Genomic DNA, 45917 nt, shown 5'->3' with positions numbered 1-45917 from the left:
GCTATGACGACGGCCTCGTCTCGGCGATCGCGATCTGCGACATGCTCGACCGCGCGCCCGGCAAGTCGATGGCGGACCTGAAGAACGCGCTGCCAAAAACCTGGTCGTCGCCAACCATGTCGCCGCATTGCGCCGACGAGGTGAAGTACGGCGTCATCGACCAAGTGGTGAAGCATTTTGAGGGCTTGCAGGCCAAGGGTGCCAAGATCGGGGGACAGTCGATCCGCGATCTCGTCACCGTCAACGGCGTGCGCGTCACGGTCGAGGACGGCAGCTGGGGCCTGGTGCGAGCGTCCTCGAACAAGCCGGAGCTCGTCGTCGTGGTCGAGAGCCCGGTCTCCGAGCAGCGCATGCACGACATGTTCGAGATGGTGAACAGCGTGCTGCGCACCCATCCCGAAGTGGGTGAATACAATCAGAAGATCTGAGCGTCTCGCGCGTTCAGCCGCCGGGCGGACCGAACAGGGCGCGGAGCTTTGCAGCAGCGCCCCGCGCCTTCCATGCGTCGCTCAGCATCGCGATCCATTCGCCGAGCGCGATCCGGATCGGATTGAAGGACGGTGTGCCGCCAACCAGACCGAAGCGGAGTGGCTGGTCGGAGGGCCGCTCGGTAAAGGTTCCGAACAGGCGATCGAACACGATCAGGATGCCGCCGTAGTTCTTGTCGAGGCACGGCTCGTTGCAGGCATGATGCACGCGATGGTGGCTCGGCGTATTGAGTACCCATTCGAGCATGCCGAGCTTCGGCGCAAAGCCGCTGTGGATGAAGAACTGGTAGAACAGGTTGATCCCGAGCATCGCCACGATCGCAAGGGGATGGAAGCCGATCAGTGCCAGCGGCAGGAAGAAGAGAAAGTTGCCGGAGATGTTCCCGGTCCAGCCGAGCCGGATCGCCGCCGTCAGATTCAATCGCGTCGTCGAGTGATGCACCGCATGCGTCGCCCACATCCAGCGGATCCGATGCGAGGCGCGGTGCTGCCAATAGTACAGAAACTCGCTGCCGAGGAACAATCCTGCGAGCGCGGGCGGACTGGTCTGCGCAAAATCGAACAGGCGGTGCTCGTACAGGAAGGCGAACGGCACGGCGAGAAGTCCGGCCTCGATCGCGCGCAGGACGTTCTGTCCGATTGCAACGCCGAATGACGCGACGCTCTCGCGCCAGTCGTGGGTGTCGTGATGGGCGAGCCGGCCGATGCCATATTCGAGCAGCATCAGGCCGACCGCCGTTGCCAGGATCAGGCGCTTGAGCGTCGGATCGAGCAGGAGTGACGCGTAGCCCACGGCAGCCTCCTATTTCGGTGCGCCGCCGGCACCGTTCCTCAGAGCCTGCGCACGGGGCAGCGCTTGCGCGCAGGCCGAGGTGAGCTGGCCGGCATGGGACTGCAGGCAGGCGAGGATGCGGCCGCCGCCCGGTGCGACATTGCTGCAAAGGCTGTCATAGTCCGCACGACAGGCCTGCATGACAGACCGCGCTTCGCTGCGCATTTGCGGTGTGATCTTGGTTTGCAGTTGGCTCTGGGCGGCCGCCGGGGTCGAGGCGGCGACGCAGAGGACGACGATGGTTGCCGCTTGCGCGAGCGAGATGGGACGGAGGTTCGAGAACACGGTGCTCATCCTTTCTGATCTGATTCGATAGACCGTCGCCGCCCGGGCAGGTGCGGCGACGGTCAGGCCCGCTCAGCGCGAGACCGTGCCGGTGCGGGTGTAGGTGTTGCCCGCCGGCCCGGTCCGGGTGACGCTGCGCGTGCAGCTTCCGTTGGCGCAGCTTCCCGACGCGGTGACGCTGGAGGTGCCGCGCGGGCCGCTGGCGGTCGCCGATCGGGTCCAGGCATTGGCGTCGGCTGCCGCGGCAAGTGAGAGGGCGCCGATAACGAGGGAGCTGAGGAAGAACTTGGTCATGGTCGTGGTCTCCTTGTGAGGCTGCCGTGGGCGGGAGCCATGCGAGGGAGACTGTGGCGGCGGCGTCCGCGCCGCATTGCCGGGATGAAACGATTGTTATGGCTTTGTCGGTCTCGTGTAACACTATGTAACAACGTGGCCGCCGCCCTTGCGCTGCACGCGCCGTCGGCCACAATGCGGCGATGAACGCGCCGCCGGCCACAATTCTCATGGTGGAGGACGATCCCGAGATCAGCCGCCTCGTTGCCGACTTCATGCGGCGCGAGGGGTTCGAGGTCGCCTGCGTTGCCGACGGCAAGGCGATGGATTCGATGCTCCAGCGCCTGCGGCCCGACCTTGTGATCCTCGACCTGATGCTGCCGGGCGAGGACGGGCTTTCGATCTGCCGCCGGCTGCGCGCCGACGACACCCTCCCGATCCTGATGCTCACCGCCAAGAGCGACGAGATCGACCGCGTCGTCGGCCTCGAGATGGGGGCCGACGATTATCTCGCAAAACCGTTCGGGCCGCGCGAGCTGCTGGCGCGGGTTCGCGCCATCCTACGCCGCGCCAACGGGACTCCGGCCAAGCCGCTGGTCCGCCGCTTCGCGTTCGACCGTTTTGTCATCGACCTCGATTCACGCAGCGTCGAGGCGGTCGACAGCGAGATCGTGGCGCTGCAATTGACCAGCGCCGAGTTCGACCTGCTCGGCTGCTTCGTGCAGCGCCCGCGCCGAGTGCTGACGCGCGACCAGATCCTGGATTGGACGCGGGGGCGCTCGGCGGAGCCGTTCGACCGCACCGTGGACATGCTGATCTCGCGGCTGCGCAAGAAGCTCGACGGCGCCAGCCCCGGCTCGAACTTGATCACGACGGTGCGCAACGGCGGCTACCTGTTCACCGCTGCTGTCAAGCAGGTGTCGTGATGCTGCGCGTGACGCTCGCTGCGCGGCTGGCCTTGATCGGATTGGTCGGGTTCACGGTCGTGGTCTCTGTCGTGGTGGCGATCTTTTACCGGACCACGGTGCAGGAGAACGAACTGACGCGGCCTTCGCCCGCGCGGCTCGATGCGCTTGCAACGCTGCTCGAGCGCACGGCCGGCGACGCGCGGCAGGCCATTCTCGACGCGGTGTCGTCGCCGCAATTCATGGCGCGGATCGTGCCGTCAGGCGGCCCGGTCGGTGGCGAGACGCCGCCGCAGCAGGCACAGTTGCGCGAGACCTATGCCGCCGGACTTGCCGGCCGCCCCATCGAGATCGTATCGCCGCCCGATCATCGCGCCAGTCGATTGTTTCCCCGTCTCGCGCGGTTGATGGCCAACGCGGTCGAATTCCGCATCGGCCTGCGCAGCGGCGATCTTCTGATCATCGATGCTTATACCCGCCTTCCCGTCACCCCGTTCGGCCTGCCCGTCGGCTTCGGCGCGGGCTTGTTCGGGTCGATCGTGGCGCTGCTCGCGCTTCTCGTCATGCAGCGCGAGACGCGGCCGCTGGCGCAACTCGCCGCGGCGGTCGATCGCGTCGACCTGTCGGCGGATCCGCCGCCGCTGCCGGACGCCCGCCGCAGCGCACCGGAGATCCGCGCCGTCATTGCCGCCTTCAACCGCTTGCAGGGGCGGCTCGCCGAAATGCTGCGCGCCCGCATGACGCTGGTCGGCGGCATCGCCCACGACGTCAGGACGTTTGCGACACGGCTGCGGCTGCGGGTCGAGCAGATCGCTGACGACGCCGAGCGGCAGCGGGCGGTTGCCGATATCGATGACATGATCCGGCTGCTCGATGATGCGCTGCTGTCGACGCGGGCTGGCGCCGGCGGTCTGTCGCAGGAAATGATCGAGCTCGCTGCGCTGATTGCGGTCGAGGTGCACGACCGCCGCGCGCAGGAAGCGCCGGTCGACGTGGTCATCGACGAGCGCACCCGACAAACCGTCGTGCTCGGCGATCGGCTGGCGCTAAGGCGGATCTTTGCCAACCTCATCGACAACGCGCTCGCCTATGGCCGCGCCGCTCATGTACGGACCGCGGTGAAAGACCGTGCCGTCGTCGTGTCGATCGACGATGACGGGCCGGGCATTCCCGCCGATCAGCGTCAGACCGTGCTGGAGCCGTTCCATCGGATGGAGAAGTCGCGCAATCGCATGACTGGGGGCGCCGGGCTCGGCCTCGCCGTGGTGCGCAGCCTGGTCGAGGCCCATGGCGGGACGATCGAGATTGGCGCGGCCCCGGGCGGGGGCACGCGCGTCGACGTCACCCTGCCGGTGTTTCAGCCAGCGTGAGAATCAAGCCGCCACCACTGCCGGGATCGGCAATGCGGTCACCGACTTGATCTTCTCCATCGCGAAGCGCGAGGTGACGTTCTTCAGCGGCACGGCGCTGATCAGCTTCTTGTAGAAGATGTCATAGGCCTGCATGTCCGCGACCACGACGCGCAGCATGTAATCGACGTCGCCGGCCATGCGGTAGAATTCCATCACTTCCGGCATGGCGCTGACGGCTTCGGCGAACTTCTTCAGCCAGGCGTCCGAGTGGTCCGCGCTCTCGACTGAGACGAACACGGAGATGCCGAGCCCGATCTTGTTCTGGTCGACCAGGGCGACGCGCTTGATGATCACGCCATCGGCCTCCAGGCGCTGGATGCGCTTCCAGCAGGGGGTCGAGGACAATCCGACACGGTCGCCGATCTCGGCGACGGACAGGGATGCGTCTTCCTGGAGCACCATCAGGATCTTGCGGTCGATGGCGTCGAGGCGGCGGCTGGTCTCGGGGATCTGGACGGCGAGGTCAGTCATTTGAAGAACTTTGTTCCATTTCAGAGGCTGATTTCCCTGATATAGAGAAAATCTTTCCACAGCAAGTCCATAATCTGGGCGCAGCTGGGGAATCGCTCTAGCGGCGGTTCCGTAAAAACTCTTCAACTTCAATGCGTTGCGGCGCGGCCGGGCCACCGCCATGGCGGGTGCATTTCAGAGCTGCAGCGGCCGCGGCGAATTGCAGCGCCTCCCGTACTCCCTCGCCCTCGGCGAGGCGAAGCGTGAAGGCGCCATGGAAGACGTCGCCGGCGCCCAGCGTATCGACCGCCTGAACCGGGAAGGCCGGCGTCTCCTCCAGCGCGCCCGTCTCGTTCAGCCAGATCGTGCCGAGGGGGCCGCGTGTGGCGGCGAGGAAGGCCGGCGTCAGCCCGGCGAGGCGCTTCAACGCCGCGCCGTCGCCGGCAACGCCCGCGGTCTCCTGCAGCTGTTCGCTGGAGAACAGCAGGTGCGAGGCGGCGTTGAGCAGGCCGTCAGTGAGCGACATCGCGCGGTCGACACCGACGATGACACGAATGCCGCGCCGGCGCGCCTCAGTGCAGAGATCGACGCAAAACGTGCCGCAGCGGCTTTCGACGAGAATTGCCTCACAGTCGGCGAGCAGCTCGTCAGCGTCGGGCAGCGTCACCGTCCACAGCGCGGGATCGCGATAGATCGTCAGCGTTCGTTCGCCCGCGGCGTCGATGGTGATCGCAGAGACGGGGGTGGTTGCACCAGGCATGCGCACGACATGGCTGGTCTCGATGCCCTCGGCAGCCATCCGGTCGAGGATGAAGCCGCTCGACGTTTCGCCGGGATCGCCCATCGGCCCGGCAAAGGAGACGCGGCCGCCGAGCCGCGCCATCGCAATCGCGGCGTTGAGCGCGTTGCCGCCGCAGATCTCGGCGAGATGCGTCGCGTTGGCTTTGCTGCCGCGCGCGGGCACGGCCTCGACCCGGAAGGTCAGGTCGCGCACGGGAATGCCGATGCAGAGGATGCGCGGCGCGATCCCTCCAGCCATCGGCGGTCAGCTCTTGTCGTGCACCCAGCGGCCGAGCAGGTGATGCGCGATCGCGAACGGATGCGGGCCGGCGAGCCCGTCGGGATGCGTCCGCGTCAGCATCTTTGCAGCTTCCTCGCGCGTGAACCAGCGCGCGTCTTCCAGCTCGGAGTGATCGACGACGATGTCATCGCTCACCGCCCGCGCGCTGCAGCCGATCATCAGCGACGACGGATAGGGCCAGGGCTGCGTCATGTAATACTGCACGTCGGTGCAGCGAATGCCGGATTCTTCCAGGATCTCGCGGCGCACCGCGTCCTCGATGGTCTCGGCGGCCTCGACGAAGCCAGCGAGGCAGGAATACATGCCCGGCGGAAACTGCTTCTGGCGGCCGAGCAGGCATTTGTCGCCTGAGGCCACCAGCATGATCACGACGGGATCGGTGCGCGGAAAGTGTTCGGCCTTGCAGGACGGGCATTCGCGCTTCCAGCCGCCCTCCTTCATGCTGCTGCGGGTGCCGCAATTGGCGCAATAGCCGTGGCGCTGATGCCAGCCGACCATCGACTTCGCCATCGCGATCGCCGACAGCTCCTCGGGCGGGATCACACCCTGCATCGCCATGCCACGCAGCTCGGTGATGGTGTAGTCCTCGCGGCCGACCAGCTTCTCGGCCGCGGCCTGCGGCATGCCCATGCCGAAGATCGCCGCGCCGTCGCGCAGGCCGAGGAAGATCGTGCCGGGATTGGCCCCGCATTTGGTCGCCTCGTCGATCGAGAGCAGCGCACGCACCTTGTCGCCGTCGCGCTTCACCAGCAGCGAGTCGCGGTAGACGACATAGGCGCGCGAGGACGATTTCTGCTCCAGCGCGAACAGCTTTTCATCGTCGCGGCGCAGATGCGCGGCGCGGTCGAGGACGTTGGTGACGAAGGCCGGCTGTCCCAGCGGAAACGAGTCGAATGCTGACATTTGTTATTCTTTCAACCCAACCAGATCTTTCGGCGAAGCGCGCTGATGAAATTCTGAACTTCCGCGGCGTCATGCGCCAGCGGCTGCATCACGCCCCAGACCGGGCGTGGCCAGGCGGCGTCACCGGTGCGGCGCGCGATAATGTGGACGTGGAGCTGCGGCACGAGATTGCCGAGCGCCGCGATGTTGAGCTTGTCGCATTTGGTGATCTCCTTGAGCGCGCGCGAGACGCGGGAGATCTCGGTCATCAGCTGCGCCTGCTGCACCTCGTCGAGGTCGATGATCTCGACCGCGTCGGGGCGGCGAGGTACCAGCAAGAGCCAGGGATAATGCGCATCCTTGATGACCAGCACCTTGGACAACGGCAGATCGCCGATGTCGATGGTGTCCTCTTTCAGGCGGGAGTGCAGCGACCAGGCGGGTTCGGGCATATGCGTTTCCGGATGGCCCGATCAGGTCGGGCGTGTTGACCGGACCATACGATACCGATGTGGTGAGGGGAAGGTTGGCGCCCCGCTGTCATCGCATACGCGGTCGTCGCTTTCTTCTCCCTCTCCCCGTTCTTACGGGGAGAGGGTTGGGGTGAGGGGCCTCTCTCCACACGCGAGGAACGCGGAGAGACCTGTACCCCCTCACCCGGATCGCAAGGGCGATCCGACCTCTCCCCGCAAGCGGGGCGAGGTGAACCGCCGCGCGCCGACGATCGTCTCTACGCCTCCGCCAGCACCCGCGCATTGGCGCGGACCGAGGCCTCGCTGACGCGGATGCCGAGGCCGGGACCATCGGGCACGACGACGTGACCCGCGCGATTGGCGACGCGCTCTTCCAGCACGTCCTCGGTCAGGACGTGATGCGGCATGTAGAATTCGCAGCCGAGCGAGATGCCAGGCGTCGCCGCGATCAGTTGCGTGCCGGCGGCTAGCCCAATGCCGCCCTCCCACAGCGTGCCGCCATAGCCGGGCAGGCCGGCGATGTCCGCGATGGCCATGATCGCCTGCGCCTCGAACAGGCCGCTCGCCTTCATCAGCTTGATCGAGACGGCATCGGCGGCCTCGCGGCGCACCACCTCCATCATGTCGCGGCGGTCAAAGCAGCTCTCGTCGGCGAGCACGGGTGTTTCCAGTGCCGCAGTGAGCTGCGCCATCACGTGGAGATATTTGCGCGGCACCGGCTGCTCGATGAAGGTCGGCGCGAACTCTTCGACGTCACGCAAAATCTTGATGGCACCGAACGGCGCCAGCGCCTGGTTATAGTCGACGCGCAGGTCGACCTTGTCGCCGAACTCCTTGCGGATCGCTGCGAGATGATCGAGATCCTCGCGATGCGGCTTCACGCCGGTCTTGACCTTGTAGATGACATTGCCTTCGGGGACCATCTTTCGCATGCGCTCGAGATCGGCGGGAAAGTCCGGATCGGCGATCGAGAACGACAGGGGGATGGTGTCGCGCACACGGCCGCCGAGCAGATCGGCGACCGACAGCCCGGACGATTTGCCGACGATGTCGAGCAGCGCCATCTCGATTGCGACCTTTGCCTCGGCATGGCCGACCAGGGCACGGTCGAGCTCCGCCATCAGCGCGCGGATACGTCGGACAGGCTTGCCGAGCACGATCGGGCGCAGATAGATGTCGAGCGCGGAGAACGCCGCTTCCGGCGTTCCCGTGAAGACTTCCCACGGCGCAGCTTCGCCCCAGCCGATGACGCCGTCGCTCGAGGTGAGCTCGATCAGCACGCGCTTCACCGTGCCCTTGACGTTGCCGACGCCCTGCAGGCGCGCCATCTTGATCGGACTTTCAATCAGGAACAGGCGGAGGCGTGCGATGGTTGCTTCGGTCATGTCAGGCCTCCATCGACGTGCCAGACCTGGCCAGTGACGTAAGATGCTTTGGGCGATGCCAGGAAGGCGATGATCTCGGCGACTTCCTCCGGCCGCCCGCGGCGGCGCATTGGGATCAGCGCTTCGGTCGCGGCGATCTGCTCGGGCGACAGCCGGCTCTCGCTCGGTCTGTCCTTGACGATGAGGCCGGGCGACACCGCGTTGACGGTGATGCCGTCCTTGGCGAGCTCGATTGCAGTGAGGCGCACCAGCGCTTCCAGCGCGGAGCGGCTTGCGGCGGTCGCCGCGAAGGGCGCGAATTCGGGCCGGATCGCGTGCGCGACGAATGACGACACCGCAACGATCCTTGCATCGCGGCCGGCCCGCAGCAGCGGCAGCGCGGCATCGACCAATCGCGTGAGCGCCAGCGCGGACTCGTCCATTGCCTTGCGGAACTCATCTGCCGGCGTGCCGATGGCGCTGCCGCGGCGGGCATGGCCGCCGACGAGAACCAATCCATCGAGCCGGCCGAACGCGGATTGCGCGGCGGCGATGGCGCCGCTGGGGGCCGCTTCCTCGGCGAGATCGCCGAGGCACTTTGCGACAATGGCGCCTTTCGCTTCAGCCTCCGCCGCGGTGGCGTCGAGTCCAGCGGCGTTCGCGCGCGTGTGGAGCAGGAGGGCAATGCGAGGCGCCGCCAGCAGCTTTGCGGTGGCGCGGCCGATGCCGCTGGCGGCGCCGGTGACGAGATAGACCCGGTCGATATCAGGCATCAGGAACCTGCATTGGCCGGCGGCAATGCACCGGTGCGGTGGAAATGGCTGAGGAAGGCGCGCGTCGCGGCCTCCTGTGGGCTGTCGATCACCTGCCGCGCGGGGCCTTCCTCTACGACCACGCCGTCGCGCATGAAGATCAGGCGGTCGGCGACCTCGCGGGCAAAGGCGATCTCGTGGGTGACGATCACCATGGTCATGCCTTCGGAGGCGAGTTGCTGGATCACGTTCAGCACCTCGCCGACGAGCTCGGGATCGAGTGCCGAGGTGGCTTCGTCGAACAGCATCACGTCGGGCTCCATGGCGAGCGCACGTGCGATCGCAACGCGCTGCTTCTGGCCGCCGGACAGCGTCGCCGGATATTGATCGGCCTTCTCCGCGAGCCCGACCTTGGCGAGCTGCGCCCGCGCCAGCTTTTCCGCGTCCGCCTTGGCGATGCGCCGCACCGTGACCGGTCCCTCCATCACGTTCTGGAGCGTCGTCATGTGCGGGAACAGATTGAAGTGCTGGAACACCATGCCGGTGGTGGCGCGGAATTTTGCGAGTGCCTTCACGTCGGGAAGCTTTGTACCTTCGCCGAATGCAAAGCGCGTGTCGCCGACGCGGACGCTGCCGCCGTCGGGCACGACCAGCAGATTGATGCAGCGGAGCAGCGTCGACTTGCCCGAGCCGGACGGCCCGATCAGCGCCACGACGCCGCCCTTGGCAACGTCGAGATTGATGTTCTTGAGAACCTCGTTGCTGCCAAAGCTTTTGCGCAGGCCCCGGATCTCGATCTTGGGAGTATCGCTCATTCGCTGACCGCCAGTCGCTTCTCGCCGCGGCGGACGATGATGGTGAGCGGGATCAGGATCGCCGCATAGGCGACTGCGACCGCGGTGTAGGTCTCCAGCGGCCGGTAGCTGTCATGGGCGGCGACCTGGCTCTGATAGACGAGGTCGGGCACCGCCAGCACCGAGACCAGCGAGGTGTTCTTGAACTGGATGATCGACTGGTTCATCAGCGCCGGGATCATGCGCTTGATCGCCTGCGGCAGCACGATGCGCCGCATGCTCTGCCTCGGCGTCATGCCGAGCGCGGCTCCGGCTTCCGACTGGCCCTTATCGATCGAGATGATGCCGCCGCGGATGATCTCGGAATAGAACGAGCCGCCATAGAGCGACAGCGCCAGCGCCGAGGCCGTGATCGGCGTCATCTCGACGCCGGCGAGGATCGGCAGCGCATAATAGAACCAGATCAGCTGCACCAGGATCGGCGTGCAGCGGAACGCTTCGATGAAGGTGAGGGCAGTGAGGCGGATCGCCTTGAACCGCGACAGGCTGCCGAAGGCGCCGAACAGGCCGAACACGAGGCCAAGCAGCACGATCACCACGGTGAAGCCGACGGTGACGCCGAGCCCGTTGAGAAAGAGCCAGCGATAGCTCCAGAGGATGCCGAAGTCCCACTGATACATGCGTGTATTACTCGTACCCGGTGGCAGTCTAGAAACTCGTCGTCATGCCCGGGCTTGTCCCGGGCATCCACGTTCTTGGTGCTGCGGGGGGAAGGCGTGGATGGCCGGGACAAGCCCGGCCATGACGATGTGGAAGGGTCAGGCGCTCTTACAACGACACGCCCGGCGGAATGTCCGCTTCCGTCACGCCGACCAGCTCCATGTTGGTGATGATGGCGTTGCGGATGAAGCCGAGGCCCTTGTTGAAGTCGATCCAGGTGTTGACGTAGTCGCGCCAAGTCTTGTCGGCCTCGCGGCGGAAGCCCGCGTTCGACGTGGTCGCGAACACCGGCGTCGGCAGCACGAACTGGCCGAGCGACGGGTTCTTCTTCAGGACGGTCAGCGACAGCATGGTGATCAGGCACTGCGCATCGACGCGGCCGGTCTGCAAGGCGGCGGTGGCATCATCGGCGGTCTTCAGACGCGAGATCTGCGCCTTCGGCGTCAGGCGGCTGACGACCTGGTCATGCGAGGAGCCCTGGTCGACCGCGATCTTGACGTCGGGCGAGTTCAGCTCGGCCCAGCTCTTCGGCTTGAAGTCCTTCTTGCAGAGGATGCCGAAGGCGTTGTTGAAGACCGGCACGGAGAAATCGACCACCAGCGCGCGCTTCGGGGTCGGGTTGAGACCGAAGAAGATGTCGATCTTGTTGGACTGCAGATCCAGCACCGAATTGCCCCAAGTGGTCTCGGTGATGTCGAGCTCAGCCTCCATGTCGTCGGCGAGTGCCTTGGCGATGTCGACGTAGAAGCCCTTCCACTGGCCGCTGGCGAGGTCCTTCATGTAATAGGGCGCGCCGCCGCCGACTGCGCCGATCCGCATCTTCTTGGTGCGGCGGATGCGGGCGAAGGTCGATTCGTTGGGATCGGCCGCCTGGGCCACGGCCGGAGATGCCAGCGCGCCGGCGGTTGCTGCGCCGATAGCGCCAAGTCCGACAATCGATGCAACATCACGACGTGTAACCATTGGGATCAATCGCTTTTCTGGTTGGATGGAGTTCCGGCGGCGTTCTTAGCAAGGCGGTCCCATCAGCGAAAGCACAGCCTATCGGCTGGGCAGATCAGGAATTGCCCGGATGCTGGGCAAGATCAAGCCGTTCAGGGTGATACCCGCTTGCTTTCCGCGCCCTTTGGCCCCAAATAGGGACCGGGAGATTGGCGGTGGACGAGCCACTCGCCAACCGGGTCAGGTCCGGAAGGAAGCAGCCCTAACGAGGTCCGGATCGGGTCGCTCGTCAGTCTCCTACCTGTTTTTCCGAGCGAACCAGCGCCGGCGGGCCTCCCGCCAGCGCGCTCCTTTCCGCAAAAGCCGGCCGAGAGACATTTCATTGCGGATCGACCGATGACCGACGCTGGCGCCCCTCCAAATCCCGATAGCGCCGGCCAGGCCGGCAACGCGCCTTACCGGGTTCTTGCGCGCAAATACCGCCCCTCTTCTTTCGATGATCTGATCGGCCAGGAGGCCGTGGTCCGCACCGTCTCGAATGCGTTCGAGACCGGGCGGATTCCGCAGGCCTGGATCCTCACCGGCGTCCGCGGTGTCGGCAAGACCACCACGGCGCGTATCCTCGCCCGTGCGCTCAACTACGAGATGCCGGACGGCTCGGTGAAGGGCCCGACCATCCACATGCCCACGCTGGGCGTGCACTGCCAGGCGATCATGGAAAGCCGGCACATGGACGTGCTGGAGATGGACGCGGCCTCGCACACTGGCGTCGACGACGTCCGCCAGATCAATGACAGCGTGCGCTACGCGCCGGCCAGCGCCCGCTACAAGGTCTACATCATCGACGAAGTCCACATGCTGTCGACGGCGGCGTTCAACGCCTTCCTGAAGACGCTGGAGGAGCCGCCGGAGCACGCCAAATTCGTGTTCGCGACGACCGAGATCCGCAAGGTTCCGGTGACGGTGCTGTCGCGCTGCCAGCGTTTCGACCTGCGCCGCGTCGAGGCCGACGTGCTGATGAAGCACCTCGCCAACATCGCCACCAAGGAAAGCGTCGAGATCGAGCCCGAGGCGCTCGGCATCATCGCGCGCGCCGCCGAAGGCTCGGTGCGCGATTCACTGTCGCTGCTCGACCAGGCGATCGCGCATGCCGCGGGCCAGGTGAAGGCTGACGCCGTCAGGCAGATGCTGGGGCTCGCCGACCGCACCCGCGTCATCGACCTCTTCGAGTCGCTGGCGCGCGGCGACATCGCGAGCGCCTTCAAGGAATTCCGCGATCAGTACGATGTCGGCGCCGATCCGGTCGTCGTGCTCTCCGACCTTGCCGAATTCGTCAATTTCGTCACCCGCGTGAAAATCATTCCGGCGACCGCCGACAACGTCGCCTATGGCGAGACCGAGCGCGTCCGCGCGAAGGATTTCGCGTCAAAAATCTCGATGCGCGTGCTGTCGCGGATGTGGCAGATGCTGCTCAAGGGAATCACCGAGGTGCAGGCCGCGACCCGCCCCGCAGCGGCCGCCGAAATGGTGCTGGTGCGCATCGCCTATGTCGCCGACCTGCCGACCCCGGACGAAGCCATCAGGATGCTGGAGCAGAACGGCGGCGGCTCGTCGGTCGTGAGCGGCGGCCCCGCGCGCAGCAGCGCGCCGTCTGGGCCGATGGCCTCCGCCGCGTCCGTGACCTCCGCTGCGCCGGTGCGCATGCCGACGTCGTCGCCATCAGCATTCGGCGGCGGCGCTGCCCGGCCACAGATGGCGGCGCCCGCGCCGGATCCGCAAGGCGCCGCACCTCAGCTGCGCATCACCAGCTTCATCCAGCTCGTCGCGCTCGCCGGGCAAAAGCGCGACCTCATGACCAAGAGCGCGCTCGAAAGCGACATGCGCCTCGTCCGATTCGAGGAGGGCCGGCTCGAAGTCGCGCTCGAGCCGAACGCCTCCAAGACCATGATCACCGAGCTCGCACGCAAGTTCGAGCTGTGGACCGGGCGGCGCTGGACCGTGATCGTCTCCAACGAGCAGGGCCAGCCGACATTGCGTTCGGTGAATCAGGCGGCGAAGCAGGAACATGCGCGCACCGCCGAAGCTGATCCGCGCGTCCAGGAAGTGCTGTCGCGTTTTCCGGGTGCGAAGGTCGTCGAGGTCCGCAGGCTTGCCCCCGAGGTGCCGGAATCCAATATTAACGCCGACTACGGCACTGACGATCCGCCCGACGGTTCCGAAGCCGACGACGATCTCTGAGCTAAACCTTTCCAAGGACGAAACCCCATGGCTGACTTTCTCGGCATGATGAAGCAGGCGGCGCAGCTGCAATCCAAGATGCAGGAGATGCAGGAGTCTCTCGCCAATGTGGAGGTCGAGGGCATCTCCGGCGGCGGTCTCGTCGCTGTGCGCATGACCGCGAAGATGGACGTCAAGGCGGTCAAGATCGATCCCTCGCTGATGAAGCCGGACGAGCGCGAAGTGCTGGAAGACCTGCTCGTCACCGCGCTCGGCGATGCCCGCCGCAAGGCGGAGACGGCGGTGCAGGACAAGATGCAGTCGCTCACCGGCGGGCTCGGCCTGCCGCCGGGGCTGTTCGGCCAGTAATATGGGTGCGGTTGCAGGTCCCGAGATCGAGCGGCTGGTCCAGCTGCTCGCACGGCTGCCGGGTTTGGGCCCGCGCTCGGCGCGGCGCGCGGCGCTGCATCTGATCAAGAAGCGCGAAGCGCTGATGATGCCGTTGTCGTCGGCCCTGCAGGTTGCGCTCGACAAGGTCCAGGTCTGCAAGACCTGCGGCAACATCGATACGCAAAATCCTTGCACGGTCTGCACCGATCCGAAGCGCGATGGCGCCATCATCGTCGTGGTCGCCGACGTCGCCGATCTCTGGGCGCTGGAGCGGGCGAATGCGACGCAGGGGCGCTATCACGTGCTGGGCGCGACCTTGTCGCCGCTCGACGGTGTCGGCCCGCAGGACCTCACCATCGACGCGCTGGTCGCGCGCGCCCACGCCGCCGAGGTGCACGAGATCATTCTCGCGCTGAATGCGACAGTGGACGGCCAGACCACGGCACATTACATCACCGACCTGCTTCAGGACGCCAACGTCAAGGTCACCCGGCTGGCGCACGGTGTGCCTGTTGGTGGCGAGCTTGATTATCTCGATGAGGGCACGCTGTCGGCCGCGATGCGGCAGCGGACCCTGTTCTAGCCATATAGCTATTACGGAAACGGACGACATGACGAATCGATTCGCCACACACCTGGCTTTGGCCGCGACGATGCTGCTGCTGGCGACGCCGGCCATCTCCGCCCAGCAGGAGGACGACGGGGCGCCGCCGCCGTCAAAACCCGGCAAGCCGATCAACGCCGGCGAGGTGCTCTCGGGCGAGCTGAACGCGATGAAGGTCCGCGACGTCAAGAATGCCGGCAAGCGGGTTTCGATGTACCAGATCACCTCCGAGCCGCGCCGCCTGCCGGCGCCGAACGGGCTGTGTAATCTCGAGACCGGGCCCGAGACGTTCCAGCTCGTCACCTCGAGCGACGCCCAGGCCAATCAGTTGAAATCCTTCGTCGGCAAGGCGATCTCGGTGAAGGTGGACGAGATAGCCTGCGCCAGCGATCCCGGCCAGATGAGCGAGGCCGTGATCACGAAGTGGAGCCTGATCAAGAAGCAGTAACGAGCGGTCTCACTCCGCCGCAATCACGGTCAGTTCCGGCCAGAGCACTTTCCATCGCGCCGCTTTCGCCGCGTAATTCGCCACGGAAAAATTCGGAGCGCGATTGGGGCGCACGATCAACTTGGCAACGTCGTCGAAGCCGTGCGGTGCGTAGACCTCGAAATCGCTGTCGGCGCGCCGAATGCCCAGCTGCGTGTTCTCGGTGAGGAAGCGATCGATCCCATCGGTCGAGCGCATCAACGGCGGGTAGGGCAGGCCGTGCTTGTCGGGATACCACAGATGCACGCGCGCCTGGTTGCGGATCTCGATCTTGGCGCCGAGATGCGCGAGCCGTGCATGCAGCGTGCGGATCACCGCATCCTCCGCTTCCCATGAGGTATCGGGATCGAAATAGAAGACGTCGTAGTCGGCGATGCCGTGATCGACGGCGCGGTGCGTGAGCACGTTCCAGACTGTTTGTGCGAGGCATCCCGCGACCAGCCATGCATCCGGCAAAGCGCGCCGTGCCAGCTCGTCGGTGATCGCAACGTTGACCGGATTGCGGAGCGCCAATGCGAGGAATTCGTCGCGGGTCATCGGCAATCGCAGAAATCGTAGGGTGGGCAAAGACGCGTAGCGGCGTGCCCACGTCTTCTTTCGTCATCGTTGAATACGGTGGGCACGGCGTAAGAACGCCTTTGCCCACCCTACGATCTACGATCCCGTCAATGCACGGCGGTGAAGAACCGCGCGAGCCTGAATCCGGACAGCCAGGTCCACACCGGCTGGCCGCGCATGCCGAGATCCCATGAGCCGAGCACGGCATCCGCACGCCCGACCAGATTGTCGACCGGCAACAGGCCGACGCCGCCGGAGCGCAGCGGCACGCGGCTGTCGGCGGAATTGTCGCGGTTGTCGCCGAGCACGAAGAGATGGCCTGCCGGCACCGTCACCTCGGGCGTGTTGTCGAGCGGGCCATTGTCGCGCATCTTGAAGATCAGGTGCGAGACGCCGTTCGGCAGCGTCTCGACATAGCGATAGGCGGGCTCGCTGCCGCCATTGTCATCCTCGGCCGCGCCGACCCCGTCAGGCTTCAGCTCGGCGGGACGGTCGTTGATGAAGAGCTGGCCCTGGCGCATCTGGATGCGGTCGCCGGGCAGGCCGACGACGCGCTTGACCCAGGCCTGCGAGCGGTCGCCCGGCCAGCGGAACACCACGACATCACCCTGCTTCGGCGTCTCCGCGAAGACGCGACCGGTCTCCGGCAGGTTGATCTGGATCGGCAGCGACGAGGTGCCGTAGCCATAGGGGAATTTCGAGGCGAGCAGCGCGTCGCCGATCAGCAGCGTCGGCTCCATCGAGCCCGACGGCACGTAGAACGGCTCGGCGAGCGCGCCCTTGGCGATGAACACCGCGGCGACGATGCCGGCGAGCTGCATCAGCTGGCCGGCCCAGCCGCTGCTCTTCCGCTTGGGAGCGGCAGTTACCTTTTCAACGCTCATGCGCCCGTTCCACCCACCGTAATGCGTTCCATCAGAAGTGACGGTTGACCGACGCCGACCGGCACGCCCTGGCCGTTCTTGCCGCAGGTGCCGATGCCAGTATCGAGTGCGAGGTCGTTGCCGATCATGCGGATGCGATGCAGATCGGTCGGCCCGTTGCCGATCAGCATGGCGCCCTTCAGCGGCGCGCCCAGCTTGCCGTTCTCGATCTTGTAGGCCTCGGTGCACTGGAAGACGTATTTGCCCGAGGTGATGTCGACCTGGCCGCCGCCGAAATTCGCGGCGAACACGCCGTTCTTCACCGACGCGAGGATCTCGGCCGGATCGCGGTCGCCCGCGAGCATGTAGGTGTTGGTCATGCGCGGCATCGGCACATGGGCATAGCCCTGGCGGCGGCCGTTGCCGGTTGGCTTCATGTTCATCAGCCGCGCGTTCTGGCGATCCTGCATGTAGCCGACCAGGATGCCGTCCTCGATCAGCACGGTGCGGTTGGTCGGCGTGCCCTCGTCGTCGATCGACAGCGAGCCGCGGCGCGAGGCGATCGTGCCGTCGTCGACGACAGTGACGCCCTTGGCGGCGACCTGCTGGCCCATCAGGCCGGCAAACGCAGACGTCTTCTTGCGGTTGAAGTCGCCCTCGAGGCCGTGGCCGACCGCCTCATGCAACATCACGCCGGGCCAGCCGGCGCCCAGCACGACGTCCATCTCGCCGGCAGGGGCGGGGATCGATTCCAGATTGACGAGGGCCTCGCGCAGGGCGCCGTCGGCGGCGTCGCGCCAGGACTTGGCTTCGATGAATTCGGCGTAGCCGGCGCGGCCGCCATAGCCCTTGCTGCCGCTCTCCTGGCGGTCGCCTTGACCTGCAACGACCGAGATGTTGACGCGCACCAGCGGGCGGATGTCGCGATAGCTCTCGCCGTCGGGCCGCAGTATCTCGACGACCTGCCAGGTGGCGCCGAGGCTGACGCTGACCTGCCGCACCCTCGGATCCTTGTCGCGCAGATAAGCGTCGATCTCGGCCAGCAACTTGACCTTGGTCTCGAAGCCGGGGGCGTCGAGCGGATTGTCGTCGCCGTAAAGGCGGACATTGGTGTGCGGAGGCGGGGCGGCAAAGCTGCCGGAATAGCCACCACGGACAGCCGCGACCGCATCGGCGGCGCGAATCAGCGCCGGCAGCGACACGTCGGAGGAGTGGGCGTAGCCGACCGCGTCGTCCTTGACGGCGCGCAGGCCGAACCCTTGCGAGGTGTCGTAGGTCGCCTGCTTCAGCCGCCCATTGTCGAACATCAGCGCTTCGGTCTGGCTGTATTCCAGAAACAGCTCGCCGTCGTCGGCGCCGGCGAGCCCGCGCGTGAGCTCGTGGCGAACCTGGTCGCGGTCGAGATTGGCGCGGTCGAGCAGGGAGGTTGTGGCGGGGTTGGTCATCTGGCTTCCGTTGTCGGAGGGATGTGAGGCAAGATAATGGTTTCCGAACGGTTCGGCGAGAGGCGGGCAGGACACATTACCGAAACGACATGATTGAAATCATTGCGATATCGGAAGCCCACATCGAAAGCTTTCACCGCGCCCTCGACACGGTCGCCAGGGAACGGCGCTATCTGGCCTTTCTCGAGGCGCCTCCGCTGGAGTCGACGTGCAGATTCGTGCTCGGCATGATCGCGCAGGGACAGCCGCAATTCGTCGTCCTTTCCGGCGGCGAGGTCGTCGGCTGGTGCGATGTCACGCGGCAATCAGGTCCGATCCATGCCCATGTCGGCACCCTCGGTATGGGCCTTCTGCAGCCATTTCGCGGCCAGGGCATCGGAACGCAGCTGATACGGAGGACGCTCGCCGCCGCGCAGGCCACCGGCCTGTCGCGGATCGAGCTCTCGGTTTACGAAAACAACGCGGGAGCGATCGCCCTCTACAAGAAGGTCGGCTTTGCCGTCGAGGGGGTGTCGCGCAACGCTGCCAGGGTCAATGGCGTGTACGAGAACGTGGTCCAGATGGCGCTGCTGTTTTAGAGCGTTCAAGGTTTGTCTGGCGGTTGCGGCGAGTCCCAGTCCATCCCGGTCGTCCTGAGGTGCTCGCCTTGCGTAGCAAGGCGAGCCTCGAAGGGCGACGGCCCGGCTGCTAGCGCGGCCGTTCATCCTTCGAGGCTCAGCTTGCGATGCTTCGCTTCGCAAGCTTCACGCCTCAGGATGACGGGACTGGCAGCGTGGCGTTCGAGCAAGCCGCTACGGCAGCTTGTCATACCCCTCACCCAGCCCGTTCAGGCTGAGCGGAAAGCCAATCCCCTCTTCCGGCGTCTCGAAGATGATGAAGGTCGCGGTCTTGGCGCTGCGGAGCTGGCCGAGCAGCTTGTCTTCGAGGACGACCTCGGCGACGCAACCGTTGGGCAGGCAGCGGACGAAGCCGGCGCGGCCGACGTCCTGGTTGTCGAGCTTGAGGCCGAGGCCGGAGGGCAGCAGGACGCCGAGCGGGGCGACGACGCGCATCAGGCGGCTCTTCTGGTCGGCGGTCTTGAGCACGATCACGGTCAGGCCGGCATTGGAGCGGTCTTCGGCGACCACGCTCTGGATCAGGGCGCATTGCTCGGCCTGGGCGCCGGGCGGGGTGTCGCAGCGGATCTGCCAGTCGCCATGAACGGAGCGCACCGCGCCCTGCGCATGGGCAGGACTTGGTAAGAAAATGCCGGGCAAGACGAGGAGGAGGGCGGCCGCCACGAGGCCGATCAGCGCGCCACGGCTGTCATGCGGCCGAATAGGCGATCCTGCCATGCATCTCGAAAGCCCCATCGGGGTCGGTCCCTCTGCTCGCTTGGGTCGCTTGCGCGGGTGGACTGATACGGAAATGACGGCGTCTTGAAGGCAATTCCCAAGCAAATTCCGCGCCGCCGAGGCCGCTACGGCCGGCACGAATCAGGTTCCTGTGCGGCCGTCCGCCAGTGCCTACAGCGGGCAATTCCGCTGTCAAGCGGCGGCATCCCGCGAAACGGTATTTTTGTCTGATCTTACTAGGAAATATCTTGCGGGTGATGGCTGGCAGACCGGCCTCAAGATCGCATTGCGATAGATCAAGAATTATGGTTTGAGAGGCTTGATTTCGGCGCTCTTACGATCTGGCCCCAATTCCTCTTAGAGGTATTCTTGCGTGGCGGTTTGTCGGACGGACGGATCGAATAAGCGTTTCCCAAAAATAGGGGAACGCACTTGGGGTGATTTCGTAAGGGGAGCGCGAACGGCATGAGGATGTCGATGGGTCGGGTCGGCCGGCATTTGCTGGGAGTGGCCGTAGCGGGTCTTACGTGGGCCGCGGGTGGCGCGGCATTCGCCGAGCTCGGACAGCCGGCGCCGTGGGAGTGGAAGCTTCAGGAAGCCGGCTCCCCGGTGATGGATAACATCGTCTGGTTCCACAATTTCCTGTTCGTGCTGATCACCCTGATCACGCTGTTCGTGCTGGCGCTGCTGGTGGTCGTTGTCATCAAGTTCAACGCGAGGGCCAATCCCGTGCCGTCGCGGACCACCCACAACACGCTGATCGAGGTGGCCTGGACGCTGGTTCCCGTGCTGATCCTGGTCGGTATCTCGGTGCCGTCGTTCCGTCTGCTCTTCCTCGAGCTCGACGTGCCGAAGGCGGATCTGACCGTCAAGGCCACCGGCAAGCAGTGGTACTGGTCCTATGCCTATCCCGATAATGGCAAGTTCGAGTTCGACTCGCTGATGGCCCAGGACAAGCAGCCCCGCCTGCTCGGTGTCGACAACGAGATGGTGGTGCCGGTCAACAAGGTGATTCGTGTCCAAGTCACCGGCGCGGACGTCATCCACGCCTTCGCGCTGCCGGCTTTCGGCGTCAAGATCGACGCCATTCCCGGGCGGCTGAACGAGACCTGGTTCAAGGCCACCAAGGTCGGCATGTTCTACGGCCAGTGCTCGGAGCTCTGCGGCAAGGACCACGCCTTCATGCCGATCGCGATCCGCGTCGTCGAGGACAAGGAGTTCGCCTCCTGGGTCGAGACGGCGAAGAAGAAATATGCGAGCGGCGGCACCAGCACCTACGCCTCCGCGGCCGGCCCGACGCAATAAGCGCCGGGCGACGGCTCGAGGGACTGACAGCGACATAAAGGGCAGGACCGCATAAGGTCCGAACGGGACGCAAGGCAGGATTTGAAAATGGCAACGAGCGCAGCGGTACACGGCGATCACGCCCACGGACATGACGAGCACGCCCATCCGACCGGATGGCGGCGCTACGTCTATTCGACCAACCACAAGGACATCGGCACGATGTACCTGATCTTCGCGGTCGTCGCCGGCATCATCGGCGCCGCGATGTCGATCGCGATTCGTGCCGAGCTGATGTATCCGGGCGTGCAGATCTTCCACGAGACGCACACCTACAACGTCTTCGTGACCTCGCACGGCCTGATCATGATCTTCTTCATGGTCATGCCCGCGATGATCGGCGGCTTCGGCAACTGGTTCGTGCCGCTGATGATCGGCGCGCCCGACATGGCCTTCCCGCGCATGAACAACATCTCGTTCTGGCTGCTGCCGGCCTCGTTCGGCCTGCTGCTGATGTCGACCTTCGTCGAGGGCGAGCCCGGCGCCAACGGCGTCGGCGCCGGCTGGACCATGTACGTGCCGCTGTCGAGCTCGGGCCACCCCGGCCCGGCCGTCGACTTCGCGATCCTGTCGCTGCATCTCGCCGGCGCCTCGTCGATCCTCGGCGCCATCAACTTCATCACCACCATCTTCAACATGCGCGCGCCGGGCATGACCCTGCACAAGATGCCGCTGTTCGTGTGGTCGATCCTGGTGACGGTGTTCCTGCTGCTGCTGTCGCTGCCGGTGCTCGCCGGTGCGATCACCATGCTGCTCACCGACCGCAATTTCGGCACGACGTTCTTCGCGCCCGACGGCGGCGGCGACCCCGTGCTGTTCCAGCATCTGTTCTGGTTCTTCGGCCACCCCGAAGTGTACATCCTGATCCTGCCCGGCTTCGGCATGATCAGCCAGATCGTCTCGACCTTCTCGCGCAAGCCCGTGTTCGGCTATCTCGGCATGGCCTACGCCATGGTCGCGATCGGCGGCATCGGCTTCGTGGTGTGGGCGCACCACATGTACACGGTCGGCATGTCCTCGGCGACGCAGGCTTACTTCGTCGCCGCCACGATGGTGATCGCGGTTCCGACCGGCGTGAAGATCTTCTCGTGGATCGCCACGATGTGGGGCGGCTCGATCGAATTCCGCGCGCCGATGATCTGGGCGGTGGGCTTCATCTTCCTGTTCACGATCGGCGGCGTCACCGGCGTCGTGCTGGCGAATGCCGGCGTCGACCGCGTGCTCCAGGAGACCTACTACGTCGTCGCGCACTTCCACTACGTGCTGTCGCTCGGTGCGGTGTTCGCGATCTTCGCCGGCTGGTACTACTGGTTCCCGAAGATGACGGGCTACATGTACAATGAGAGCCTCGCCAAGCTGCACTTCTGGGTCACCTTCATCGGCGTCAACCTGGTGTTCTTCCCGCAGCACTTCCTCGGCCTGTCGGGCATGCCGCGCCGCTATGTCGACTATCCCGATGCGTTCGCGGGCTGGAACCTGGTGTCCTCGGTCGGCTCCTACATTTCCGGCTTCGGCGTCCTGATCTTCCTCTACTGCGTGATCGACGCTTTCGCCCGCAAGGTGCCGGCTGGCAACAATCCGTGGGGTGCGGGTGCGACCACGCTGGAGTGGACGCTGTCCTCGCCGCCGCCCTTCCACCAGTTCGAAGTGCTGCCCCGCGTGCAGTGATCGATCTTTCGCGGCGCCCGTGATGGGCGCCGCGGCTCTATCAGGAAGTGAGTCAAATCTAGTGTCCGTCCTCGACCACAACGCCATCGACCTCAATCCCCGCATCTCCGAAGCGGAGGTTGGCGACTACCTCGCGCTGCTCAAGCCACGCGTGATGTCGCTGGTGATCTTCACCGCTTTGGTCGGAATGGCGATGGCGCCCGGACATTTCCATTGGGTGCTGGCGATCACCTCGCTGCTCTGCATCGCGGTCGGCGCCGGCGCCTCCGGGGCGCTCAACATGGCGCTCGAGGGCGATATCGACTCCAAGATGTCGCGCACGGCGAACCGGCCGATCCCGCGCGGCCGCATCACCCGCCCCGAGGCGATGGCGTTCGGCATGACGCTCGCCTTCTTCTCGGTGATGACGCTCGGCATCCTCGTCAACTGGATCGCGGGCGCGCTGCTCGCCTTCACCATCTTCTTCTACGTCGTGATCTACACGATCGGCCTGAAGCGCTGGACGGCGCAGAACATCGTGATCGGCGGCGCCGCCGGCGCGCTGCCGCCGGTGGTGGCCTGGGCCGCGGTCACGGGCACGGTCGACGTCGAGCCGCTGCTGCTGTTCGCCATCATCTTCTTCTGGACCCCGCCGCACTTCTGGGCGCTGGCGCTGTTCCGCTCCGACGATTACGCGCGCGCCGGCATCCCGATGCTGCCCAATGTCGCCGGCCCCGATGCGACCCGTCTCCAGATCCTGCTCTACACCATCGTGCTGATCGCGGTTGCCGCCGCGCCCTGGGCGCTCGGCTATTTCGATGCGGTCTATGGCGTGGTCTCGCTGATCCTCGGTGCCGGCATGCTGGTGCTCGCCATCAACGTCTACATCCGCCGTGAGCGCAGCCAATCGCTGCGTGCGACCCGGAAGCTGTTTGCCTTCTCGATCCTGTATCTGTTCGCGCTGTTCGCGACCTTGCTGGCCGAGGTCGTTTACCGGGCGCTTGCTCCGATGGTTGGGGGCGCATGATCACAGCAATGGCTGATAAACCCGAGCCAGATGGAATCGTCCTCACCGAGGCGCAGCTGAAGAGCCGTCGCCAGCGCTCGATCGCCATTGCCTTGGCGCTGGGCGTGCTCGTGGTGCTGTTCTTCGCCGTCACCATGGTCAAGGGACCGGCCGTGCTCGTCCGGCCGATGTAGGAAACATGGATCAGGAGCCGACCATATCGCGGGATCAGAGCCGGACGGCCAGGAAGGGCCGTTCAAAGGGCCTCGGCCGCGACGTGCTGGTCGCCTCGATCTGCGGCGGCGTGGTCGCGCTGATGGTCGGCGCCTCCTACGCGGCGGTGCCGTTCTACAACTGGTTCTGCCGCGCCACCGGCTTCAACGGCACGACGCAGGTCGCGACCTCTGCGCCCGCCACCGGTCCGATCGCGCGCAAGATCGCGGTGCGCTTCGATTCCAACGTCGCGCCCGGCCTGCCCTGGAAGTTCGAGCCGGAGCAGAACGAGATCGAGGTCAATATCGGCCAGGTCGTGACGGTGTTCTACACCGTGACCAACCAAGCCGCGCGCACCACCGCGGGGCAAGCCGCCTACAACGTCGCGCCGCTGACGGTCGGCTCCTACTTCCAGAAGATCAACTGCTTCTGCTTCACCGAGCAGACCATGGCGCCCGGCGAGAAGCGCGAGATGCCCGTGGTGTTCTACGTCGATCCATCGATCACCGAGGATCACGAGAACGACGGGCTGAACACGATCACGCTGTCCTACACGTTCTATCCGGTGAAGGATCCGGTGGTGAAGCCGCTGGCATCCGGCGAGGACGACAAACGCAAGGGAAATCTCTGACCGCGGGCTCACGGTCCGGAAGGTCGGAAACAAGGGGATAAGTGCCTGACAGGCACGGGATTGAGGAGAGAGACGGCAATGGCGACCGCGCAAGGCAAGCATCACGACTATCACCTCGTCGATCCCTCTCCGTGGCCGGCGGTCGGCTCGCTCTCGGCCTTCATCATGGCGGTCGGCGCGATCGGCTGGATGCATCACATGTACGCGGCTGCGCCGATCGTGTTCGGCGTCGGCACCGTCGGCGTGCTCTACACCATGGCGAGCTGGTGGGGCGACGTGATCAAGGAAGCCCAGTACAAGGGCGACCACACCCGCGTCGTGCAGCTGCACCACCGCTACGGCATGATCCTGTTCATCGCCTCCGAGGTGATGTTCTTCGTCGCCTGGTTCTGGGCCTATTTCAACGCGGCGCTGTTCCCGGCCGACGCCGTCCACGCCACCCGCGATGCGGTGTTCGGCTGCGGCCTTGGCACCCAGGCCGGCGCCTGCGCGGTCCCCGGCACCTGGCCGCCCCACGGCATCGAGACCTTCGATCCCTGGCATCTGCCGCTGCTCAACACGCTGATCCTGCTGACGTCGGGCACCACCGTCACCTGGGCGCACCACGCGCTGCTCGAGAACGATCGGCAGGGCCTGAAGTACGGCCTGATCCTCACCGTCGTGCTCGGCGCGCTCTTCACCTGCGTGCAGGCCTATGAGTACAGCCATGCGGCGTTCTCCTTCGCCGGCAACGTCTATGGCGCGACCTTCTTCATGGCGACCGGCTTCCACGGCTTCCACGTGCTGGTGGGCACCATCTTCCTGCTGGTCTGCCTGTTCCGCGCCTATGCCGGCCACTTCACGCCGACGCAGCATCTCGGCTTCGAGTTCGCCGCCTGGTACTGGCACTTCGTCGACGTGGTCTGGCTGTTCCTGTTCCTCTGCATCTATGTCTGGGGACACGGCGCCGAGACCATGGCGCACGGCGCGCACTGAGCCGCGACCGATCGATCAGAAAGGGCGGCCGCAGGGCCGCCCTTTCGCTTTTCGGCGTCCGGCATTTCGGCTGAAACTGTGATAGGGTCCTTTGTCATGAACGACACTGCCGGCAGCGAGTCCCAGACCACCGTCCTGCAAAGCGCGCTGCGGGGGCTTGCCTGCAAATGCCCGCGCTGCGGCCAGGGCAAGCTCTATGCGGGCTTTCTCACGCTCGCACCCAACTGCGACCGCTGCGGCCTCGACTATGCCTTCATCGACAGCGGCGATGGCCCGGCAATCTTCATCATCATGCTGGCCGGCGGCATCGTGGTCGCCTGCGCGCTGATCGTCGAGGTCAAATACCAGCCGCCATACTGGCTGCATGCCGTGCTGTGGCTGCCGCTGATCCTCGCGACCACGCTGCTGCCGCTGCGCGCGATGAAGTCGCTGCTGATCGCACTGCAATTCCACCACAAGGCGGCGCCGGGCCGACTGATCGACCGCGCGAAATGAACGAGACCGCGCGCAAGCCTCGTGTGGCCGGCTTCGCGCTGTTCACGCTGTTGCTCATCGCCCTGTTCGTCGGGCTCGGCCTCTGGCAATTGCAGCGCCGGGCCGCCAAGCACGAGCTGGTCGCGGCGCTCACCGAGCGTCTGGCCGCAGCCGCCATCGCGCTGCCGCCACCGGCGCAATGGGCTGCGCTCAATCCCGCGCGTGACGAATTCCGCCGCGTCAGTCTCACCGCGACCTACGCTGCCTTGCCCGATGCGATGGTCTATTCGTCCGGCTCTGCCGTGCGCAAGGATGCTTCGGGTCCCGGCACCTGGGCCTTCCTGCCGGCGCGGCTCCCGAGCGGCGAGATGGTCGTGATCGATGCGGGCTTCGTCGAGAACACGATGCAGGACCGCAGCGTCGAGGATCGTGCGGTGAAGAAGCTCGTGACGGGCCAGCCCGTCGCGCTCACCGGCTATCTGCGTTTTCCGGAAGCCGCAGGCTGGATGACGCCGGCAGAGAATCGCGACAAGCGGCTGTGGTTCGTGCGCGATCATCTCGCGATCGCGCGTGCGCTCGGCTGGGGCGCGGTTGCGCCGTTCTATGTCGATCTCGAACAGCCCGCGCCGGAGAACAACATTCCGCGTCCGGGTCCGCTCGACGTGCATCTGAAAGACGATCACCTGCAATACGCCATCACCTGGTTTACACTTGCAGTTGCGGTGCTGATCGCATTCGGCGTGTGGATGAGAGCACGGCGAGCGGATTGAATTTTCCGTAGGTTCCCGGGAGGAACCCGGTATCGTCCGGGGTTTATTATTCAGCACATATTCACGAGGGTGATCCTAAGCCGCAGTCACGTTTTCGCGGCAGACAGGATGTTGGTGTTGAGCGATTTCGACCAGATGGGAATTGTCATCGATTGGGTGGACGCCTGCCGCAAGGGCGACCTCGCGACGCTGCTCGACCTCTATGCCGACGACGCCGAAGTCGAATGCAGCTGCAACGGCCCGCACTTCTCCTATCGCGGACGCCGCGAGCTTGAAACCTATTGGGGGCCGCGGCTCAGCGCATTCGCCTCGGCGGGCTTCGGTCTCGAGGAGATCAATCCCGCGCCTGATGGCGTCGATCTCGAATATTCCATCGCGGGCTCGCTGCGTGTCCGCGCCTCGTTTCGCTTCAGCGCGGAAGGCAAGATCCACAGCACGCTGTGTCGGCCGTCGCGACAGAATTCGCACGACGGCTGCGCCTGCTGATCGCAGGCGGCACACGGGTGCGATGATCCGTCGCGCCGTTTGAAATCGTTTTCATCTCTTTCCCGACAAAGCTGCTTCTCTTTCCTTGGAAGCGTGCATCTCTTTCCCATCTCCGTTGCGCACGTCTTACTTAGACATCTTCTATCTCAGTGATGCTGCACGCACCGAAATGCGTGTGTTAGGGCACCCCGCGGGACCTGCGCGTTTGCAGGATTGGGGTGCAGTATGGAATGCGTGGTTGCGTCGAGGCCTTTGGTCCGCGCTGTGTTATTCGGAGCCGTCAGTTTTCTTGCTCTGTCGTTGAGTTTTCCGTCCGGTCAGAGCGTCTACGCGCAAAGCACGTTGCCGCCGGTGACAGTGGATGCTCCCAAGCCCAAGTCCCGGCAGACGATCCCGCGCCCGCAATCATCTCGTGACCGCACGCAACGGCGAACCGCTGCGGCCGCGCCGCGGAGCGCAGCTCCCGTGCCATATGTGACTCCTTCAACGGGCACACTCGGCGCCCCGCCTGCAGCCTATGCCGGCGGACAGGTCGCCACTGGCGGAAGCCTCGGTCTGCTGGGCAATCGCGGCGTCATGGACACCCCGTTCAACCAGACCAGCTACACCGCCGAACTGATCAAGAACCAGCAGGCGCGCACGATCCGCGACGTCCTCGCCAATGATCCGTCGGTGCGCGTGATCCAAGCGGCCGGCGGCGGCGCGGACAGTCTGTTCATTCGCGGTTTCTACTATGACAGCGGCGATTATGCGCTGAACGGGCTCTACGGGATCGCGCCCTATTACTCGACCGGGGCGAATTTCGTCGAGCGCGTCGAGGTCCTGAAGGGGCCGAGCGCAGTGCTCAACGGAATGACGGTCGGCGGCACCGGCGCGACCAGCGCCGGCGCGGTCGGCGGTAGCGTCAATCTCGTCACCAAGCACGCGCCCGACGTCGATATCACCCAATTGACCGGCACGTACGTGTCCAGGTCGCAGTTCGGCGAGCAGATCGACGTCAGCAGGCGATATGGCGAGCACAAGGAGTGGGGCGTCCGCCTGAACCAGACCTACTCGAACGGCAACACACCGTGGAATCGTCAGAACGACGAACTCGGAAACGTTGCGCTCGGCCTCGACTATCGTGGCGAGACGGTCCGCGCGGCCGTCGATATCGGCTATCAGGCCGACGTCCTCAACCCGCCATTGCGCTTCTTCACCGTCGGCTCGACCGTCGTTCCGCCGCCGCCGAAAGCCGGGCTGAATTTCGAGCCCTCGTGGGCCTATTATCATCCGACGGATTTCTTCTCGACGGTCCGCGGCGAGGTGGACGTCACCGACTGGATGACCGCCTATGCCGCGTTCGGCTACCACGACAGCAACATCAATTATGCCTATCCGTCGCCGATTATCAGCAACGCGGTTGCCGGCGCGGTCTCGTCACCTCCCGGTGCATTCCAGCTGGGCGGCCTGCGCTCGACGCCTTTCACCGGCAAGGAGACGTTCGAGACCCTTGCCGGCGAAGCCGGAGTTCGCATCAATGCCGACACCGGTCCAGTCAATCACGCGGTCAATGTCGGTTATTCGATCAACGACAGGACGTACAGCCAGCGCGTCCTGACGCCGGCGACCGGCTCGATCTACTGGAACCTGTACACCGAACCGACGAATATCGCGAAGCCGAATTTCACGGTTCTCGGCGCCAACCAGCTCACCAATGTCGATCTCTGGAGCGTCGGCGTGTCGGACACGATGTCGCTTTGGAACAAGCGCCTCCAGTTCACGGTCGGCGTCCGGCGCCAGACGGCGGGAAGCTCGGTGACGAATTATCTGACCCCAGCATCGAGCAGGCCCGAGCAGGACACGTCGGTGTGGACGCCGGCTTACGCCGTCGTCGTCAAGCCGGTCGAACAGATCTCGCTCTACGCCAACTATATCGAGGGCTTGCAGACGCCGGCCGTTGTCTCCTGCTTGTGTTCGAACATTGGCACCGTGTTTCCACCCGGCCAGACCAAGCAGGCCGAAGCCGGCATCAAGATCGATGCGGGACGTCTCACCGTCACCATGAGCGGATTCGACATCTCGCAGCCGAGCATCGTCACTGTCGCCGGCGTACCGTTGCCCTCGCAGCAGCTCAACGGCCGGCAGCGCAACCGCGGCGTCGAACTCAACGTCTTCGGCGAGGTCACGCCGGCGATCCGGTTGCTCGGCGGCGTCGCCTTCATCAACGGCGTCCAGGAGCAGGCGACGCTCGCCTCCAACAACGGCAGGGACGCCATCGGCGTGCCGCCCATCACCGCCAATATCGGCGCGGAATGGGACACGCCTTTCGTGCGCGACCTGACGCTGACGGGGCGGGTCATCTATACCGCCTCGCAATATGTCGACCTCGCCAACACCTTGTCGCTGCCGGACTGGACGAGGGTCGATGTCGGCGCACGCTATACGTTCACGTCGCCCTGGAACGGCAAGCCGATAGTGGTCCGCGCCAACATCGAGAACCTGTTCAACAGGTCGTATTGGGCGTCCGCCTATAGCGGCGTGATCACGCTCGGTGCGCCCCGGACCTATCTGGTCTCGACCACATTCAACTTCTGACGGCTTTGCCCCATCGTGACCAAAACCCTTGCCAGGACCGCTCTCGCCATCCTCGGAGGTTACCTCGGCACCTCCGCGTTCATTGCTGCGCTGGCCATGATTGCGGTGGCAACGGTGGGCATGGAACGGAGCGAGGCCGCGACGCTGGGCTCGATGCTGGGCTTCCTGATCTATCTCGGCGTCATCATCTGGTCGTTTGCCGAGCCGGCGCTGGTCCGCGTCGCGCTCTGGCTCGGTGGTGTCACGGCACTGAGCTTGGCTGTGGTTTTCCTGCTCCGCCCAGTCGCGTCCTAGACCATGGGGCCGACGTTCCGCGCATCGATGAACTGGTTGCACACCTGGTCCGGTGTCGTGCTCGGTTCGCTGCTATTCGCCATCTTCTGGATGGGAACGCTGTCGGTCTTCGACAAGGAGATCGACCGATGGATGATGCCGGCCTCGCGCCTCGCATTGCCGCCGGATTTCTCCTACGAGACGATGCGTCCTGCGTACCTGGCCGCGCTGGCGGCGAAATCACCCAGCGTGCTCCTGCTGGTTCCCAACCAGCGCAATCCGGTCATCACGGCGCTGTGGCGTGGGCCCGACGGGTCGTTCGCACAACACCTGTTCGATCCGGGGACGGGGGCCGAGCTACCGGATCAGGGCACGCTTGGCGGAAGCCGGTTCATTTACCCCTTCCACTACAGCCTGAACCTGAAGGTGCTGGGGCTCGGCTATTGGGTCGTCGGCCTGTGCGGCATGATGATGATGGTGCTGTGCGTGTCCGGCGTCGTGATCCACCGCAAGATATTCGTGGACTTCTTCACCTTCCGGCCCGAACGGAAGATCAGGCGGGCAACGCTCGACCTTCACAATGTCGCCGGCGTGCTCGGTCTTCCTTTTCACGTCGTCATCAGCGTGTCGGGACTCGTGATCCTGTTCTCGCTGTATTTTCCCAGCAGCATCTGGGCGGTCTACCGGCAGGATGCACGGCTGTTCGGGCGCGAAGCCTACGGCAGCTATGTGCGCCCGCCCGCCAAGCGTGCCGCCGATCTGATCTCGCTCGATGCGATCGTCGCCAAGGCCAAATCGGTCTGGGGGCAGGGGGAGCCGAACTATCTTTACGTCTTCAACCCGGGTGACAGCGCCAGCTACGTCCAGCTGAACCGCGCCTCCGCGGACGTCGTCAGCAATATCTCCTATGTGGCCTACGTCGATGGGACAACCGGCGAATTGCTGTCGGCAAGCAGGCCGGAGAAGCCGGCCGCGCTCACCCAGCGTTTCATCGCGGGCCTGCATTTCATCCAGTTCGAGCACTGGACTCTGCGATGGCTGTACTTCGTGCTCGGCCTTGCCGGATGCGTGCTGATCGCGACCGGACTGCTGTTCTGGGTCGAGTCCCGGCGCGACCGCCACCGCAGGCTTGGCCGTTCCGGAGCGCGGGTCGTCGAGGCCGTGACGGTCGCAAGCGTGACCGGGATCCTGATCGCGACGCTGGCCTTCATGGTGACGAATCGCGCCTTGCCTGCCGGTGCGTCGGTCTTGGGCGTCGAGCGCGGCGCGATCGAGGTCTCGGTCTTTCACCTGGCCTGGCTGCTCACATTGCTGCACGCATGGGCGTCCACAGGCCGCGCCTGGATTGGCCAGTGCTGGATGATTTCAGGCCTCGCTTCCCTCGCCGTGTTGCTCAATGCGGTCACGACCGGGGACCATCTGATCAAGACCATCGCTACTCCGCAGCTTTGGTCGGTCGCGGGGGTCGACGCCACGCTTCTGATCGCAGCCTTCATCGCCATCCGGGTTGCGCTTCGTCTGGCACGCGGTGCACGGCCCGACGCGGCCTCGTTGCAAGGGGCGGATCAGCGATGATCACGATGGCCCTGCTGCTTGCCGGGTGGGGCTTGCTGGCGGCGAGCCAGCCCAGGCAGTTCAACCGCCTCGTCCATCACGGTCGCCTTTCGAGCCGGGCCAGAACCGCGATGCGATCGCTTGGCGCAATCCTGCTGCTCGCCCCGCTCATGATCCTGATGCGCGCCGAGGGGCCGTCCTTTGGCCCGCTCGTCTGGGCGTGTCTGCTGAGCATCAGCGCGATGGCTGTCGCGCTGATGCTCGCGTGGTTGCCGGGGGCTAAGTCAGCGACCTAGCCTCTCCGAGCGGCAGACGGCAGCGCACATAAGTCCGTTCATCCGCGCGCAGCAGTGACAGCGACCCGCGGAGCGCACGCACGCGCTCATGCATGCCGGTCAGGCCATGTCCGAACACGTTGCCCTCGGGAAAGCCGCCGCCGTCATCGGAGATCTCGATGGCGAGCGTATCGCCGGAAATGACCACCTGCACATCGGCCGTGCTCGCCGCGGCATGGCGCAGCACGTTGGTCAGCGCTTCCTGGATCACGCGATAGACGGTCTGCGCCAGCGGACCGCCGATGGCGTTGAGGTCAGGGTCGACCGTTTCTGTCAGGCTGATCTGCGGCGCCTGGCGGCTAAAGTTCTGGAGCAGCGTCTGCACGCTGGCCGCAAGCCCCAGCTCCTCGATATAGAGCGGCCGCAACCGGTCCAGGATGCGGCGGTTGGTCTGCTGCAGCGCCTCGACCGACCGCATCATGTCCTGCATCGGCTTGCCGAGATTTCCCGCTTCCGGCACGGCTTCGCTCAGCGCGATCGAGCCGGCGCGGATGCTGAACAGCAGGGGGCCGAGCTCATCATGCAGCTCGCGCGCGAGAGCGCGCCGCTCTTCGTCCTGGAGCGACACGAGGCGATGCAGCAGGTCGCGATTGTCGTCACTCAATCGCGCAAGCGTGGCCGCCAGCGCGTTGGCCTCCTCGCAGCTCTGCCGGATCTCCGGCGGTCCGCCGACCGGAATCGGACCCGCGTAGTCGCCGCGCCGCATCCGAGTGAGCCCTTCGCCGAGCCGCTGTAGCGGATGCAAAACCGAGCCGGAAAATGCAAAGGCGGCGACGCCCGTCAGTGCCGTGAGCATCGCCATGAAGCCCGCCAGCGCAAGCAGGCCGATCCATTTCTCGAACAGGTCGGCCGACAGGTTGGGCAAGAACACGATGTCGCCGATATGCTTGCCATCGATGATCACAGGAGAGGCTGCATCCAGGTCCGGGATGGCAATCAAGTCGACGAACCATTGCGGCACGCCATGCACATTCCGCAGGCTGTCCCTGATGGAAGGCGTAGGACCCGCCTCCACGGAATGGAATTGGATATCCGAGGAGGTGCCCAGCGAACGGACAAATGCGTTGAGGACTTTATGCGGATCGTCCGAGGCCTGGAGGGCGTCGTTGAGCGCTATGGCGACGGTCCGGGTCGAGCGCCGGCCTGGCTCGTTCTCGTCCGCGAGTTGTCCCGTGGCGAAGGTCTGGAGCAGGACGCCGCCCATCGCCAGCGCAGCGAGAAAACTCAGGCCGAGCGGAAGGAACAGTTGGGTCCTGAAAGAAAGCCGTTGCCACATTAGGTCAATTCTAACGCGCATCGGCGTGAATTTCTCTTTCCATTTGTTCCCGCCGGTCTATGAGTCGAAGAACAAGAGAGCGCACGATGCAAGATACCGCCAAGCCGGCGACCAAAGTCCTGATCGTCGACGACCATCCCGTGGTGCTGTCGGGTTGCCGCACCCTTTTCGCATCCGACCAATCGATCCGTATTGACGAGGCGACCGACGCCAAATCCGGGCACCGCGCCTATGTCAGCAAGCGGCCGGATGTTACCGTGATCGACATCAGCCTGCCCGATGTCTCCGGCTTCGAATTGATGCGGCGAATCCGCAAGGACGATCCCGACGCCAAGATCATCATGTTCAGCATGAACGACGATCCGGCCTTCGTGGTGCGGGCGGTCGAGCTCGGCGCGCAGGGTTATGTTTCCAAGGGCGACGATCCCCGGATCCTGCTGAAAGCGGTGCGCAAGGTCGTCGCGGGCGACAATTTCATCTCGCCGCAACTCGCGGAGGCCGTGACGTTCTCCGGCGCCGCAATCAAGGCCAATCCGGCCTCGCAGATGACACCGCGGGAGCTCGAAATTCTGCGCCTGCTCGGCCGCGGCGACAAGATCGTCGAGGTCGCCGAGGCGCTCGGCATCTCCTACAAGACCGTCGCCAACACGACGTCGCTGCTCAAGCAGAAGCTGGGGGCGAAGAACCACTCCGACCTGATCCGGATCGCCGTGGAAATCGGGATGAACTGACCGAACCGGCTGCTCCAGGATGCAGCCGGTTCGGCAGGGCGGACCGGTCTCGGCGCGCAGCCGGGCAATGCATGGACGCTGCCGACACCGTCCGCCGACACAATGGGCCGGTACGGCATTCGTTCCCCGCAGCTCCGCAGATTTCGGGAAAACACGGCAATGTAGGCCGGCCTCCCGCCCAGATCCCCGCGCCGGGGGGCTGACGGGGTTTCGGGAAAAACAGGAACATCTTTCCGCTCTCGTCGTTTTCGCCCTTGACGATTTCGTGACGGCCGACGAAAGCTTGGCCGAACAGTTTGAGCGGGTCGCCACCTGCGTGAGCCAAACCGGTCTGCACACAACGACAGACCTTCCAAGAGAGGGGCTGCGGCATCGCCGCAGCCCCTTTTTCATAGGGCTGAATGCCGCCTAGAGGCGGTTTCCCGATGCTGCAAAACACTCTATGGTGGTTCAAAGCCTCCGGCTGTTGACAAGTAGTTTCATAAAATCAAAGGCTTATGGGTCAAGCTTCGGCGCGGCCGGCCTTTGGAGGGCAGTTTGACTCGTTATATCTCGACCCGGGGCGAAGCCCCCGAACTCGGCTTCTGCGACGTGATGCTGACCGGGCTTGCCCGCGACGGCGGCCTGTATGTGCCGGCGATCTGGCCGCAGCTCCCGGCGCAGGCCATCGCCGGCTTCTTCGGGCGTCCCTATTGGGAAGTCGCGGTCGACGTGATCCGTCCCTTCGCCGGCGGCGAGATTTCAGATGCCGAGCTCGGCCGCATGGCCAACGAGGCCTATGCCACCTTCCGCCATCCGGCCGTGGTGCCGCTGCGCCAGATGTCGCCGCACCAGTTCGTGCTGGAGCTGTTCCACGGTCCGACGCTCGCCTTCAAGGACGTGGCGATGCAGCTGATCTCGCGGCTGATGGACCACGTGCTGGCCAAGCGCGGCCAGCGCACCACCATCGTGGTCGCGACCTCGGGCGACACCGGCGGCGCGGCGGTCGAGGCCTTTGCGGGCCTCGAGAACGTCGATCTCATCGTGCTGTTCCCGCACGGCCGCATCTCCGAGGTGCAGCGGCGGATGATGACGACGACGGGCGCGGCCAATGTCCATGCGCTCGCCGTCGAAGGCAATTTCGACGACTGCCAGGCGCTCGTGAAGGGGATGTTCAATAACCACCGCTTCCGCGATGCGACCTCGCTGTCGGGCGTGAACTCCATCAACTGGGCCCGCATCGTTGCGCAAGTGGTCTACTACTTCACCTCCGCCGTCGCCGTCGGCGCGCCGGCGCGCGCCGTGGATTTCGTGGTGCCGACCGGCAATTTCGGCGACATCTTTGCCGGCTACGTCGCCAAGCGGATGGGCCTTCCCGTGCGCGCGCTGCGCATCGCCGCCAACGTCAACGACATCCTCGCCCGTACGCTCAAGACCGGCATCTACGAGGTGCGCGAGGTGCACGCCACCGCCTCGCCGTCGATGGACATCCAGATCTCCTCGAATTTCGAGCGGCTGATGTTCGAAGCCGGCAAGCGCGATGCCGCCGGCGTTCGCCGCCTGATGGAGCAGCTGAAGCAGTCGGGACGCTTCGTGCTGCCCGATGCGACGCTGGCCGCGATCCGCGAGGAGTTCGATGCCGGCCGCGCCGATGAGACCGAAACCGCCGCTGCGATCCGCGCCGCCTGGCGCGAGGCCGGCGAGCTGGTCGATCCTCACACCGCGGTTGCGCTCGCGGTCGCCGACCGCGACAGCACCGACACCACGGTGCCCAGCATCGTGCTCTCGACTGCTCATCCCGCCAAGTTCCCAGATGCTGTCGAAGCGGCCTGCGGCCAGCGGCCGCAACTGCCGGCCTGGCTCGACGGTCTCATGACCAAATCCGAACACATGAAGGTGATCAAGAACGATCAGGCCGAGGTCGAGCGGTTCGTGCTGTCGGTCAGCCGCGCCGCAAAACAGGGAGTTGCCGGATGAGCGTCGAGATCTCCAAGCTTGCCTCCGGCCTGACCGTCGTCACCGACAAGATGCCCCATCTCGAAACCGCCGCGCTCGGCGTCTGGGCCGGTGTCGGCGGCCGCGACGAGAAGCCGAACGAGCACGGCATCTCGCATCTGCTCGAACACATGGCGTTCAAGGGCACGACCAGGCGCTCCTCGCGCGAGATCGTCGAGGAGATCGAGGCGGTCGGCGGCGATCTCAATGCAGGCACCTCGACCGAGACCACCTCCTATTACGCGCGGGTCCTGAAGGCCGACGTGCCGCTCGCGCTCGACGTGCTTGCCGACATCCTCGCCAACCCCGCCTTCGAGCCCGATGAGCTCGAGCGCGAGAAGAACGTCATCGTGCAGGAGATCGGCGCGGCCCAGGACACGCCCGACGACGTCGTGTTCGAGCATCTCAACGAGCTCTGCTATCCCGACCAGCCGATGGGCCGCTCGCTGCTCGGCACCGCGAAAACGCTGCGCAGCTTCAATCGCGACATGCTGCGCGGCTATCTGTCGACGCATTATCGCGGCCCCGACATGGTGGTGGCCGCCGCTGGCGCAGTCGATCACGAACAGGTCGTTGCCGAGGTCGAGAAGCGATTTGCGAGCTTCGAGGGGACGGCCGGCCCGAAACCACAGCCCGCCATGTTCGGCAAGGGTGGCACCAAGGTGGTGCATCGCGAGCTCGAGCAGGCGCATCTGACGCTGGCGCTGGAAGGCGTGCCGCAGAACGACTTGTCGCTGTTTTCGCTTCAGGTTTTCACCAACGTTCTCGGCGGCGGAATGTCGTCGCGGCTGTTCCAGGAGGTCCGCGAGAAGCGTGGCCTCTGCTACTCGATCTACACGTTCCACGCGCCCTATAGCGATACCGGCTTCTTCGGGCTCTATACCGGCACCGATCCGGCCGATGCGCCGGAGATGATGGAGGTCGTGGTCGACATCATGAACGATTCGGTGGAGACCCTGACCGAGGCCGAGATCGCCCGCGCCAAGGCGCAGATGAAGGCAGGCCTGCTGATGGCGCTGGAGAGCTGCTCGTCCCGTGCCGAGCAGCTGGCCCGGCACGTGCTGGCCTATGGAAGGCCGCAGACGGTGGAGGAACTGGTGGCCCGGATCGACGCGGTCAGCGTCGAATCGACCCGGGACGCGGCGCGTGCACTGCTTTCGCGCAGCCGCCCTGCAGTTGTCGCATTAGGCAGTGGCAGGGGTCTGGACACGGCGGTGTCTTTTGCGGAAGGATTGACCCGGGCACGTGCCAAGGCGCGACTGCATTAGGAGCCGCGCGCGGGCTGATCTGCCCCGGGAAGCATCACCATGGCCCTGTTTCGCCTGCCGTCCAGTGGACCCGCCGCCCTCGCGCCGCGCGGCAATGGGTTGTTGCTGCGCGCACCGCAGATGTCGGACTTTCTGCAATGGGCGCATTTGCGCGAGTCCAGCCGCGATTATTTGACGCCCTGGGAGCCGATTTGGCCGTCGGACGACCTGACCCGGTCCGGTTTCCGCCGTCGGCTGCGGCGCTATTCCGAGGATATCGCCGCTGACCGCTCCTATCCTTTCCTGATTTTCCGCGAGCTCGACGGCGCCATGGTCGGCGGCATCACGCTCGCCAATGTCCGGCGCGGCATCGTGCAGGCCGGCACCATCGGCTACTGGATCGGCAAGCCCCATGCCCATCGCGGCTACATGACCGCCGCGCTGCGGGTGCTGCTGCCGACGCTGTTCGGCGAGCTCAATTTGCACCGCGTCGAGGCGGCCTGCATCCCCACCAATGCGCCCTCGATCCGGGTGCTGGAGAAGTGCGGCTTCTCCCGCGAAGGGCTGGCGCGCCGCTATCTCTGCATCAACGGGATCTGGCAGGACCATCTGCTGTTCGGTCTGCTGCACGAGGATTTCCGCGGCTGAGCCGGGCCTGCCCCACGGCCCAAGTCCGTCGTTTCCGTCCTGTTTCCTGCCTCGCTTTCCCGCCCTCTTTTCTCGCCTTGGGATCGCCGATTTTGGCGATATAACCCCGCTGGCCGGCCGGCGATCGGTCGGGATGTTGCCCATGGAGTACAGGCGTTCATGAACGAGCTTCGGTCATTGCGGAAGGCGTTGCTGCGAGGTCCTGTGATCGCGCTGGCGCTGTCGGTTTCGATCGCAGCCGTCTCGCCGGTCGCGGCGCAGTCGCTCACCGACCGCTTCAAGAGCCTGTTCGGCGGCAAGTCCGACGAACCGGCGCAACCCAAGCCGCCGCCTGCACCGGGACAGCCGGCCGAAGACGACCTCGATTGCCCGCAGGTGACGGTGCGCGCCGGCGCCTCAACCTATGCGGTCGGCGCCGCCGGTAAGCCGGCCGTCGGCAATGACATCCGCTTCCAGGCCTCGATCACCAAGATGGCGCGCGAATGCGCCCGTAGCGCCGAGGGCATCACGGCCCGGATCGGCATCCAGGGCCGCGTCATCGCCGGTCCCGCCGGCGCGCCTGCGACCGTCGAGGTGCCGTTGCGTATTGCCGTGGTGCAGGGCGGTGTCGGCGAGAAGGTGATTGCTTCGAAGGCCTACCGGACCACGGTCGAGATGTCGGAAGGCGGCAGCGTGCCCTTCACCTTCGTCGCCGAGGACCTGTCCTATCCGGTGCCCGCACCCGCGGTCGCCGATTCCTACGTCTTCTATGTCGGCTTCGACCCGCAGGCGCTGTCGCCGGAGCCGAAGGCGAAGCCGAGGAAGAAGTAGGGGCGAGGTGGCGCTGCAATCTCAACTGTCATTGCCCGCGAAGGCGGGCAATCCAGTATTCCAGAGGCGGCGGTGTGCGAGCCGAGAAGCCGCGGCGTACTGGATCACCCGCTTTCGCGGGTGATGACACCTGTGGTGTGGCTACACGCGCTCAACAAAAAAGCCGGCGCTGATCGCGCCGGCTTTTTGATAGGTGAGGCGTTCGCCCTCAGTTCAGCTTCTGCCGGACCTCGGTGATGCCCTTGGCGAGCAGATCGTCGGCGACCTGGCCCTTGACCGATTGCGACAGGATCGTCGAGGCGGCCTGGACGGCGGCTTCCGCGGCTGCGGCGCGGACATCGGCCAGCGCCTGGGCTTCGGCGAGCGCGATCTTGCTCTCCGCGGTCTTGGTGCGGCGGGCGACGAAGTCTTCCATCTTTGCCTTGGCCTCGGTCGCGATGCGCTCGGCTTCGGACTTGGCGTTGGCGATGATGTCGGCGGCCTCGCGCTCGGCGGTGGCACTGAGCGCCTTGTAGTCGGCGAGCACCTTGGCCGCTTCCTGCTTGAGGCGCGTGGCGTCGTCGAGCTCGGCCTTGATGCGCTCGGCGCGCTTGTCGAGCGCCGACATCGCCGACTTGAAGACCCCGAGATAGCCGAACAGGACCATCAGGATCACGAAGGCGATGGCGACCCAGGTTTCAGGATCGAAGAACATATCGACTAACCCTTCAAGGACGCGTCAACGGCAGCATTGACCGAGGCCGCATCCGGAACGACGCCGGCGAGCTGCTGCACGATCTGGCCTGCCGCATCGGCCGCGATGCCGCGGACGTTGCTCATGGCGGTGGTGCGCGTCGAGGCAATGGTCTTTTCCGCCTCGGCGAGCTTGGCCGCCAGTTGCTCTTCCAGGGCCTTGCGCTCGGCTTCCGCCTGCGCATTCGCCTTGTCACGGGATTCGTTGGCGATCGCCTGCGCTCGCGTGCGCGCCGAAGCGAGCTCGCTTTCATAGGCTTTCAGCGCGGCGTCGGACTGGTCCTTCAGCTTCTGCGCCTCGGCGAGGTCACCCTCGATCTTGTTCTGACGCGCCTCGATCGCACCGCCGACCTTCGGCAAAGCGAGCTTGGACACGATCACGTAGAGCAGGACGAAGAAGATCGCGAGCGACACCAGCTGCGAGGCAAAGGTGCTGCTCTCGAACGGCGGGAAGCCGCCGCTGTGATGACCGCCATCGGCTTCCGTGTGAGCGCCCGACGCCGGACCTTTCGCCCCGCCATGACTCTCGGCCATGGAGTACTCCTGTTGCTGTCACGCGCCGCTTCGGATGAAGCGGCGCGATGAGAAGTCGTTCTTCAGAAAACGAACAGCAGAAGCAGCGCGATCAGCAGCGAGAAGATGCCGAGTGCTTCGGTCACGGCGAAGCCGAAGATCAGGTTGCCGAACTGGCCCTGAGCAGCCGACGGATTGCGGACGGCCGCGGCGAGGTAGTTGCCGAAGATCACGCCGACGCCGACGCCCGCGCCGCCCATGCCGATGCACGCGATGCCCGCGCCGATAAGTTTTGCTGCTGCCGGATCCATTTTAGACTCCTTGGAAGAAAGATTGGGTTGTGGGTGGAAATTCCCCGGACCGCTCAGTGTCCCGGATGAATGGCGTCGTTGAGGTAGATGCAGGTCAGGATCGCGAACACATAGGCCTGCAGGAACGCGACCAGGATCTCGAGCGCGTACAGCGCGATGGTGAGCGCCAGCGGCAGCACGCCGCCGACCCAGCCGACGGCGCCGAGCGAGAAGCCGAGCATGGCGACGAAGCCCGCGAACACCTTCAGCGCGATGTGGCCGGCCAGCATGTTGGCGAACAGACGGATGCTGTGCGAGACCGGCCGCAGGAAGAACGACAGGATCTCGATGAACATCACCAGCGGCAGGATGTAGCCGGGGACACCGTGAGGGACGAAGATCGAGAAGAATTTCAGGCCGTTCTTGGCGACGCCGTAGATCAGCACCGTGAAGAAGACCAGGAGCGCCAGTCCGACGGTGACGATCAGATGGCTCGAGACCGTGAAGGTGTAGGGGATGATGCCGACCAGGTTCGAGACGCAGATGAACATGAACAGCGAGAAGATCAGCGGGAAGAACTTCATGCCTTCCGCGCCGGCCGTCGAACGGATGGTCGAGGCTACGAATTCGTAGGAGATCTCGGCGACCGATTGCAGGCGCCCGGGAACCAGCTGCGAGCCGCTGGCGAGCATCAGGAGCGCGATGATCGCGACCGCCACCAGCATGTAGAGCGACGAATTGGTGAAGGCGATCGTGTGATTGCCGATATGGCCCAGGGTGAAGAGAGGCTCGATGTTGAACTGGTGGATCGGATCGATTTTCATCAGCGCGGCATCTCTTGGTCTGCCGGGCGACGCCGGCGGGTCTCGGTCTGCCGGCCGGGCCGGCCCGTACCGGGAAGGCCGGTACGATCATTCCTCTCCTGTGCGGATCGCTTAAGAACCACCGCGCCTGTTCTGACCCGCGCCCGCCGATCTCACCACATTCACCACGCCGGCCACGAAGCCCAGCAGCAGGAATACGATAAATCCGAAGGGCGACGTCGACAGCAAGCGGTCGAACCCCCAGCCAATCCCCGCTCCGACAGCGACACCGGCGACCAACTCGGAGGATAACCGAAAACCAAGCGCCATCGCCGAGGCTCTGGCCGCTCCGTCTCCACCGTCACCTGCGGGTTGCTCGGTCTTGATCCGGCGGTCGCGAAATTCGGACAACCGCTGATCGAGACTTCCGAGCCGTTCGGAAAGCGCAGCTTCCTCGGGCGATCTATCGCGATCTCCATTCCCGCCGTGTCCCGTGCCATCTGTCATGCAACGAAGACCCGAAACGCTGCGGCTGAATGGAAATTACGCCCGCCACCCTCAAAAGCCGCGCGGACCATACTGATGGCCTATAATCAAGTCAAGCCAAGTCACGATTGCGTCGCTTTCTGTTATGTAATTGATTTATCTAACGATATTGGCGTGCGCGGCAGCGCCGCACACAGCGTGACGCCGCACCGCAGCAGCTCTTTCTATGATCGGCGAATGCGGCCGCCATTTTGTCCGTCTGGCGGGATCAAACGGGGATGCGGCATCGTTGATTTCGGTCGGGTGTTTTTGGCGGCGGATCGTCTCGCCCGGGTGTAGAATTGGAGAGCGCCACCTGATTGTCGTGGTGGGGAGTGCGATGCGACCAGCAAAATCATCCACAGCATCGTGGCTTGCGGCAGCGGCCCTCGTCGCGGCGACGGCGACCGGCGGCGGCCTCATGGCCGCGCAATCGGCGCCCGACAGCGACAACGGCCGCTACAGCATGACGCCGATTCCCGAGGGCGTGCTGCGGCTCGACACCCGCACCGGCACGATGTCGACCTGCACCAGGAACGGCGCGGGCTGGGCCTGCTACGCCGTGCCGGACGAGCGCGCCGCATTCGATGCCGAGATCGGCAGGCTCCAGGCAGAGGTCGAGAAGCTGAAGGAGCAGCTCGTGGCCGGCCCGACCGTGTCGGGCAAGATCGACGAGGCACTGCCGAAATCCGACCCGTTGAAGAAGACAGAGCCGAAGATGGCCGAGGGCGAGCGCAAGATCGAGATCCCGCTGCCGAGCGAGCAGGACATGGACCGCGTGATGTCGTTCCTGGAAAAGGCTTGGCGCCGATTGATCGACATGGCCAATCGCGTGCAGAAGGACGTGTCGGGGAAGATTTGACACGCGACGAACTGCCGTGGGGTGGGCAAAGGCGCAACGCGCCGTGCCCACGATCTCTTTATCGTCGCGAGGATTCGTGGGCACGCTTCGCTTTGCCCACCCTACGACACTTCCTGAGTTGAGAGACCTTTCATGACATCAGCCAAATCGATCACGCGCTCCGCACCGTCATCCGTGCAGGCCTCGACAATCATGTCGTCCCTGCTCACCGTGCAGACACACGGCCGCGGCTTCACCGATCTCACCAGCGAAGCCGCAAAATTCATCCATGAAGTTCACGGCCGCGACGGCGCGTTGACGCTGTTCATCCGTCACACCTCGGCGTCGCTGACGATCCAGGAAAATGCCGACCCTTCCGTGCTGGTCGATCTCGGCACGTCGCTGGCGAGGCTCGCGCCCGAGAATGCCGGGTGGACCCACGACACCGAAGGACCGGACGACATGCCCGCCCATATCAAGACGATGCTGACGCAGACCTCGCTTCAGGTGCCTGTCCTGAACGGCAGGCTCGCACTCGGCACCTGGCAGGCGATCTATCTGATCGAGCACCGCGCCCGCCCGCACCGGCGCGAGATCGTGCTGCAATTCATCGGCAGCAATCAGTAAGGCTGTCAAAGCAAAGCCGGCCGCGGATCGCTCCGCGGCCGGCTGCATGGACGCGCCGTGGTCGCGCGTCAGGTCTTGGTGATGTCGACGTCCTTGGTCTCGGGCACGAAGATCAGGCCGACGATGAAGGTCATCGACGCGATCGCGATCGGATACCAGAGGCCTGCGTAGATGTTGCCCGTCGCGGCGACCAGCGCGACCGCGATCGGCGGCAGCAGGCCACCGAACCAGCCATTGCCGATGTGGTAGGGCAGCGACATCGAGGTGTAGCGGATCCGCGTCGGGAACAGCTCGACGAGGGCGGCCGCGATCGGGCCGTACACCATGGTCACGAGGATCGCGAGGTAGGTCAGGACGATGATCAGCAGCGGCATGTTGATCGCGGCCGGATCAGCGCCCTTGATCGGGTAGCCGGCTTCGCCGACCGCAGCCGTCACGGCGCTCGTGAATGCGGTGCGGGCGGCCGCGAACGCCTTGGGATCGGCGCCGGTGCCGTTCACGGAGTCGAACGACTTGGAGCCGACGACGACCTTGGCGAGGCTGCCGGGGGCGGCGGGCTCCAGCTTGAAGTTCACCGACGATGCGATCAGCGCGTTGCGGGCGACGTCGCAGGAGCTGGTGAACACGCGGCCGCCGACTGGGTCGAACAGCACGTTGCAGTCCTTGGGGTCGGCGACCACCGAGACGGGCGCATTGGCCAGCGCTTTTTCGAGCGCCGGATTGGCGGCCGTCGTCAGCAGGCTGAAGGCGAAGTGATAGGTCAGGGCGCCGAGCAGGCAGCCGGCCAGGATGATCGGCTTGCGGCCGATCTTGTCCGAGAGCCAGCCGAAGAACAGGAAGCCGACGGTGGCAATTGCGAGTGCGATGATGAGCGCGATGTCGGCCGAGTTCGCGGGGACCTTGAGCGTGTTGACGAGGAAGACGCGTGCGTAGAATTGCCCGCCATACCAGATCACGGCCTGACCCGCGGTGAGGCCGAGCAGGGCGATCAGCGCGTATTTTCCGTTCTGCCAATTGCCGAAGGCTTCCGACAGGGGTGCCTTGGAGGCCTTGCCTTCGTCCTTCATCTTCTGGAACAGCGGCGATTCCGAGAGCTGCATGCGGATCCAGATCGAGATGCCGAGCAGCACGATCGACAGCAGATAGGGATAGCGCCAGCCACCCGAGAGGCTCGGATCGGCGAATGCGTCGGCGCTCATGCTGTTGCGGACGACGTAGACGACGAGCAGCGACATGAACAAGCCGATCGTCGCGGTGGTCTGAATCCAGGACGTGTAGAAGCCGCGCCGTCCCTGCGGTGCATGCTCGGCCACGTAGGTTGCCGCGCCGCCATATTCGCCGCCGAGGGCGAGACCTTGCAGCAGGCGCAGGCCGATCAGGATGGTCGGGGCCAGCCAGCCGATGGTCTGGTAGCCGGGCGTCAGGCCGACCAGGAAGGTCGACATGCCCATGATGGTGATGGTGACGAGGAAGGTGTATTTGCGGCCGACGAGATCGCCGACCCGGCCGAACACCAGCGCGCCGAGGGGACGAACCAGGAAGCCCGCCGAGAAGGTCAGCAGCGCGAAGATGAACTGGGTGTTGGCGTCGAAGGCCGAATAGAACGCCTTGCCGATCTGGGCTGCGGTCCATCCGTACAGGTAGAAATCGTACCATTCGAACACGGTACCGAGTGAAGATGCGAAGATGACCTTTTTCTCTTCACCGGTCATTCCCCGCGCCCCGACGCCGCCGGCGGCCGCTGCCATTGTCATAGTTGTCTCCCAGAAATGCGTTTCCTCGCGCCCCAGATGTCTGGCCATGCCGGATCAACCTGGGTCTTGCTCACAAGGTAACATCGGCGTGAAACTCGCCCCAATACGACTTTCGTCCTTCCGCACTGACGCGCAGCTGACAGTGCGGACCTATAGTGCAGTGTCGTGGCGCGGGACCGCGGATTAACCCCCTTCCCGCAAAGGAATAATGTGCCCTTGCATGCCACCGGCGGTCGGGGAAGAATTGACCATTGCGCCGGTCCGGACTACTGGCCGGGTGACGAACGACAGCAAGAGAACGATGAACGCTCCCTCGACTCATCTCGTCATTGCCGATGACCATCCCCTGTTCCGCGATGCGCTGCGGCAAGCGGTGGCTGGTGTCCTGACCTCGGCCAGGATCGACGAGGCCGGATCGTTCGAGGATCTGACCAGGCTTTTGGAGCAGACCTCCGACGTCGACCTGGTCCTGCTCGACCTCTCGATGCCCGGGATCTCGGGCTTCTCCGGCCTGATCTATCTGCGCGCGCAATATCCGGCGATCCCGGTGGTGATCGTCTCGGCCTCCGACGACAGCGCTACGATCCGCCGCTCGCTCGACTTCGGTGCTTCCGGTTTCATCCCGAAGCGCTTCGGCGTCGAGACCTTGCGCGATGCCATCCTCAAGGTGATGGAAGGCGACGTCTGGGTTCCCGCCGACACCGACCTCTCGGCCGCCGCGGACCCTGACATGACAAAGCTGCGCGACCGCCTGGTCACGCTGACGCCGCAGCAGGTGCGGGTGCTGATGATGCTGTCGGAGGGACTGCTCAACAAGCAGATCGCCTATGAGCTCGGCGTCTCCGAGGCCACCATCAAGGCGCACGTCTCGGCCATCCTGCAAAAGCTCGGCGTCGAGAGCCGCACGCAGGCCGTGATCGCCGCCGCGAAGATCGCCGGCGGCCAATGGAAGCAGGGCACCCCGACGGGGTAGTTTCACGGCACTACCAAATCCGTCATCCTGAGGAGCTCGCCTCTTCGGCGAGCCTCGAAGGATGAACGGCCCGGGTGGCACCTCGGCCGTTCATCCTTCGAGGCTCCCGGCGCGATGCCGTCGCATCGCGCCACTCGCACCTCAGGATGACGGAATCGATATGGTGACGTCCGGGCTACGAAGGCTCGAACTGCCCGACGGGCAAAACACCTCCGGCGCTGTCAAGCCGTCTCACCGAAAATATTCCAATTTACCGAAATTCGGATTTGTCGTAAGTATCGACCATCCCGGCTCGATCTTGAGGGGCGATCGCGCGTCGTCACGTATCGCGGGCTGG

The 45917-nt window shown here is 65.0% G+C and carries 52 protein-coding genes, 1 other RNA gene and 1 pseudogene; 31 read left to right on the top strand and 23 right to left on the bottom strand.

Features of this window, described 5'->3' with window-relative positions:
• A pseudogene (locus HYH08_RS36760) lies at nucleotides 1–428 on the top strand (phosphomannomutase/phosphoglucomutase); the annotation flags it as partial.
• Nucleotides 429–441: 13 nt separating this feature from the next.
• Here the strand turns inward: HYH08_RS36760 and HYH08_RS36755 are convergent.
• The 3 genes from HYH08_RS36755 to HYH08_RS36745 all read right to left on the bottom strand — a co-directional run bounded on the left by HYH08_RS36755 (nucleotide 442) and on the right by HYH08_RS36745 (nucleotide 1899).
• The gene (locus tag HYH08_RS36755) at nucleotides 442–1281 is read right to left on the bottom strand and encodes a sterol desaturase family protein (protein WP_220014710.1); all 840 of its coding nucleotides are present in this window, start codon (nucleotides 1279–1281) and stop codon (nucleotides 442–444) included.
• A gap of 9 nt (nucleotides 1282–1290) precedes the next feature.
• The gene (locus tag HYH08_RS36750; protein WP_220014709.1) at nucleotides 1291–1614 is read right to left on the bottom strand and encodes a cysteine rich repeat-containing protein; all 324 of its coding nucleotides are present in this window, start codon (nucleotides 1612–1614) and stop codon (nucleotides 1291–1293) included.
• 63 nt (nucleotides 1615–1677) lie between these two features.
• Nucleotides 1678–1899, bottom strand: a complete 222-nt coding sequence (locus HYH08_RS36745) for a hypothetical protein (RefSeq protein WP_220014708.1) — start codon at nucleotides 1897–1899, stop codon at nucleotides 1678–1680.
• 182 nt (nucleotides 1900–2081) lie between these two features.
• On the opposite strand from HYH08_RS36745, the gene HYH08_RS36740 reads away from it, so the two are divergent.
• Together HYH08_RS36740 and HYH08_RS36735 are read left to right on the top strand one after the other, a co-directional pair.
• On the top strand, nucleotides 2082–2804 hold the full coding sequence (locus tag HYH08_RS36740; RefSeq protein ID WP_220014707.1) for a response regulator: 723 nt from the start codon (nucleotides 2082–2084) through the stop codon (nucleotides 2802–2804).
• Nucleotides 2804–4153 carry a sensor histidine kinase gene (locus HYH08_RS36735; RefSeq protein ID WP_220014706.1) on the top strand — a complete coding sequence of 450 codons (1350 nt, stop codon included), beginning with the start codon at nucleotides 2804–2806 and terminating at the stop codon, nucleotides 4151–4153. Before HYH08_RS36740 ends, HYH08_RS36735 begins: the two co-directional genes overlap by 1 nt.
• A gap of 3 nt (nucleotides 4154–4156) precedes the next feature.
• On the opposite strand, the gene HYH08_RS36730 is transcribed toward HYH08_RS36735, so the two are convergent.
• The 9 genes from HYH08_RS36730 to HYH08_RS36690 all read right to left on the bottom strand — a co-directional run bounded on the left by HYH08_RS36730 (nucleotide 4157) and on the right by HYH08_RS36690 (nucleotide 11674).
• The gene (locus tag HYH08_RS36730) at nucleotides 4157–4666 is read right to left on the bottom strand and encodes an Lrp/AsnC family transcriptional regulator (RefSeq protein WP_220014705.1); all 510 of its coding nucleotides are present in this window, start codon (nucleotides 4664–4666) and stop codon (nucleotides 4157–4159) included.
• A 97-nt stretch (nucleotides 4667–4763) separates the two neighbouring features.
• The gene (locus HYH08_RS36725) at nucleotides 4764–5684 is read right to left on the bottom strand and encodes a sugar kinase (protein ID WP_220014704.1); all 921 of its coding nucleotides are present in this window, start codon (nucleotides 5682–5684) and stop codon (nucleotides 4764–4766) included.
• Between the two features lie 6 nt (nucleotides 5685–5690).
• Nucleotides 5691–6629 carry an NAD(+) diphosphatase gene (nudC, locus tag HYH08_RS36720; RefSeq protein WP_220014703.1) on the bottom strand — a complete coding sequence of 313 codons (939 nt, stop codon included), beginning with the start codon at nucleotides 6627–6629 and terminating at the stop codon, nucleotides 5691–5693.
• Between the two features lie 11 nt (nucleotides 6630–6640).
• Nucleotides 6641–7060, bottom strand: a complete 420-nt coding sequence (locus HYH08_RS36715; RefSeq protein WP_220014702.1) for an HIT domain-containing protein — start codon at nucleotides 7058–7060, stop codon at nucleotides 6641–6643.
• 278 nt (nucleotides 7061–7338) lie between these two features.
• Nucleotides 7339–8466 (bottom strand): muconate cycloisomerase family protein, encoded by a 1128-nt coding sequence (locus HYH08_RS36710; protein WP_220014701.1) that lies wholly within the window; start codon nucleotides 8464–8466, stop codon nucleotides 7339–7341.
• Nucleotides 8463–9218 (bottom strand): SDR family NAD(P)-dependent oxidoreductase, encoded by a 756-nt coding sequence (locus HYH08_RS36705; RefSeq protein WP_220014700.1) that lies wholly within the window; start codon nucleotides 9216–9218, stop codon nucleotides 8463–8465. Before HYH08_RS36705 ends, HYH08_RS36710 begins: the two co-directional genes overlap by 4 nt.
• Entirely contained in the window at nucleotides 9218–10012 is a 795-nt protein-coding gene (locus tag HYH08_RS36700) for an amino acid ABC transporter ATP-binding protein (RefSeq protein ID WP_220014699.1), read from the bottom strand. The genes HYH08_RS36705 and HYH08_RS36700 overlap by 1 nt, the downstream gene beginning before the upstream one ends.
• Nucleotides 10009–10671: an amino acid ABC transporter permease gene (locus tag HYH08_RS36695; protein ID WP_220014698.1), complete on the bottom strand. Its 663-nt coding sequence runs from the start codon at nucleotides 10669–10671 to the stop codon at nucleotides 10009–10011. The genes HYH08_RS36700 and HYH08_RS36695 overlap by 4 nt, the downstream gene beginning before the upstream one ends.
• A 148-nt stretch (nucleotides 10672–10819) precedes the next feature.
• Complete coding sequence (locus HYH08_RS36690; RefSeq protein WP_220014697.1) at nucleotides 10820–11674, bottom strand: transporter substrate-binding domain-containing protein; 855 nt, start codon at nucleotides 11672–11674, stop codon at nucleotides 10820–10822.
• A 183-nt stretch (nucleotides 11675–11857) separates the two neighbouring features.
• On the opposite strand from HYH08_RS36690, the gene ffs reads away from it, so the two are divergent.
• The 5 genes from ffs (at nucleotide 11858) to HYH08_RS36665 (ending at nucleotide 15312) form a co-directional block, all read left to right on the top strand.
• Nucleotides 11858–11954: signal recognition particle sRNA small type (gene ffs / locus HYH08_RS36685), an RNA gene on the top strand.
• Nucleotides 11955–12049: 95 nt separating this feature from the next.
• The gene (locus HYH08_RS36680) at nucleotides 12050–13891 is read left to right on the top strand and encodes a DNA polymerase III subunit gamma/tau (protein ID WP_220014696.1); all 1842 of its coding nucleotides are present in this window, start codon (nucleotides 12050–12052) and stop codon (nucleotides 13889–13891) included.
• A 27-nt stretch (nucleotides 13892–13918) separates the two neighbouring features.
• The gene (locus HYH08_RS36675; protein ID WP_220014695.1) at nucleotides 13919–14239 is read left to right on the top strand and encodes a YbaB/EbfC family nucleoid-associated protein; all 321 of its coding nucleotides are present in this window, start codon (nucleotides 13919–13921) and stop codon (nucleotides 14237–14239) included.
• 1 nt (nucleotide 14240) lies between these two features.
• Entirely contained in the window at nucleotides 14241–14843 is a 603-nt protein-coding gene (gene recR / locus HYH08_RS36670; protein ID WP_220014694.1) for a recombination mediator RecR, read from the top strand.
• A 28-nt stretch (nucleotides 14844–14871) separates the two neighbouring features.
• A complete protein-coding gene (locus HYH08_RS36665; RefSeq protein ID WP_220014693.1) occupies nucleotides 14872–15312 on the top strand; it encodes a hypothetical protein in 441 nt (146 codons plus the stop codon).
• 9 nt (nucleotides 15313–15321) lie between these two features.
• Here HYH08_RS36665 and HYH08_RS36660 read toward each other — a convergent pair whose 3' ends face one another.
• The 3 genes from HYH08_RS36660 to tldD all read right to left on the bottom strand — a co-directional run bounded on the left by HYH08_RS36660 (nucleotide 15322) and on the right by tldD (nucleotide 18217).
• Nucleotides 15322–15888 (bottom strand): nucleotidyltransferase family protein, encoded by a 567-nt coding sequence (locus HYH08_RS36660; RefSeq protein ID WP_220014692.1) that lies wholly within the window; start codon nucleotides 15886–15888, stop codon nucleotides 15322–15324.
• A gap of 128 nt (nucleotides 15889–16016) precedes the next feature.
• Entirely contained in the window at nucleotides 16017–16793 is a 777-nt protein-coding gene (gene lepB, locus HYH08_RS36655) for a signal peptidase I (RefSeq protein ID WP_220014691.1), read from the bottom strand.
• A complete protein-coding gene (tldD, locus tag HYH08_RS36650; protein ID WP_220014690.1) occupies nucleotides 16790–18217 on the bottom strand; it encodes a metalloprotease TldD in 1428 nt (475 codons plus the stop codon). Before tldD ends, lepB begins: the two co-directional genes overlap by 4 nt.
• An 89-nt stretch (nucleotides 18218–18306) precedes the next feature.
• Between tldD and HYH08_RS36645 the strand changes: the two genes are divergently transcribed.
• Nucleotides 18307–18795: a GNAT family N-acetyltransferase gene (locus HYH08_RS36645; RefSeq protein WP_220014689.1), complete on the top strand. Its 489-nt coding sequence runs from the start codon at nucleotides 18307–18309 to the stop codon at nucleotides 18793–18795.
• 213 nt (nucleotides 18796–19008) lie between these two features.
• Here HYH08_RS36645 and HYH08_RS36640 read toward each other — a convergent pair whose 3' ends face one another.
• On the bottom strand, nucleotides 19009–19569 hold the full coding sequence (locus tag HYH08_RS36640; RefSeq protein ID WP_502789365.1) for an invasion associated locus B family protein: 561 nt from the start codon (nucleotides 19567–19569) through the stop codon (nucleotides 19009–19011).
• Between the two features lie 447 nt (nucleotides 19570–20016).
• On the opposite strand from HYH08_RS36640, the gene coxB reads away from it, so the two are divergent.
• The 13 genes from coxB to HYH08_RS36575 all read left to right on the top strand — a co-directional run bounded on the left by coxB (nucleotide 20017) and on the right by HYH08_RS36575 (nucleotide 31797).
• A complete protein-coding gene (gene coxB, locus HYH08_RS36635) occupies nucleotides 20017–20856 on the top strand; it encodes a cytochrome c oxidase subunit II (RefSeq protein WP_220014686.1) in 840 nt (279 codons plus the stop codon).
• 87 nt (nucleotides 20857–20943) lie between these two features.
• Nucleotides 20944–22563, top strand: a complete 1620-nt coding sequence (gene ctaD / locus HYH08_RS36630; protein WP_220014685.1) for a cytochrome c oxidase subunit I — start codon at nucleotides 20944–20946, stop codon at nucleotides 22561–22563.
• A 61-nt stretch (nucleotides 22564–22624) separates the two neighbouring features.
• On the top strand, nucleotides 22625–23569 hold the full coding sequence (locus tag HYH08_RS36625) for a heme o synthase (RefSeq protein WP_220014684.1): 945 nt from the start codon (nucleotides 22625–22627) through the stop codon (nucleotides 23567–23569).
• Complete coding sequence (locus tag HYH08_RS36620) at nucleotides 23566–23742, top strand: cytochrome c oxidase system small membrane protein (RefSeq protein WP_212241564.1); 177 nt, start codon at nucleotides 23566–23568, stop codon at nucleotides 23740–23742. The genes HYH08_RS36625 and HYH08_RS36620 overlap by 4 nt, the downstream gene beginning before the upstream one ends.
• 5 nt (nucleotides 23743–23747) lie before the next feature.
• Nucleotides 23748–24392, top strand: a complete 645-nt coding sequence (locus HYH08_RS36615; RefSeq protein ID WP_220014683.1) for a cytochrome c oxidase assembly protein — start codon at nucleotides 23748–23750, stop codon at nucleotides 24390–24392.
• A gap of 78 nt (nucleotides 24393–24470) precedes the next feature.
• A complete protein-coding gene (locus tag HYH08_RS36610) occupies nucleotides 24471–25367 on the top strand; it encodes a cytochrome c oxidase subunit 3 (RefSeq protein WP_220014682.1) in 897 nt (298 codons plus the stop codon).
• 96 nt (nucleotides 25368–25463) lie between these two features.
• Nucleotides 25464–25862, top strand: coding sequence for a DUF983 domain-containing protein (locus tag HYH08_RS36605; RefSeq protein WP_220014681.1), 399 nt, complete (start codon nucleotides 25464–25466; stop codon nucleotides 25860–25862).
• The gene (locus tag HYH08_RS36600; RefSeq protein ID WP_220014679.1) at nucleotides 25859–26611 is read left to right on the top strand and encodes an SURF1 family protein; all 753 of its coding nucleotides are present in this window, start codon (nucleotides 25859–25861) and stop codon (nucleotides 26609–26611) included. Before HYH08_RS36605 ends, HYH08_RS36600 begins: the two co-directional genes overlap by 4 nt.
• Before the next feature lie 117 nt (nucleotides 26612–26728).
• Nucleotides 26729–27097 carry a nuclear transport factor 2 family protein gene (locus tag HYH08_RS36595; RefSeq protein WP_220014678.1) on the top strand — a complete coding sequence of 123 codons (369 nt, stop codon included), beginning with the start codon at nucleotides 26729–26731 and terminating at the stop codon, nucleotides 27095–27097.
• 225 nt (nucleotides 27098–27322) lie between these two features.
• Nucleotides 27323–29674 (top strand): TonB-dependent receptor, encoded by a 2352-nt coding sequence (locus HYH08_RS36590; protein WP_220014677.1) that lies wholly within the window; start codon nucleotides 27323–27325, stop codon nucleotides 29672–29674.
• Nucleotides 29675–29689: 15 nt separating this feature from the next.
• On the top strand, nucleotides 29690–29968 hold the full coding sequence (locus HYH08_RS36585) for a hypothetical protein (RefSeq protein WP_220014676.1): 279 nt from the start codon (nucleotides 29690–29692) through the stop codon (nucleotides 29966–29968).
• Between the two features lie 27 nt (nucleotides 29969–29995).
• Nucleotides 29996–31522 carry a PepSY-associated TM helix domain-containing protein gene (locus HYH08_RS36580; protein ID WP_220014674.1) on the top strand — a complete coding sequence of 509 codons (1527 nt, stop codon included), beginning with the start codon at nucleotides 29996–29998 and terminating at the stop codon, nucleotides 31520–31522.
• Nucleotides 31519–31797 (top strand): DUF3325 family protein, encoded by a 279-nt coding sequence (locus HYH08_RS36575; RefSeq protein ID WP_220014673.1) that lies wholly within the window; start codon nucleotides 31519–31521, stop codon nucleotides 31795–31797. Before HYH08_RS36580 ends, HYH08_RS36575 begins: the two co-directional genes overlap by 4 nt.
• Here HYH08_RS36575 and HYH08_RS36570 read toward each other — a convergent pair.
• Nucleotides 31781–33112, bottom strand: coding sequence for a histidine kinase (locus HYH08_RS36570; protein ID WP_220014670.1), 1332 nt, complete (start codon nucleotides 33110–33112; stop codon nucleotides 31781–31783). The genes HYH08_RS36575 and HYH08_RS36570 overlap by 17 nt on opposite strands.
• A gap of 86 nt (nucleotides 33113–33198) precedes the next feature.
• On the opposite strand from HYH08_RS36570, the gene HYH08_RS36565 reads away from it, so the two are divergent.
• From HYH08_RS36565 to HYH08_RS36545, 5 genes are all read left to right on the top strand, one after another.
• Nucleotides 33199–33843, top strand: coding sequence for a response regulator transcription factor (locus tag HYH08_RS36565; RefSeq protein WP_220014669.1), 645 nt, complete (start codon nucleotides 33199–33201; stop codon nucleotides 33841–33843).
• Nucleotides 33844–34380: 537 nt separating this feature from the next.
• Nucleotides 34381–35799, top strand: a complete 1419-nt coding sequence (gene thrC, locus HYH08_RS36560; RefSeq protein WP_220014668.1) for a threonine synthase — start codon at nucleotides 34381–34383, stop codon at nucleotides 35797–35799.
• On the top strand, nucleotides 35796–37085 hold the full coding sequence (locus tag HYH08_RS36555; protein ID WP_220014667.1) for a M16 family metallopeptidase: 1290 nt from the start codon (nucleotides 35796–35798) through the stop codon (nucleotides 37083–37085). The genes thrC and HYH08_RS36555 overlap by 4 nt, the downstream gene beginning before the upstream one ends.
• 39 nt (nucleotides 37086–37124) lie before the next feature.
• A complete protein-coding gene (locus HYH08_RS36550) occupies nucleotides 37125–37712 on the top strand; it encodes a GNAT family N-acetyltransferase (RefSeq protein ID WP_220014666.1) in 588 nt (195 codons plus the stop codon).
• Nucleotides 37713–37871: 159 nt separating this feature from the next.
• Nucleotides 37872–38522: a hypothetical protein gene (locus HYH08_RS36545; RefSeq protein ID WP_220014665.1), complete on the top strand. Its 651-nt coding sequence runs from the start codon at nucleotides 37872–37874 to the stop codon at nucleotides 38520–38522.
• A gap of 208 nt (nucleotides 38523–38730) precedes the next feature.
• Here HYH08_RS36545 and HYH08_RS36540 read toward each other — a convergent pair whose 3' ends face one another.
• The 5 genes from HYH08_RS36540 to HYH08_RS36520 form a co-directional block, all read right to left on the bottom strand.
• Nucleotides 38731–39216: a F0F1 ATP synthase subunit B family protein gene (locus HYH08_RS36540; protein WP_220014664.1), complete on the bottom strand. Its 486-nt coding sequence runs from the start codon at nucleotides 39214–39216 to the stop codon at nucleotides 38731–38733.
• A gap of 5 nt (nucleotides 39217–39221) precedes the next feature.
• On the bottom strand, nucleotides 39222–39788 hold the full coding sequence (locus HYH08_RS36535; RefSeq protein ID WP_220014663.1) for a F0F1 ATP synthase subunit B: 567 nt from the start codon (nucleotides 39786–39788) through the stop codon (nucleotides 39222–39224).
• Nucleotides 39789–39850: 62 nt separating this feature from the next.
• Nucleotides 39851–40078, bottom strand: coding sequence for a F0F1 ATP synthase subunit C (locus HYH08_RS36530; RefSeq protein ID WP_018643436.1), 228 nt, complete (start codon nucleotides 40076–40078; stop codon nucleotides 39851–39853).
• A gap of 53 nt (nucleotides 40079–40131) precedes the next feature.
• Nucleotides 40132–40881 carry a F0F1 ATP synthase subunit A gene (locus tag HYH08_RS36525; RefSeq protein ID WP_220014662.1) on the bottom strand — a complete coding sequence of 250 codons (750 nt, stop codon included), beginning with the start codon at nucleotides 40879–40881 and terminating at the stop codon, nucleotides 40132–40134.
• A gap of 111 nt (nucleotides 40882–40992) precedes the next feature.
• Nucleotides 40993–41367, bottom strand: a complete 375-nt coding sequence (locus tag HYH08_RS36520; RefSeq protein WP_220014661.1) for an AtpZ/AtpI family protein — start codon at nucleotides 41365–41367, stop codon at nucleotides 40993–40995.
• Between the two features lie 75 nt (nucleotides 41368–41442).
• Between HYH08_RS36520 and HYH08_RS36515 the strand changes: the two genes are divergently transcribed.
• From HYH08_RS36515 to HYH08_RS36505, 3 genes are all read left to right on the top strand, one after another.
• A complete protein-coding gene (locus HYH08_RS36515) occupies nucleotides 41443–41685 on the top strand; it encodes a hypothetical protein (RefSeq protein ID WP_220014660.1) in 243 nt (80 codons plus the stop codon).
• Between the two features lie 40 nt (nucleotides 41686–41725).
• Nucleotides 41726–42247 (top strand): hypothetical protein, encoded by a 522-nt coding sequence (locus HYH08_RS36510; protein ID WP_220014659.1) that lies wholly within the window; start codon nucleotides 41726–41728, stop codon nucleotides 42245–42247.
• A gap of 132 nt (nucleotides 42248–42379) precedes the next feature.
• Nucleotides 42380–42853 (top strand): secondary thiamine-phosphate synthase enzyme YjbQ, encoded by a 474-nt coding sequence (locus HYH08_RS36505; protein WP_220014658.1) that lies wholly within the window; start codon nucleotides 42380–42382, stop codon nucleotides 42851–42853.
• 68 nt (nucleotides 42854–42921) lie between these two features.
• On the opposite strand, the gene HYH08_RS36500 is transcribed toward HYH08_RS36505, so the two are convergent.
• Nucleotides 42922–44607, bottom strand: coding sequence for an MFS transporter (locus HYH08_RS36500; protein WP_220014657.1), 1686 nt, complete (start codon nucleotides 44605–44607; stop codon nucleotides 42922–42924).
• 301 nt (nucleotides 44608–44908) lie between these two features.
• Here HYH08_RS36500 and HYH08_RS36495 point away from each other — a divergent pair, with 301 nt between their 5' ends.
• The gene (locus tag HYH08_RS36495; RefSeq protein ID WP_220014656.1) at nucleotides 44909–45580 is read left to right on the top strand and encodes a response regulator transcription factor; all 672 of its coding nucleotides are present in this window, start codon (nucleotides 44909–44911) and stop codon (nucleotides 45578–45580) included.
• The last annotated feature ends 337 nt before the right edge of the window (nucleotides 45581–45917 follow it).

The organism is Bradyrhizobium sp. BR 10289 (assembly GCF_019455385.1).
In the GTDB taxonomy this organism is placed as follows: Bacteria; Pseudomonadota; Alphaproteobacteria; order Rhizobiales; family Xanthobacteraceae; genus Bradyrhizobium.
The sequence above is the reverse complement of the archived record's forward strand: the minus strand, read 5'-3'. Positions and strand labels throughout refer to the sequence as shown.

What these genes read in the sequence shown, in the direction of transcription:
- HYH08_RS36750 (WP_220014709.1), bottom strand. Translation starts at nt 1,614, where the DNA reads ATGAGCACCGTGTTCTCGAACCTCCGTCCCATCTCGCTCGCGCAAGCG.
- HYH08_RS36745 (WP_220014708.1), bottom strand. Translation starts at nt 1,899, where the DNA reads ATGACCAAGTTCTTCCTCAGCTCCCTCGTTATCGGCGCCCTCTCACTT.
- HYH08_RS36740 (WP_220014707.1), top strand. Translation starts at nt 2,082, where the DNA reads ATGAACGCGCCGCCGGCCACAATTCTCATGGTGGAGGACGATCCCGAG.
- HYH08_RS36735 (WP_220014706.1), top strand. Translation starts at nt 2,804, where the DNA reads ATGCTGCGCGTGACGCTCGCTGCGCGGCTGGCCTTGATCGGATTGGTC.
- HYH08_RS36730 (WP_220014705.1), bottom strand. Translation starts at nt 4,666, where the DNA reads ATGACTGACCTCGCCGTCCAGATCCCCGAGACCAGCCGCCGCCTCGAC.
- HYH08_RS36725 (WP_220014704.1), bottom strand. Translation starts at nt 5,684, where the DNA reads ATGGCTGGAGGGATCGCGCCGCGCATCCTCTGCATCGGCATTCCCGTG.
- nudC (WP_220014703.1), bottom strand. Translation starts at nt 6,629, where the DNA reads ATGTCAGCATTCGACTCGTTTCCGCTGGGACAGCCGGCCTTCGTCACC.
- HYH08_RS36715 (WP_220014702.1), bottom strand. Translation starts at nt 7,060, where the DNA reads ATGCCCGAACCCGCCTGGTCGCTGCACTCCCGCCTGAAAGAGGACACC.
- HYH08_RS36710 (WP_220014701.1), bottom strand. Translation starts at nt 8,466, where the DNA reads ATGACCGAAGCAACCATCGCACGCCTCCGCCTGTTCCTGATTGAAAGT.
- HYH08_RS36705 (WP_220014700.1), bottom strand. Translation starts at nt 9,218, where the DNA reads ATGCCTGATATCGACCGGGTCTATCTCGTCACCGGCGCCGCCAGCGGC.
- HYH08_RS36700 (WP_220014699.1), bottom strand. Translation starts at nt 10,012, where the DNA reads ATGAGCGATACTCCCAAGATCGAGATCCGGGGCCTGCGCAAAAGCTTT.
- HYH08_RS36695 (WP_220014698.1), bottom strand. Translation starts at nt 10,671, where the DNA reads ATGTATCAGTGGGACTTCGGCATCCTCTGGAGCTATCGCTGGCTCTTT.
- HYH08_RS36690 (WP_220014697.1), bottom strand. Translation starts at nt 11,674, where the DNA reads ATGGTTACACGTCGTGATGTTGCATCGATTGTCGGACTTGGCGCTATC.
- HYH08_RS36680 (WP_220014696.1), top strand. Translation starts at nt 12,050, where the DNA reads ATGACCGACGCTGGCGCCCCTCCAAATCCCGATAGCGCCGGCCAGGCC.
- HYH08_RS36675 (WP_220014695.1), top strand. Translation starts at nt 13,919, where the DNA reads ATGGCTGACTTTCTCGGCATGATGAAGCAGGCGGCGCAGCTGCAATCC.
- recR (WP_220014694.1), top strand. Translation starts at nt 14,241, where the DNA reads ATGGGTGCGGTTGCAGGTCCCGAGATCGAGCGGCTGGTCCAGCTGCTC.
- HYH08_RS36665 (WP_220014693.1), top strand. Translation starts at nt 14,872, where the DNA reads ATGACGAATCGATTCGCCACACACCTGGCTTTGGCCGCGACGATGCTG.
- HYH08_RS36660 (WP_220014692.1), bottom strand. Translation starts at nt 15,888, where the DNA reads ATGACCCGCGACGAATTCCTCGCATTGGCGCTCCGCAATCCGGTCAAC.
- lepB (WP_220014691.1), bottom strand. Translation starts at nt 16,793, where the DNA reads ATGAGCGTTGAAAAGGTAACTGCCGCTCCCAAGCGGAAGAGCAGCGGC.
- tldD (WP_220014690.1), bottom strand. Translation starts at nt 18,217, where the DNA reads ATGACCAACCCCGCCACAACCTCCCTGCTCGACCGCGCCAATCTCGAC.
- HYH08_RS36645 (WP_220014689.1), top strand. Translation starts at nt 18,307, where the DNA reads ATGATTGAAATCATTGCGATATCGGAAGCCCACATCGAAAGCTTTCAC.
- HYH08_RS36640 (WP_502789365.1), bottom strand. Translation starts at nt 19,569, where the DNA reads ATGGGGCTTTCGAGATGCATGGCAGGATCGCCTATTCGGCCGCATGAC.
- coxB (WP_220014686.1), top strand. Translation starts at nt 20,017, where the DNA reads ATGAGGATGTCGATGGGTCGGGTCGGCCGGCATTTGCTGGGAGTGGCC.
- ctaD (WP_220014685.1), top strand. Translation starts at nt 20,944, where the DNA reads ATGGCAACGAGCGCAGCGGTACACGGCGATCACGCCCACGGACATGAC.
- HYH08_RS36620 (WP_212241564.1), top strand. Translation starts at nt 23,566, where the DNA reads ATGATCACAGCAATGGCTGATAAACCCGAGCCAGATGGAATCGTCCTC.
- HYH08_RS36615 (WP_220014683.1), top strand. Translation starts at nt 23,748, where the DNA reads ATGGATCAGGAGCCGACCATATCGCGGGATCAGAGCCGGACGGCCAGG.
- HYH08_RS36610 (WP_220014682.1), top strand. Translation starts at nt 24,471, where the DNA reads ATGGCGACCGCGCAAGGCAAGCATCACGACTATCACCTCGTCGATCCC.
- HYH08_RS36605 (WP_220014681.1), top strand. Translation starts at nt 25,464, where the DNA reads ATGAACGACACTGCCGGCAGCGAGTCCCAGACCACCGTCCTGCAAAGC.
- HYH08_RS36600 (WP_220014679.1), top strand. Translation starts at nt 25,859, where the DNA reads ATGAACGAGACCGCGCGCAAGCCTCGTGTGGCCGGCTTCGCGCTGTTC.
- HYH08_RS36590 (WP_220014677.1), top strand. Translation starts at nt 27,323, where the DNA reads ATGGAATGCGTGGTTGCGTCGAGGCCTTTGGTCCGCGCTGTGTTATTC.
- HYH08_RS36580 (WP_220014674.1), top strand. Translation starts at nt 29,996, where the DNA reads ATGAACTGGTTGCACACCTGGTCCGGTGTCGTGCTCGGTTCGCTGCTA.
- HYH08_RS36575 (WP_220014673.1), top strand. Translation starts at nt 31,519, where the DNA reads ATGATCACGATGGCCCTGCTGCTTGCCGGGTGGGGCTTGCTGGCGGCG.
- HYH08_RS36570 (WP_220014670.1), bottom strand. Translation starts at nt 33,112, where the DNA reads ATGTGGCAACGGCTTTCTTTCAGGACCCAACTGTTCCTTCCGCTCGGC.
- HYH08_RS36565 (WP_220014669.1), top strand. Translation starts at nt 33,199, where the DNA reads ATGCAAGATACCGCCAAGCCGGCGACCAAAGTCCTGATCGTCGACGAC.
- HYH08_RS36555 (WP_220014667.1), top strand. Translation starts at nt 35,796, where the DNA reads ATGAGCGTCGAGATCTCCAAGCTTGCCTCCGGCCTGACCGTCGTCACC.
- HYH08_RS36550 (WP_220014666.1), top strand. Translation starts at nt 37,125, where the DNA reads ATGGCCCTGTTTCGCCTGCCGTCCAGTGGACCCGCCGCCCTCGCGCCG.
- HYH08_RS36545 (WP_220014665.1), top strand. Translation starts at nt 37,872, where the DNA reads ATGAACGAGCTTCGGTCATTGCGGAAGGCGTTGCTGCGAGGTCCTGTG.
- HYH08_RS36540 (WP_220014664.1), bottom strand. Translation starts at nt 39,216, where the DNA reads ATGTTCTTCGATCCTGAAACCTGGGTCGCCATCGCCTTCGTGATCCTG.
- HYH08_RS36535 (WP_220014663.1), bottom strand. Translation starts at nt 39,788, where the DNA reads ATGGCCGAGAGTCATGGCGGGGCGAAAGGTCCGGCGTCGGGCGCTCAC.
- HYH08_RS36530 (WP_018643436.1), bottom strand. Translation starts at nt 40,078, where the DNA reads ATGGATCCGGCAGCAGCAAAACTTATCGGCGCGGGCATCGCGTGCATC.
- HYH08_RS36525 (WP_220014662.1), bottom strand. Translation starts at nt 40,881, where the DNA reads ATGAAAATCGATCCGATCCACCAGTTCAACATCGAGCCTCTCTTCACC.
- HYH08_RS36520 (WP_220014661.1), bottom strand. Translation starts at nt 41,367, where the DNA reads ATGACAGATGGCACGGGACACGGCGGGAATGGAGATCGCGATAGATCG.
- HYH08_RS36515 (WP_220014660.1), top strand. Translation starts at nt 41,443, where the DNA reads ATGGCCTATAATCAAGTCAAGCCAAGTCACGATTGCGTCGCTTTCTGT.
- HYH08_RS36510 (WP_220014659.1), top strand. Translation starts at nt 41,726, where the DNA reads ATGCGACCAGCAAAATCATCCACAGCATCGTGGCTTGCGGCAGCGGCC.
- HYH08_RS36505 (WP_220014658.1), top strand. Translation starts at nt 42,380, where the DNA reads ATGACATCAGCCAAATCGATCACGCGCTCCGCACCGTCATCCGTGCAG.
- HYH08_RS36500 (WP_220014657.1), bottom strand. Translation starts at nt 44,607, where the DNA reads ATGACAATGGCAGCGGCCGCCGGCGGCGTCGGGGCGCGGGGAATGACC.
- HYH08_RS36495 (WP_220014656.1), top strand. Translation starts at nt 44,909, where the DNA reads ATGAACGCTCCCTCGACTCATCTCGTCATTGCCGATGACCATCCCCTG.